Origin of the sequence: Ralstonia sp. 25mfcol4.1 (assembly GCF_900104095.1) — a bacterium.
Taxonomy (GTDB): Bacteria; Pseudomonadota; Gammaproteobacteria; order Burkholderiales; family Burkholderiaceae; genus Cupriavidus.
Genome location: NZ_FNJO01000005.1, coordinates 229,054 through 284,203, shown reverse-complemented (window position 1 = coordinate 284,203; position 55,150 = coordinate 229,054). Strand labels below are relative to the sequence as shown.

At 65.9% G+C, this 55,150-nt stretch carries 54 protein-coding genes and 1 pseudogene (2 of these 55 running past the window's edge); 32 read left to right on the top strand and 23 right to left on the bottom strand.

The features are described 5' to 3' along the window. Window positions 1–689, top strand: partial view of a zinc-dependent alcohol dehydrogenase family protein gene (locus BLQ58_RS11610; protein WP_092597973.1) — the 3' portion only. 298 nt of this gene lie to the left of the window's left edge; 689 of the gene's 987 nt are visible here — the last part of the coding sequence; the start codon falls outside the window, past its left edge; the stop codon is at window positions 687–689. Window positions 690–799: 110 nt separating this feature from the next. Next, entirely contained in the window at window positions 800–2,464 is a 1,665-nt protein-coding gene (locus BLQ58_RS11605) for an ABC-F family ATP-binding cassette domain-containing protein (protein WP_092597970.1), read from the top strand. Window positions 2,465–2,558: 94 nt separating this feature from the next. Here the strand turns inward: BLQ58_RS11605 and BLQ58_RS11600 are convergent, their stop codons facing one another. Continuing rightward, window positions 2,559–3,710 (bottom strand): helix-turn-helix transcriptional regulator, encoded by a 1,152-nt coding sequence (locus BLQ58_RS11600; protein ID WP_092597967.1) that lies wholly within the window; start codon window positions 3,708–3,710, stop codon window positions 2,559–2,561. 120 nt (window positions 3,711–3,830) lie between these two features. Between BLQ58_RS11600 and BLQ58_RS11595 the strand changes: the two genes are divergently transcribed. Together BLQ58_RS11595 and BLQ58_RS28785 are read left to right on the top strand one after the other, a co-directional pair. Continuing rightward, a complete protein-coding gene (locus BLQ58_RS11595) occupies window positions 3,831–4,271 on the top strand; it encodes a hypothetical protein (protein ID WP_092597964.1) in 441 nt (146 codons plus the stop codon). Next, complete coding sequence (locus tag BLQ58_RS28785) at window positions 4,268–4,624, top strand: hypothetical protein (RefSeq protein WP_139186097.1); 357 nt, start codon at window positions 4,268–4,270, stop codon at window positions 4,622–4,624. The genes BLQ58_RS11595 and BLQ58_RS28785 overlap by 4 nt, the downstream gene beginning before the upstream one ends. Window positions 4,625–4,801: 177 nt before the next feature. Here the strand turns inward: BLQ58_RS28785 and BLQ58_RS11585 are convergent, their stop codons facing one another. The 3 genes from BLQ58_RS11585 to BLQ58_RS11575 all read right to left on the bottom strand — a co-directional run bounded on the left by BLQ58_RS11585 (window position 4,802) and on the right by BLQ58_RS11575 (window position 9,025). Beyond that, entirely contained in the window at window positions 4,802–4,987 is a 186-nt protein-coding gene (locus BLQ58_RS11585; RefSeq protein WP_092597958.1) for a hypothetical protein, read from the bottom strand. Between the two features lie 255 nt (window positions 4,988–5,242). Then, the gene (locus BLQ58_RS11580; protein ID WP_092597955.1) at window positions 5,243–6,571 is read right to left on the bottom strand and encodes a carbohydrate porin; all 1,329 of its coding nucleotides are present in this window, start codon (window positions 6,569–6,571) and stop codon (window positions 5,243–5,245) included. A gap of 33 nt (window positions 6,572–6,604) precedes the next feature. Next, a complete protein-coding gene (locus BLQ58_RS11575; RefSeq protein WP_092597952.1) occupies window positions 6,605–9,025 on the bottom strand; it encodes a glucose/quinate/shikimate family membrane-bound PQQ-dependent dehydrogenase in 2,421 nt (806 codons plus the stop codon). 239 nt (window positions 9,026–9,264) lie between these two features. Between BLQ58_RS11575 and BLQ58_RS11570 the strand changes: the two genes are divergently transcribed. Continuing rightward, window positions 9,265–9,486, top strand: coding sequence for a hypothetical protein (locus BLQ58_RS11570; protein ID WP_092597949.1), 222 nt, complete (start codon window positions 9,265–9,267; stop codon window positions 9,484–9,486). A 470-nt stretch (window positions 9,487–9,956) separates the two neighbouring features. On the opposite strand, the gene BLQ58_RS11565 is transcribed toward BLQ58_RS11570, so the two are convergent. Then, complete coding sequence (locus tag BLQ58_RS11565) at window positions 9,957–10,187, bottom strand: hypothetical protein (RefSeq protein WP_092597946.1); 231 nt, start codon at window positions 10,185–10,187, stop codon at window positions 9,957–9,959. A 107-nt stretch (window positions 10,188–10,294) separates the two neighbouring features. Beyond that, window positions 10,295–11,680 (bottom strand): carbohydrate porin, encoded by a 1,386-nt coding sequence (locus BLQ58_RS11560; protein ID WP_092597943.1) that lies wholly within the window; start codon window positions 11,678–11,680, stop codon window positions 10,295–10,297. A 317-nt stretch (window positions 11,681–11,997) separates the two neighbouring features. Here BLQ58_RS11560 and BLQ58_RS11555 point away from each other — a divergent pair, with 317 nt between their 5' ends. Then, a complete protein-coding gene (locus tag BLQ58_RS11555; RefSeq protein WP_092597940.1) occupies window positions 11,998–12,906 on the top strand; it encodes a LysR family transcriptional regulator in 909 nt (302 codons plus the stop codon). A gap of 12 nt (window positions 12,907–12,918) precedes the next feature. Here BLQ58_RS11555 and BLQ58_RS11550 read toward each other — a convergent pair whose 3' ends face one another. Together BLQ58_RS11550 and BLQ58_RS11545 are read right to left on the bottom strand one after the other, a co-directional pair. After that, window positions 12,919–15,222: a xanthine dehydrogenase family protein molybdopterin-binding subunit gene (locus tag BLQ58_RS11550; protein ID WP_092597937.1), complete on the bottom strand. Its 2,304-nt coding sequence runs from the start codon at window positions 15,220–15,222 to the stop codon at window positions 12,919–12,921. Further along, window positions 15,219–15,701, bottom strand: coding sequence for a (2Fe-2S)-binding protein (locus BLQ58_RS11545; protein WP_092597934.1), 483 nt, complete (start codon window positions 15,699–15,701; stop codon window positions 15,219–15,221). Before BLQ58_RS11545 ends, BLQ58_RS11550 begins: the two co-directional genes overlap by 4 nt. A 245-nt stretch (window positions 15,702–15,946) precedes the next feature. Between BLQ58_RS11545 and BLQ58_RS11540 the strand changes: the two genes are divergently transcribed. Next, on the top strand, window positions 15,947–16,942 hold the full coding sequence (locus BLQ58_RS11540) for an NAD(P)H-quinone oxidoreductase (RefSeq protein WP_092597931.1): 996 nt from the start codon (window positions 15,947–15,949) through the stop codon (window positions 16,940–16,942). A gap of 38 nt (window positions 16,943–16,980) precedes the next feature. On the opposite strand, the gene BLQ58_RS11535 is transcribed toward BLQ58_RS11540, so the two are convergent. Together BLQ58_RS11535 and BLQ58_RS11530 are read right to left on the bottom strand one after the other, a co-directional pair. Next, window positions 16,981–17,856, bottom strand: coding sequence for a LysR family transcriptional regulator (locus BLQ58_RS11535; RefSeq protein ID WP_092597928.1), 876 nt, complete (start codon window positions 17,854–17,856; stop codon window positions 16,981–16,983). A gap of 197 nt (window positions 17,857–18,053) precedes the next feature. Beyond that, window positions 18,054–19,010, bottom strand: a complete 957-nt coding sequence (locus BLQ58_RS11530; protein ID WP_092597925.1) for a Dyp-type peroxidase — start codon at window positions 19,008–19,010, stop codon at window positions 18,054–18,056. A gap of 323 nt (window positions 19,011–19,333) precedes the next feature. On the opposite strand from BLQ58_RS11530, the gene BLQ58_RS11525 reads away from it, so the two are divergent. Then, window positions 19,334–19,654, top strand: coding sequence for a high-potential iron-sulfur protein (locus BLQ58_RS11525; RefSeq protein WP_092597922.1), 321 nt, complete (start codon window positions 19,334–19,336; stop codon window positions 19,652–19,654). Between the two features lie 4 nt (window positions 19,655–19,658). On the opposite strand, the gene BLQ58_RS11520 is transcribed toward BLQ58_RS11525, so the two are convergent. Next, a complete protein-coding gene (locus BLQ58_RS11520; protein WP_175459889.1) occupies window positions 19,659–20,102 on the bottom strand; it encodes a GFA family protein in 444 nt (147 codons plus the stop codon). Between the two features lie 21 nt (window positions 20,103–20,123). Next, complete coding sequence (locus tag BLQ58_RS11515; protein WP_092597919.1) at window positions 20,124–20,966, bottom strand: DMT family transporter; 843 nt, start codon at window positions 20,964–20,966, stop codon at window positions 20,124–20,126. Between the two features lie 132 nt (window positions 20,967–21,098). Between BLQ58_RS11515 and gcvA the strand changes: the two genes are divergently transcribed. Continuing rightward, entirely contained in the window at window positions 21,099–22,004 is a 906-nt protein-coding gene (gene gcvA / locus BLQ58_RS11510) for a transcriptional regulator GcvA (protein WP_092597916.1), read from the top strand. Between the two features lie 176 nt (window positions 22,005–22,180). Here the strand turns inward: gcvA and BLQ58_RS11505 are convergent, their stop codons facing one another. Then, window positions 22,181–22,750: a cysteine hydrolase family protein gene (locus BLQ58_RS11505; protein ID WP_092597913.1), complete on the bottom strand. Its 570-nt coding sequence runs from the start codon at window positions 22,748–22,750 to the stop codon at window positions 22,181–22,183. A 51-nt stretch (window positions 22,751–22,801) separates the two neighbouring features. Next, complete coding sequence (locus BLQ58_RS11500) at window positions 22,802–23,281, bottom strand: VOC family protein (RefSeq protein WP_092597910.1); 480 nt, start codon at window positions 23,279–23,281, stop codon at window positions 22,802–22,804. Between the two features lie 271 nt (window positions 23,282–23,552). Between BLQ58_RS11500 and BLQ58_RS11495 the strand changes: the two genes are divergently transcribed. The 13 genes from BLQ58_RS11495 to BLQ58_RS11435 all read left to right on the top strand — a co-directional run bounded on the left by BLQ58_RS11495 (window position 23,553) and on the right by BLQ58_RS11435 (window position 37,121). Beyond that, on the top strand, window positions 23,553–24,203 hold the full coding sequence (locus BLQ58_RS11495) for a cytochrome c3 family protein (protein ID WP_092597907.1): 651 nt from the start codon (window positions 23,553–23,555) through the stop codon (window positions 24,201–24,203). Next, window positions 24,200–27,076: a 4Fe-4S dicluster domain-containing protein gene (locus tag BLQ58_RS11490; protein ID WP_092597904.1), complete on the top strand. Its 2,877-nt coding sequence runs from the start codon at window positions 24,200–24,202 to the stop codon at window positions 27,074–27,076. Before BLQ58_RS11495 ends, BLQ58_RS11490 begins: the two co-directional genes overlap by 4 nt. Before the next feature lie 2 nt (window positions 27,077–27,078). Continuing rightward, a complete protein-coding gene (nrfD, locus tag BLQ58_RS11485; protein ID WP_092597901.1) occupies window positions 27,079–28,464 on the top strand; it encodes an NrfD/PsrC family molybdoenzyme membrane anchor subunit in 1,386 nt (461 codons plus the stop codon). After that, entirely contained in the window at window positions 28,461–28,991 is a 531-nt protein-coding gene (locus BLQ58_RS11480; RefSeq protein WP_092597898.1) for a DUF3341 domain-containing protein, read from the top strand. Before nrfD ends, BLQ58_RS11480 begins: the two co-directional genes overlap by 4 nt. Continuing rightward, window positions 28,988–29,599, top strand: a complete 612-nt coding sequence (locus BLQ58_RS11475; RefSeq protein WP_254775905.1) for a c-type cytochrome — start codon at window positions 28,988–28,990, stop codon at window positions 29,597–29,599. Before BLQ58_RS11480 ends, BLQ58_RS11475 begins: the two co-directional genes overlap by 4 nt. Then, window positions 29,596–30,504, top strand: a complete 909-nt coding sequence (locus BLQ58_RS11470; RefSeq protein ID WP_092597895.1) for a hypothetical protein — start codon at window positions 29,596–29,598, stop codon at window positions 30,502–30,504. Before BLQ58_RS11475 ends, BLQ58_RS11470 begins: the two co-directional genes overlap by 4 nt. Beyond that, window positions 30,501–30,854: a hypothetical protein gene (locus BLQ58_RS11465; protein WP_092597892.1), complete on the top strand. Its 354-nt coding sequence runs from the start codon at window positions 30,501–30,503 to the stop codon at window positions 30,852–30,854. Before BLQ58_RS11470 ends, BLQ58_RS11465 begins: the two co-directional genes overlap by 4 nt. After that, window positions 30,851–31,636, top strand: a complete 786-nt coding sequence (locus BLQ58_RS11460; protein WP_092597888.1) for an SCO family protein — start codon at window positions 30,851–30,853, stop codon at window positions 31,634–31,636. Before BLQ58_RS11465 ends, BLQ58_RS11460 begins: the two co-directional genes overlap by 4 nt. After that, entirely contained in the window at window positions 31,633–32,595 is a 963-nt protein-coding gene (gene coxB, locus BLQ58_RS11455; RefSeq protein ID WP_092597885.1) for a cytochrome c oxidase subunit II, read from the top strand. The genes BLQ58_RS11460 and coxB overlap by 4 nt, the downstream gene beginning before the upstream one ends. Continuing rightward, window positions 32,576–34,213 (top strand): cytochrome c oxidase subunit I, encoded by a 1,638-nt coding sequence (gene ctaD / locus BLQ58_RS11450; protein WP_092597882.1) that lies wholly within the window; start codon window positions 32,576–32,578, stop codon window positions 34,211–34,213. Before coxB ends, ctaD begins: the two co-directional genes overlap by 20 nt. Beyond that, window positions 34,210–34,839 carry a cytochrome c oxidase subunit 3 gene (locus BLQ58_RS11445; protein WP_092597879.1) on the top strand — a complete coding sequence of 210 codons (630 nt, stop codon included), beginning with the start codon at window positions 34,210–34,212 and terminating at the stop codon, window positions 34,837–34,839. The genes ctaD and BLQ58_RS11445 overlap by 4 nt, the downstream gene beginning before the upstream one ends. Then, window positions 34,836–35,150, top strand: a complete 315-nt coding sequence (locus BLQ58_RS11440; RefSeq protein WP_092597876.1) for a cytochrome C oxidase subunit IV family protein — start codon at window positions 34,836–34,838, stop codon at window positions 35,148–35,150. Before BLQ58_RS11445 ends, BLQ58_RS11440 begins: the two co-directional genes overlap by 4 nt. 156 nt (window positions 35,151–35,306) lie before the next feature. Further along, on the top strand, window positions 35,307–37,121 hold the full coding sequence (locus tag BLQ58_RS11435) for a thiamine pyrophosphate-requiring protein (protein WP_092597873.1): 1,815 nt from the start codon (window positions 35,307–35,309) through the stop codon (window positions 37,119–37,121). A gap of 60 nt (window positions 37,122–37,181) precedes the next feature. On the opposite strand, the gene BLQ58_RS11430 is transcribed toward BLQ58_RS11435, so the two are convergent. Then, window positions 37,182–38,579, bottom strand: coding sequence for an efflux transporter outer membrane subunit (locus BLQ58_RS11430; protein WP_254775914.1), 1,398 nt, complete (start codon window positions 38,577–38,579; stop codon window positions 37,182–37,184). 177 nt (window positions 38,580–38,756) lie between these two features. Here BLQ58_RS11430 and BLQ58_RS11425 point away from each other — a divergent pair, with 177 nt between their 5' ends. The 4 genes from BLQ58_RS11425 to BLQ58_RS11410 all read left to right on the top strand — a co-directional run bounded on the left by BLQ58_RS11425 (window position 38,757) and on the right by BLQ58_RS11410 (window position 42,941). Further along, window positions 38,757–39,329, top strand: a complete 573-nt coding sequence (locus tag BLQ58_RS11425) for a winged helix-turn-helix transcriptional regulator (RefSeq protein ID WP_092597867.1) — start codon at window positions 38,757–38,759, stop codon at window positions 39,327–39,329. Next, a complete protein-coding gene (locus tag BLQ58_RS11420) occupies window positions 39,326–40,480 on the top strand; it encodes an HlyD family secretion protein (RefSeq protein ID WP_092597864.1) in 1,155 nt (384 codons plus the stop codon). Before BLQ58_RS11425 ends, BLQ58_RS11420 begins: the two co-directional genes overlap by 4 nt. Then, the gene (locus tag BLQ58_RS11415; protein ID WP_092597861.1) at window positions 40,477–42,117 is read left to right on the top strand and encodes a DHA2 family efflux MFS transporter permease subunit; all 1,641 of its coding nucleotides are present in this window, start codon (window positions 40,477–40,479) and stop codon (window positions 42,115–42,117) included. Before BLQ58_RS11420 ends, BLQ58_RS11415 begins: the two co-directional genes overlap by 4 nt. Before the next feature lie 65 nt (window positions 42,118–42,182). Continuing rightward, window positions 42,183–42,941: an SDR family oxidoreductase gene (locus tag BLQ58_RS11410; RefSeq protein ID WP_092597858.1), complete on the top strand. Its 759-nt coding sequence runs from the start codon at window positions 42,183–42,185 to the stop codon at window positions 42,939–42,941. Window positions 42,942–43,049: 108 nt separating this feature from the next. On the opposite strand, the gene BLQ58_RS11405 is transcribed toward BLQ58_RS11410, so the two are convergent. Beyond that, on the bottom strand, window positions 43,050–43,247 hold the full coding sequence (locus tag BLQ58_RS11405) for a hypothetical protein (protein ID WP_092597855.1): 198 nt from the start codon (window positions 43,245–43,247) through the stop codon (window positions 43,050–43,052). Between the two features lie 182 nt (window positions 43,248–43,429). After that, on the bottom strand, window positions 43,430–43,888 hold the full coding sequence (locus tag BLQ58_RS11400; protein WP_092597852.1) for a RidA family protein: 459 nt from the start codon (window positions 43,886–43,888) through the stop codon (window positions 43,430–43,432). Between the two features lie 267 nt (window positions 43,889–44,155). On the opposite strand from BLQ58_RS11400, the gene BLQ58_RS11395 reads away from it, so the two are divergent. The 3 genes from BLQ58_RS11395 (at window position 44,156) to BLQ58_RS11385 (ending at window position 47,202) form a co-directional block, all read left to right on the top strand. Next, window positions 44,156–44,668: a Fur family transcriptional regulator gene (locus tag BLQ58_RS11395; RefSeq protein WP_092597849.1), complete on the top strand. Its 513-nt coding sequence runs from the start codon at window positions 44,156–44,158 to the stop codon at window positions 44,666–44,668. Window positions 44,669–44,969: 301 nt separating this feature from the next. Further along, a complete protein-coding gene (locus BLQ58_RS11390) occupies window positions 44,970–45,881 on the top strand; it encodes a LysR family transcriptional regulator (RefSeq protein WP_092597846.1) in 912 nt (303 codons plus the stop codon). A gap of 130 nt (window positions 45,882–46,011) precedes the next feature. Beyond that, on the top strand, window positions 46,012–47,202 hold the full coding sequence (locus tag BLQ58_RS11385) for a YbfB/YjiJ family MFS transporter (RefSeq protein ID WP_254775904.1): 1,191 nt from the start codon (window positions 46,012–46,014) through the stop codon (window positions 47,200–47,202). Window positions 47,203–47,217: 15 nt separating this feature from the next. Here BLQ58_RS11385 and BLQ58_RS11380 read toward each other — a convergent pair whose 3' ends face one another. Continuing rightward, on the bottom strand, window positions 47,218–48,192 hold the full coding sequence (locus BLQ58_RS11380; protein ID WP_092597840.1) for an LLM class oxidoreductase: 975 nt from the start codon (window positions 48,190–48,192) through the stop codon (window positions 47,218–47,220). Between the two features lie 187 nt (window positions 48,193–48,379). Between BLQ58_RS11380 and BLQ58_RS11375 the strand changes: the two genes are divergently transcribed. From BLQ58_RS11375 to lpdA, 3 genes and pseudogenes are all read left to right on the top strand, one after another. Beyond that, window positions 48,380–49,117, top strand: a complete 738-nt coding sequence (locus BLQ58_RS11375; RefSeq protein ID WP_092597837.1) for an SDR family NAD(P)-dependent oxidoreductase — start codon at window positions 48,380–48,382, stop codon at window positions 49,115–49,117. A gap of 168 nt (window positions 49,118–49,285) precedes the next feature. Further along, window positions 49,286–49,501 (top strand): annotated as a pseudogene (locus tag BLQ58_RS29475) (biotin/lipoyl-containing protein); the annotation flags it as partial. Window positions 49,502–49,699: 198 nt separating this feature from the next. Next, the gene (gene lpdA, locus BLQ58_RS11370; protein WP_254775913.1) at window positions 49,700–51,118 is read left to right on the top strand and encodes a dihydrolipoyl dehydrogenase; all 1,419 of its coding nucleotides are present in this window, start codon (window positions 49,700–49,702) and stop codon (window positions 51,116–51,118) included. Between the two features lie 71 nt (window positions 51,119–51,189). Here lpdA and BLQ58_RS11365 read toward each other — a convergent pair whose 3' ends face one another. The 5 genes from BLQ58_RS11365 to BLQ58_RS11345 form a co-directional block, all read right to left on the bottom strand. Continuing rightward, on the bottom strand, window positions 51,190–51,918 hold the full coding sequence (locus BLQ58_RS11365) for a hypothetical protein (RefSeq protein ID WP_139186096.1): 729 nt from the start codon (window positions 51,916–51,918) through the stop codon (window positions 51,190–51,192). A 14-nt stretch (window positions 51,919–51,932) separates the two neighbouring features. After that, entirely contained in the window at window positions 51,933–52,655 is a 723-nt protein-coding gene (locus BLQ58_RS11360) for a hypothetical protein (protein WP_092597828.1), read from the bottom strand. Then, entirely contained in the window at window positions 52,652–53,530 is an 879-nt protein-coding gene (locus BLQ58_RS11355; RefSeq protein WP_092597825.1) for a hypothetical protein, read from the bottom strand. The genes BLQ58_RS11360 and BLQ58_RS11355 overlap by 4 nt, the downstream gene beginning before the upstream one ends. A gap of 27 nt (window positions 53,531–53,557) precedes the next feature. Continuing rightward, window positions 53,558–54,142 carry a PAAR domain-containing protein gene (locus BLQ58_RS11350; RefSeq protein WP_092597822.1) on the bottom strand — a complete coding sequence of 195 codons (585 nt, stop codon included), beginning with the start codon at window positions 54,140–54,142 and terminating at the stop codon, window positions 53,558–53,560. 119 nt (window positions 54,143–54,261) lie between these two features. Further along, window positions 54,262–55,150 carry the 3' portion of a GlxA family transcriptional regulator gene (locus BLQ58_RS11345; protein ID WP_092597819.1) on the bottom strand. The gene runs 98 nt beyond the window's last position, so the window shows 889 of its 987 coding nt (coding positions 99–987); the start codon falls outside the window, past its right edge — the gene reads right to left on this strand; the stop codon is at window positions 54,262–54,264.

Here is a 55,150-nt window from a genome sequence, read left to right as displayed (position 1 = left end):
AATACCACGTTGCATCCGAGCACATCGTAGGGAAGAAGCCAGCGCTCCTGAGCCACGTCGAAGCGGCAAGCCTGAGCCTCGCTGGCGGTACGGTGTGGGAAGCGTTGGTCGCGCGTGCGGCGCTGCGCGCGGGAGAAAGCATCCTCATCCACGGCGGCGCGGGCGGTGTCGGTCATCTTGCGATCCAACTCGCGAAGGCGATGGGCGCCACGGTGTTCACGACCGTACGGGACGTCAACTTCGCGTTTGCAACCCGTATGGGCGCCGATGTAGCCATCGACTATCGCAAGGAGGACTACGTCGACGCGATCCTGCGCGAAACAGGCGGCCGGGGCGTGGATGTTGTGCTGGACACCATCGGCGGCAACACGCTGTCCCGCAGTGCCGACGCCCTCGCCCAGCTGGGCCGTGTCGTTACGATCGTCGATACCGCACAGCCGCAGAACATGATCCAGGCATGGGGCAGGAACGCGAGCTACTTCGTGTTCACCCGGCAGAACCGAGGCAAGCTGGACGAGCTGAGCGCGTTGGTCGAGCGCGGCCAACTGCGGCCCCACGTCGGGGCGGTGTATTCGCTCGCCGACATCCCCATCGCGCACGCCAGACTCGAAAGCCCCAACAACGGCCTGCAGGGAAAAATCGCCATTGCCATCGGACCGTCGGCGCATCTCGACAGGGCGAACGGCTGATCGGGCCATGTTCGCTGGTCCAGCCGCCGGAATGCCGGGCGCGGCCAGAAAAGCGACAACCCCTCACGCCCGGTCGGCTATCATGCCAGTCCTCTCCGAAGTAGCTCGCTATGATTTCCGTCCGTAATGTCACGCTGCGTCGTGGCGCCAATGTCGTACTTGACCGCGCATCCGTCACCTTCAACCCCGGCGAAAAGATCGGGCTGGTCGGCCGCAATGGCGCCGGCAAGTCGTCCTTCTTTGGCCTTCTCAACGGCACGCTGCACGAAGACAGCGGCGAGTTCTCGATTCCCGCGGCATGGAAGATGGGGCAGGTCGCACAGGAAATGCCCGAGACCGAGCAAAGCGCGACCGACTTCGTCGTCGAAGGTGACACCGTGCTGCTGGCGGCACAGACCGAAGTGGCCGCGGCCGAGGCCAGCGACGACGGCATGCGCATGGCACACGCCTACATGGCCCTGCACGACGCCGGTGCGCACGATGCGCCGGCCCGTGCCCAGGCCCTGATCCTGGGCCTTGGCTTCAGTGCCGCGCAGCTCAGCCAGCCGGTCAACAGTTTCTCCGGCGGCTGGCGCATGCGACTGCAGCTGGCGCGTGCGCTGATGTGCCCGTCCGACCTGCTGCTGCTCGACGAACCAACGAATCACCTGGACCTCGACGCGCTGGTCTGGCTGGAGGCCTGGCTCAAGCGCTATCAGGGAACCCTGGTCGTGATCAGCCACGACCGCGAGTTTCTCGATGCGGTGACACAAGTGACGGTACACGTCGACAACGCGCAGCTTGTGCGCTACGGCGGCAACTACAGCAAGTTTGAGGACATGCGAGCCGAACAGCTGGTGTTGCAGCAGGCCGCGATGGCCAGGCAGGCGGACAAGATCGCCCACCTGCAGAAATTCATCGACCGTTTCAAGGCCAAGGCCTCGAAGGCGAAGCAGGCGCAAAGCCGTGTCAAGGCGCTCGAACGCATGGAGAAGATCGCACCGGTGCTTGCCGACGCAGAGTTCAACTTCGAGTTCAAGGAGCCGCTCAACGTACCGAACCCGCTGCTGTCGATGCTGGACACGAGCTTCGGCTACCCGGCGCCGGCCGGCGCACCGCCGGGCACCCCGCCCACGGTCATCGTCAGAGGCATCAACCGTTCCGTGCTGGCCGGGCAGCGCATCGGCATTCTCGGCGCCAACGGCCAGGGCAAGTCCACGCTGGTAAAGACCGTGGCGCATGCGCTGGCCCCGATTGCCGGCGAAATCAGCGAAGGCAAGGGCCTGAATATCGGCTACTTCGCCCAGCAGGAACTTGACGTGCTGCGCCCGCACGACACCCCGATGGAACACATGATCCGCCTTGCCAAGGACACGCCGGCTCACATGCGTGCCCCGGGCCAGAGTGGAACCGAACAATCGCTGCGCACCTTCCTTGGCACCTTCAACTTCAGCGGCGACATGGTCCATCAGGCGGTCAGCACGATGAGCGGCGGCGAAAAGGCGCGGCTCGTGTTGTGCATGATCGTATGGCAGCGCCCGAACCTGCTGCTGCTCGACGAGCCCACCAACCACCTGGACTTGTCCACGCGCGAAGCCCTGGGCATGGCCCTCAACGAATTCGAAGGCACCGTAATGCTGGTCAGCCACGACCGCGCACTGCTGCGCGCCGTATGTGACGAGTTCTGGCTGGTCACCAAGGGCGGCGTCGAGCCCTTCGACGGCGATCTGGACGATTATCAGCAGTTCCTGCGCGACGAAGCCCGTCGCATGCGCGAGGAAGCGGCGGCCGCGTAGCAGCACATCCCCCGAAGCTGCCAATGGCGAAGGCGCTTGTCGGGACCTGTTATCTCGGTGTGCTTTCGCCTGAACGCGAAAGTGACGTAAACCGCTAGTTCACGGCGCGTACCGGCGGCGTTGACCGACTCAGTAAAAGCAGAAGGTCGGCCTGCTTCGTCGTCCCTGTCTTGGAAAAGATATGCTGCAAGTGGGTACGCACCGTCGGCTCGCTGACGCCTAGCATTTCCGCCGACTCCATCCCGCCAAGGCCTTGCGACAGCGCGAGGAGCACGCGCAACTCAGCGCCCGTCAGTCCGTGGAGCCGGGCAAAGGCTTCGCCGGGCATGAGGGGGACCTGGATCGGGTCCTGCACGAACACGGCGACTGACGCCGCGAAAGGCGCCAGGATTCCGCTGCGTTCGCCACTCTCTATCGGCAGCAGCGTTGCGACGTACCCCCTGCCGGCACCCATGCCATCAGGAATCGCGACGGAATGATCGCGCCAGGCTGCCGGCGACGCTGCCTGTGTCGCCGCATCGATATGACTTTCCAGTGCTGCGCGCGCCTCAGGCAGGACGGCCGACAATCTGTTGTGGGCGATGCAGACTGCCCGCCCCTCGCGGACCTGCCGTTCGGCCGCCGCATTCATGTAGACCACGTGGCCATCACGCGCCGTCAAGAAAACGCCGGCAGATAGACCATCAAGCGTCTTTTCCAGCATCTGCGATCGGAGCGCCCGGATGTCGAGCGCATCCGAGATGGCGAGCGCTCGGCAGACGTGGGGAGATATGAGTCTGAAGAGTTCTACGTCACGCTGGTGATAGAAGGGTCCCTTCTCGCCACGGGACGCATGCAGCGACGCCATCCTGCCGCCGGTACGCAGGGCAGGAAACCAGATGATGTCGCGAAGCCCATAGGGTTCGAGGACTTCCCTGTAGAAGCGGCTCTCAAGCAATTGTCGCGGCTCCCTGGCGAGGGAGTTCACGTCCCCGACATTCGACACGACGTCGGCCGCGGCCATCGGGCTTTCCGCGAACTGGCTGCCCAGCGCCTCCAGAAATTTCGGCTCGTAACCAAAAACAAACAACTGGTCGTTACGCACCTGCTTGAGGTCATGGACGCAAATGCCGCCACCCGTGCTTTCGCAAAGGTCGGCGACAGTCCGGCATGTGGATGGCCAACGTTCGGGCTCCAGCGCGCAATCATAGACGTCGCCAATCAAATCAGAGAGTTGCCGCGCAGTCACGCCATCAAGTCCGTTCATGTCGAACTCCCTTCGGGAAATTTCTTCCGTCAGTCATCGCTTCCAATGACGCGGCATCGAGAACGAGTCTATACGCTAGATGGCAGCATGAAGTCCCCAAAAAGAAGAAAGGCCTCCTCGATGCGCGACTACATCCAACGAGTTCTTTTCACGGTCGACAAGCGGACGGCTGCTTGTTATGCGATTGCCTTGATGTATTTCCTGTTCGTGACGGCAGCCTGGAACCGGCCAGTCTTCTTCGTCGGTACGGCAACGCCTCCCTGGTCCACGAATTCGACGATTGCCTCGCTTTATGTCTTGTCGAACGCGGCACGCGTCTTTACCTACGTGCCCCAATTGATGGCGGTATGGCGCAGCAACGACGGTGCCAGGGATATCTCCCTGCTGACGTGGGGCTCCTGGGTTGTCGCAAACGGAACTGCCCTGGCCTACGGTGCGGTCGTCGTGGAGGATCTCTTCTTGACGCTGATCGCATTGCTCAATCTGACATGCTGTTCGGCGATAACCCTGCTGGCCGTTCAACGCCGGAGAACGCATCGGCAAGAGGAGGTATTACGATGAGAACGTTCGCTTGCATCGTTCTTTCCGCCGCATTGTGTGGATGCGTCGGCAACGGCACGAACACACCGAAAACGGCCTACCGTACGGGCGATACCTGCGTGACGTTCGAACACAAGGCAAACGGAATGACCGTAGTGGAGAACCATTGCACGTTCAGGGTATTCGTCGAATGGTTCGACAAGGACGTCTGCGCGACAGGGTGTGGCACCGGCCCCATCGCCCCCGGCAGGATCGAGCGCATATCGCACACGAAAGGCGGCATCAAATGGGCGGCTTGCGAAAGTCCAGGCAGCATCAAGCCCGCCGATGGCAGTGCGACCTGGAATGGCGGCGATTTCCGCTGTGAGGGCTGATATGACTTCGCGTCCGGTTAGCGTCATGCCGACCTCCATATGAGGCTCCGCCCTGGCGGATTTCTAGCCAGCAAACGAAAACCGGCCCGTCGCACACCTGATCGAGGTGTGCGACGGACCGGTTTTCATATTCTTGCGGCGCCTCGCGCGCCGCCCTTCACGATCGGCTGGTACCGATCAGCCGTTCGCGTAGACGACCTTGGCCTTGCGCGCTTCCGCCTGCAGGCGGGCGAAAACGTTCTGCACGGCTGCCACCACGCGCTTCACATCGTTGGCAAAGCCCAGGCTCTGGGTACCCAGTTCGCGGTCGATAAGCTCGCGTTCCAGTTGATCGGTCAGCTTGATGTCGGATTGGATGTTCATGGCGTTCTTCCTGCTAGGGATTACCCTTATGGGGTTTTCCCGTATTGTAGCAGGAGCGTTTGCCGCAATGCAGCATTAGGTAATGCTACGCAGTGCAAGGACACGACATGTGACTAAAGGGCCTTAAATCAAACGGTTTTTCATCGTATAAGCGCTTCAAGCATCATATTTCTGTGTGATTTAGGCGACAAAGGCTGCTGAATAGCCCCTGTTTGAGACGGTCCTCACGGCCCATAGCCCGGTCGGCGCCACGGGTCAGAACGTGACGCTCGACTTCAAGCCGATCAGGAAAGCATTGCCGTTATGGGACGTCCCGCCCGGATGCAGGATGTACTGCACATTGGGACGTAACAGCACCGATGACACTGGGGACCACGCGTAATACAGTTCGGTCACATACTCATATCCGCTGCCTGCCACTGTGTTGCTGCCGGTACGGGCATTGTTCTGCGCCACATAGCTGGCAAACCGATCGTTGTTGTGCGTGGCACCGATGGCCAGGCCGACGGAATCCCGCAGCCGGCTCTCGAATGGCCCTGCGAACTGGACGCCGAGCGCGATCTGGTGGTCCAGCTGGGCAGTGCTGCGGTCTGCCTGGGAGACATTCAGGAACACCGTCGCGCCCCGGCCGCCTTTGGTCCCCGTGACCTGCTGCTGGACGTTGATATAGACCCCGAACTGGCCGCTGCGCTGGAGCGGATCGAGACCGGTCACGCCACGCGGGTTATGGTTGATGTCGTAATAGAGGTCGCTACCGTCGGACGTGTTGTACCAGGCCCCGAGCTTGTAAGAACCAGGGCGCCCCGCAAAGGCCGGTAGCCATCCCACTTCCAGGGGCAGCAGCGCCCCGGTCGTGCCACTGGGATTGTTCGGTTTCCATCCGTTGTGACGCGCGTAGCTGTCGTCGACATAGTTGGGATTGACCTGATAGATGCCGACCTGGGCGTAAGTGTCCTGCGAAGTCCGGTACTTGATGCGGCTGGCCCACTGGCTGGTCGGCCAGTTGACCCAGTAGCTGCCCACCAGATTGCCCGGTTGCGCCCCGCAGAAGGTCAGGTTCTGGAAGTCACAGGAAAAGCTCGCAAAGTCCTCGCCAACCGTCAACCGTCCCAGCTTGATCTCCAGGCGGTCGTCCAGCAGCTTCTGGTTCACCCATAGTTGCGTCAGATGCCAGGTTTGGCCGCGTCCGTAGACTTCCTGGACAAGCATGTTGTTGCCGATACCCGCATCCGCCCCCAGATTGCGGCCATTACGATCCGTCATCGTGAACTGAAAGGTCGCGCCCCGCCACCCCGCGACCTTCTGCAAATCCAGCGTCGTGCTGAACGCCCATTGATCGGCATACCGGGTCAGATCCTCGGTGCCCCCGCTCAGGTTGCGGGCAAGCTCGCTGACGTAGTTCACGCCGAACGTCACGCCCTGCTCCGCCAAACGCGTGCGCTGCCCATTCCAATCCCCGAGCAGATAGGGACTATTGCTTACGTCGTACGCCTGCGCGCCGCACGGAGCCAGACCCAGTCCGGCCCATGAAAGCCACGCCAGACGCGTGACGAGCCGCCTGCATGGATTGCCGTTCTTCCGCATGGGTTTGGTGCCCCCGTTGTCAGCCCTGCGGCGCTACTGCGGTAGCGCATAGGCAATGACGTAGTCGCCCAGCTTCGTGCCGAATGAGCCATGGCCGCCGGCAGCAATCACCACGTACTGCTTGCCGTTGACCGCATAGGTCATCGGCGTTGCCTGACCGCCGGCCGGCAGCCGCGCCTGCCAGAGCTGAGCGCCAGTATTGACATCGAAGGCGCGCAGGTAGTTGTCCGCCGTCGCCCCAATGAACACCACGCCACCCGCCGTGACAATCGGCCCGCCCAGCATCGGCATGCCCATCTTGAAAGGCAGCGGTACTGGCGCGCTGTCACGAACCGTACCGATACGCTTCTTCCACACGATGGCATTGGTCTTCAGATCGATGGCCGCGATATAGCCCCACGCCGGCTGTTTGCACGGCAGGCCGAACGGAGACAGGAACGGATTCAGCGTCACGCCGTATGGGACACCGTATTGCGATTGAATACCCACCTCCGTGCCGCTGCCCCTTGCGCCTTGTTCCGGCTCGACCGGATTACCAGGACCGCGCGGTACCAGCCGGGAGACGAACGGCAGCGCGATCGGGTTGGCCACGGCAATCTGACGATCTGTGTCCACCGCGATGCCGCCCCATTCGAACATGCCAAGGTTTCCGGGGAAGACCAGCGTGCCCTGCAGGGAAGGCGGCGTGAAGGTGCCTTCGTAGCGTAGCTTGTGGAACATCACCCGGCAGACAAGCTGGTCGTACATCGTGGCGCCCCACATATCCGCGTCGGTGAGCAGCTTCTCCGGCCGAAAGGTCAGCGCGGAGAACGGTTGCGTCGGCGAGACGCGATCCCCGGGCGCGGCGCCCTGCGGCACGGGTCTTTCGGGTGCGGGCACCACAAGCGCCCCGGTGCGGCGATCCAGCACGAACAGGTTGCCCGTCTTCGCGGGCGCATATACGACAGGCACCGTCTTGCCGTCCTTGTCCGTGATGTCGGCAAGCGTAGGCTGCGAAGGCAGGTCCATGTCCCAGAGGTCGTGGTGCACCGTCTGGTAGAACCAGGCAAGCTTGCCGGTCGACGCATGCAGCGCAAGCAGGCCCGATGCATACCGCTCCATGTCCGGGGAACGGTCGCCGCCCCAGATATCCGGCGTCTTGACGCCCATGGGCAGATATACGATGTCGAGCTTCGCGTCATAGGCGGCAGGCGCCCAGGAATTCGGCGAATTCCAGGTGTAGTGCCCTTCTGGCCCCGGAATCCTGTTCGGGTCCGGCGCGCCGGGATCGAACGCCCACAGCAGTTCGCCCGTACGCACGTCGTAACCGCGGATGACGCCCGACGGCTCGCGCGTCGAGAAGTTGTCCTCCACCGCACCCGCCACGACAATCACCTTGCTTGTGACGACCGGTGGCGAAGTGGGCTCGTACATGCCGGGCGTGGTGACCGGCATCGCATGCTGGAGATCGAGATCCCCCTGATCCGCAAAACCGGCGCAACGCTGCCCTGTCAATGCATCGAGCGCATAGAGGTGGCCATTGTTGACCGGCAAGTAGATCCGCCGGGTGCACGCGTCGCTGGCCGGGGCCGCGGCACCGGCAGGCGCGGCGGCCGTCGCGTCGCTGGCCGATGCAGCCGGCCCAGACCCCGGGGGGCTCGCTGAAAGATCGACATACGACACGCCACGGCAGGTCACGTGCTGGAATGACGGATCGGGCTGCAGCTTGGGGTCGAACTTCCACTTGAGCGTGCCGGTAGCAGGGTCCAGCGCAAAAAGCTGCTGGTGTGGCGAGCAGAGATAGAGCAGATTGCCGATCTTGATCGGCGTGACCTCGTTGGTGATTTCCACCGGATCTTTCGGCCCTTTCATGTCACCCGTACGGAATGTCCAGGCCACCTTCAGGTCCTTGGCATTCTGCGGCGTGATCTGTTGAAGTGGCGAATACCGCGTGCCTTCCTGCGTACGCCCATAAGCCGGCCAGTCGGCGCTGGCAATGCCGTCGCGATCGCTGGCCGGCGAAACCGCTGCCGTCCCGAAGGCCCCGCCGACCGTTTGTGGATCGTTGACACTCGCGTAGACAAGCACGCCGGCCCATATCACCAGCGCGGCGACGAGCAGACCCACGCCCAGCCCTGGCCTGCCCGGCAGGCGCCAGCTGACAAGCAGCAGCCACACGCCAAACACGACCAGCACGCCGGCGCGCGGCGCGAGCGCCCAGAAATCGGTCCCCGATTCCCAGACGGACCAGATGGCGGTGCCGACCAGCAACAACGCATATAGCACCAGCGCGATCGGCCTGCGCAGATAAAGCGCGCATGCCACAGCAAGCAGAACGACACCGGCAACGACGTAGTAGGCCGAACCGCCGAGCGATACCAGCCATGCGCCGCCTCCCAGCAGATATAACGCTGTGAGCGTCGTGAACAGCAAGCTGACAACGCCGACGAAGCCAAGCGATCCAGGGCGTGCCATTCCCTCCTCCGAAGCCGTTGTCTGAGTAATCTAATCAATCCTTGAGGATAGTCCGGGCGCTTCCTCCTGTTCCAAAATAGAGCATTCCCGACATGGAACAGCCTGTCCTTGCGCGCTCTGTGCTTCCCGGCCTCCGGGCTGACCTGCCTGGAACCGCGCACGCCGGCATGTTCGTTGCTGCTTCGACGGCAGGCAGATGCGGCCCTTGCCCTTTCATTCCCTGCCTGCCAGGAGCAACCATGGAGGAAAGTCTCTTCTATCGCGACCACCATATCGTGGTCAAAGCCGTCGAACATGTTTTTGGGAAATGGTGCTGGACGTATACGATCGATCACAAGGCGGCCTATAGCGATCATGGCCCCTTTCACGGCAGCAAGCGGGCGGCGATGGATGCGGCAATCGAGCACGCAAAAGCGCGGGTCGACAGGTCGTTCGATGGTGGAGGGTCCGTAAAGAGGTAGTGGGCCCTTCTGCGGCGGCGCGGGGCTTCCGGGGCTGGAATCGCTTTGGGATGGCACTGTACGAAACCCGTCGATTCCTGACGCAGGGGTGCAAGGGGTCGCGTACTACATTGGTCTAGTCCGGCATCCGCCGGCAACTCGCTCTGGCCGCGCCGTAAGTTTGGCGCGGCTCTTTTTTTGCTGGCTGCGCGCGTGCATCAGTAACTTCCGTCGTTCGATTTTTCAATGCCGACGAAACTTCTGCTGTTCAGTCGATGGTCGTCAGACGCGAAGCGTTGACGCAGGCAAGCGCCGCCGCAGTCGGGCGGGTCGCGCGTCGCAAGGGGGAAGCAACAATCTCTACAGGGCCCGCACAAGGAGGGACACGGCCGCGTAGACCGCGCCGACCGCCAACACGCATGCAGCAAAGATCACATAGTACTTCATGCCGTGGCGCGGCGGATCCGAATGGAAGTGGTGGACAACGGGCTTCATTTATCTATCGCGGAAGCACCGGCCTTCTCTCGGCGCAACTGAGCAGCGCGCCATTCCAATGCATCGAGGGCGCCTCTCATATTCGTCAGCACCTGTGCCTCGATTGTGGCGTCTCGCCCGTCGCGGGTCAGCCAACGGACCAACCTCGTCTGGCTTGCCACATCTTTGCTGAGGTCTTTCAGATATCGCTCGACCGCCGCCAGGTCGCCCAAGTCTTCGAGTGCCATGCCATTGCCCTTTCCCCGAATCGTAATTTCTACATTAATCGAACGCCGGCGGGATGGACATCGACCGCGGGTTGTCCGGATATCCCCCTATCCGGACAGTGCGGGAATCAAAACTGTGCGTGCACCCGCACGCCGTAAAAGCGCGCAGGGCCCCGGTCGCGGTTGTAGCCCGGATGCCTGATGTACTGGAAGTCCGGGCTGACGAAGAGATGCCGCTGCACCGCCAGGCTGTAGAACACCTCGCAAATCTGTTCGGGGCCATAGCGCAGCGTGCCATCGCCAAGAAAGCCGCCCAGCCCGCCCCTCGCCAGGTAGTCCTGATGCTGCTTCGACAGTCCGTTGAAAGCCACCGCCACCCCCAGGCTGTCCATGCCCCGATGCCACTTGAGCCCCTTCAGGATCGCCCCAGCCGAAGTGCTGCGCCCCACTTCGGTAAATGCATAGCTCTCGGTCTTGTCATCGGCCCAGTCCGCCCTGGCATAGAGCCCCAGCGACTCGCCGACCTTTTGCTCCAGGCTCACGCCTGCACCGACTTTCGCGTGCTCGCGGCGTACCTGCGCCACATCGGGTGCACCGCCGCTGCGGGATGCCAGATCGATGGCGTCTGAAAATGCCCCCATATGTGCGTGATTGCGCCACAGCAGCAGGCGTGCCTTCCCAGCGTTGCCAAGCAAGGTATAGGTGCGCTCCAATTCCAGCATGTCGCCGTAGTGCTCGAAGATCCGGGTGTCCAGTTGCAGCCCGTTTGGCTCCGCAGGCTGCATGAACCGGCCGACGCGCACCGCCCAGTCGCCGTCGATGTACTCGACCGCCGCGCCCCAGGTGTAGCCCCGCGCATCTGCGGGAAAGTCAAACGAGGCGTGCGAGGCAAAGGCCGTATTGAGATACTCGCTGCGCGGATCGTGGGCGTACTCCAGGCTGTTGAATACATCCAGCACCGACAGATTGCCAGCCGTGATCACAACGCGGCGCTTGCCCTGCGGGCCCGCAAGCTGATGAAATCCCGATTCCGCCGGCTCCGTCTCGTTACCGATTGCAATCTCCTGCCGGAGAAAAAGGCGTGCCCGGTAAATCGTGGGATTGGCTACGGCGGCCTTGGCAAGTTCCGCGTTGGCCAGCCCGCCGAGCCCCTGCGAATCGGAGAACGCGACGCCCTGGATCAGTTCGGGATCCAGAAAGACAGTGGCGCCATGCCACAGGCGCAAACCGACGCTCAGCGTTGCCGACCATGAGTAGCCGTGTTCCGCCGACGGCAGCAGACTCTTGGTGCCTGTGTAGGCGGCCGGGAACGCTGGCTTGTACTGCCAGACGTAGGTCGATTGCCCATGTACCGCGATGGACTCCTCGGGTTTCGACACCTCGCTGCCGCTCGAGGCGGCCACTTTCTCCAGACTGGCAGTAGGATCCTCGTCGGCCGCTGTTGCAGGCGCGCCGAATACGAGGCAAGCCAGGAAAAGCGCCTGGTGTGCTGCGCGAAGACCGTCATTGAACATGGCCGCAATGTCCTGGCGCCTCCATTGATCTGGAGACAATCTAGCATCGCGTTTGCCGCCCCGATGTCAGACAGGCATCAGATTGATTCACTGATTTGGCTGACATGCCCGCTGCCCGGGCCAGGGATGGCCCGCCATCCCGGGATGGCATGTCGCCACGGGCCGGCGCCAGTCCGCGTTCCTCCGCATGAAAATACTTGCGGCGAACGCGCTCCGGACTGAACAATAGCGGCGGCATTCATGAAATGCCTTCATGGCTCCTACAGGCCAAGGGCCAGCCGCCCCGCCCCAGAAAGCAAGACAAAAAAACCCGCTCCATGCCCCGCCATAACCTGAACGACCTGCTCGCCTTGATTACCGTGGCAAGGGAGCGCAGTTTCACGCGCGCCGCTGCACGGCTTGGCGTCACGCAATCTGCGCTCAGCCACACGATTCGCGGCCTGGAGGCCAGGCTCGGCGTCCGTCTGCTGACCCGGACCACGCGCAGCGTGGCGACGACCGACGCGGGCGAGTGGCTGATCCAGTCGCTCGGTCCGAAATTCGAGAGCATCGAGGCCGATCTCTCGGCGGTGGCCGATCTTGGCGACCGGCCGTCCGGCACGATCCGCATCACGGCCGTCGATCACCCGATCGACGCCATCATCTGGCCCCGGCTGGCCAAGGTGCTGCCGCAGTATCCCGATCTCAACGTCGAACTGACCGTCGACTATGGCCTCACCAATATCGTCGGCGAGCGGTACGACATTGGCGTGCGCTTCGGCGACCAGATCGAAAAGGACATGATTGCGGTGCGCATCAGCCCCGATGTGAAGATGGCCATCGTTGGCGCGCCTGCGTACTTCAAGGGCCGCGACAAGCCGACCACGCCGCGCGACCTGCTGGCCCACCGCTGCATCAACCTGCGGCTTTCCACGAGCGGGGGCCTCTACGCCTGGGAACTGGCCAAGGGCGCGAGGAAGGTGCAGGCGCGTGTGGAGGGCCAGGTCGTGTGCAACAGCGTCAACCAGATGCTGAACGCCGCGCTCGACGGCTTCGGCCTGACGTTCCTGCCCGGGCCCATGCTCGAGCCCTACGTCCAGACCGGGCGCCTGGTCCGGGTGATGGAAGACTGGTGCCCGACCTTCCCCGGCTATCACGCGTTCTATCCAAGCCGCCGTCAGTCCTCGCGCGCCCTCGAGATCGTGATCGACGCCATCCGGTACCGGCCGGATGGCGCACGCGGCTAGGCCGGGCTGGCGTCAGGCCTGCGCCAGCTGGTCGCGGATCGGCAGCGAACGGATGCGCTGGCCGGTGGCCGCGAAGATGGCGTTGCATAGCGCCGGCGCCACCGGCGGCACGGGCGGTTCGCCCACACCGCCAGGCGGCACATCGAAGCCGCCACCGACCATCCACGTGTGAATCGCGCGCGGCGCCATCTGCGAGCGCAGGATTTCAAAGTCGTGGAAATTGCTCTGCTGCACGCGCCCGCCCTGGAACGAGATCTCGCCCAGCATCGCCAACCCGATCCCCATCACGCAGCCGCCTTCGACCTGCGAGCGGATACGTTCCGGGTTGACCTGCGGACCGCAATCGATGGCCATGTCCACGCGCGGGATGGTGATCTGGCCCTTGGCGTCCACGGCCACTTCCACCACCGTTGCCACATAGGTCACGAAGCTGTAGGCCATGGCGATACCCAGGCCGTGGCCCTTCGGCAGCTTGCGCCCCCAGCCGGCGCGACGCGCGGCTTCCTCGATCACGCGGCGCATGCGGCCCGTGTCCAGCGGATACACGTCGGGCGATTCGCTGTAGTTCCACTTGTCGGACAGCGTCGTGGGATCGATCTTGCGCGCCGGCCCGATCAGTTCCAGCAGGTAGTCCTTCGGGTCGCGGCCGGCCTGGTGCGCCAGTTCGGCAACGAAGCTCTGCACCGCGAAGGCGTGCGGAATGTTCGACACCGACCGGAACCAGCCGATGCGGGTATGCGCCGGCACGTCGGCCGATTCCAGACGGATCGACGGAATCTGGTACGGAATGTTGATGGCCGTCATCGCCGCCTCGAAGTCGGCCTTGCCTTGCGCCCCCACCTTGAACGTGGAGCCGATGGTCGGCGCGGCGGACCGATGGAGCCAGGCCTTCGGCTTGCCGTTGGCATCCAGCACCGATTCCATGTGCTCGACGGAAACCGTATGGTAGTAGTCGTGCCGGATATCGTCGTCGCGGGTCCATTGCAGCTTCACCGGCTTGCCGTCCATGGCCTTCGAGACCAGCGCGGCCTCGGAGATGAAGTCCGCCATGGACTTGCGGCCGAATCCGCCGCCCAGGAGCGTCAGGTGGACCGTCACGTCCCGGGGATCGAGCCCGACGTGCCTGGCCACGCTTTCCAGCGCCCCCTGCGGGGCCTGCGACGGCGCCCAGATCTCGCACTTGCCGTCGACAAAGCGCGCGGTGGCCACCGGCGTTTCCATCGATGCATGCGCAAGATGCGGCACGTAGTACTCGGCCGACACCTTGCGCTGGCCACTGCCCGCCAGCGCCGCAACGGCATCGCCGTCGTTGCGCAGCGCCTTGCCCGGCTGACGCGCCGCGGCTTCCAGCGCGCGACGGAACGCCGCCGAATCGTAGCCTGCGTTCGCACCGTCGTCCCACTCGAGCTTGAGCGCCGCCCGGCCCTGCATGGCCGCCCAGGTATTCGTGGCCACGACCGCCACCCCGCCGACCGGATTGAACAGCGGCGGGCCGTCATAGCCCTTCAGTTCCACCACGCGCAAGACGCCCGGCACCTTGAGCGCATCGGCGCTATCGACCTTGCGCAGCTTGCCGCCATAGACCGGCGGGCGCGCAATGACGGCGTAGACCATGCCCGGCAACCGCACGTCGATGCCGTACGTGGCCTTGCCCTGTGCGATGTCGCGGCTGTCGGCCGGCACGATCTTGCCCTTGCCGATATAGCGGAACGCCTCCGGCTGCTTGAGCCGCAGTTGATCGTGGGCCGGCACTGGCTGCCGCATGGCGGCCTCGGCCAGATCGCCATAGCCCAGCCGGCGGCCGGTCGGCGTATGGATGACTTCGTGATGGCGCGCCTGCACCTCGGTGACAGGCACCTTCCATTGCGCGGCAGCGGCGGCTTCCAGCATCTGGCGCGCCGATGCACCTACCCGGCGCATCGGCGCCAGGAAATGCCGCATGCTGCGCGAGCCGTCCACGTTCTGGCTGCCATACCGAGCCTCGTTCGCATCGGCCTGTACGATCTTCACGCGGCTCCAGTCGGCTTCCATCTCGTCGGCCACCACCATCGGCAGGCTGGTCCGCACGCCGGTACCCATCTCGGCGCGATGCGCGACGATGGTCACGGTGCCATCACGGGCCAGCGAGACAAAGACCAGCGGGTTGTCCACCACACCGCCCGGCATCGACAGGGCGCCATACTTCTTGCCCGCCTCCGCGGCATCGGCCTTGGCGATCAGACCGCCGAACTGCACGGACAGCGCGAACGCCGCGCCCGCCTGCAGGAGCCGGCGGCGCGCCGGTTGTTCGAGGGGCTGGATATCGGTACGCGTCATGCCTTGGCTCCTGTCTTGTTGCCGGACAGGCGCGACGACGCCAGCCGGACGGCGGCGTTGATCCGCGTATAAGTGCCGCAGCGGCACAGGTTGCCGCTCATCGCGGCCACGATCTGCGCGTCGGTGGGCTTCGGATTGTCCTTGAGCAACGCCGTGGCGGTCATGATCTGGCCGGCCTGGCAATAGCCGCACTGCGCCACGCCCAGTTCGACCCACGCGTCCTGCACGGCCTTGCCAACGGGGTCGGCATCCATCGATTCGATGGTCCGCACGGGCTTGTCGCCCAACGCCGAAATCGGCGTCACGCAGGAACGCGTCGCCTGGCCATCGACGTGAACGGTGCAGGCGCCGCACAGCGCCATGCCACATCCGAATTTGGTGCCGGTGAAGCCCAGGGCGTCGCGGAGGGTCCAGAGCAATGGGGTGTCGGGCGACAGATCGACTTCATGGACCTGGCCATTGATTTTTAGTGTTGTCATGGGGCGTATGGCGTGACAGGGGATCGCGGGATGGTATCCGAGAATCGCCGCGCGATTACGCGGCTGCGGCGCATACGGTCATGAATCAGGCTCATGAATCGTGACGCCGCGGCTGACGATGCAGAAATGCATCGCCGGGCTGGAGATTTTCACGCTTTGCGCCGGGCCGACGGACCCTATACTCGCCGCCATTCACCGCTTGCGCGCCGGCTGCAGCCCGTTGCGGAGGCATCACCGGAGTGCGAATGAAAGCCATCACCATCCCATCGTTCGGCGACGCCGACGCCCTGCAACTGGCAGACGTAGCCGAGCCGGCGCTGCGTCCCCACGACCTGCTGGTGCGCAACCACGCCGCTGGCGTGAACCGCGCCGACATCAACCAGCGGCAAGGCGCATACGGCCGCGCCAGCTTTGGCGATTCGGACGTCATGGGCCTGGAGATCGCTGGCGAAGTGGTGGCCGTGGGCGACCAGGCGCAAGGCTTCAAAACAGGCGACCGAGTCATGGGCATTGTCGGGGGCGGTGGCTACGCGGAGCTGGCCCGCATTGACCATCGCATGGCCATGCCGATCCCGGAGGGGCTGTCCTTCATCGAAGCGGCGGCGATTCCCGAAGTGTTCGTGACCGCCCACGAGGCGCTGTTCCACCTTGCCGGCCTGCGCACCGGCGAGCGCGTGCTGATCCATGCCGCAGCCAGCGGCGTGGGCTCCGCCGCCGTGCAGCTGGCGGCCGCGTCTGGCGCCGAGGTATTTGTCACAGCCAGCGGCAACAAGCTGGCGCCGCTGCGCGAGCTTGGCGCGAACGTCCTGATCGACTATCGCCAGCAAGACTTCCTGACGGTCGTAAAGGACGCCACGGACGGCCGGGGTGTAGACGTCATCGTCGATTTCGTCGGCGCGCCCTATTTCGAACGGAACATCCACGCGCTGGCCAATGGCGGGCGACTGATCCAGGTAGGCATCCTCGGCGGCGGCACGGGCGCCAACCTGCCGCTGGAACGCATCCTGTATGGCCATCTGAAAATCATCGGCACGGTGATGAAATCGCGCACGCAGGCCGAAAAGCACGCGATGACCCGCCGCTTCCGCGAGCACTGGTTGACGCGTTTCGCGGCGGCGGGGCTCAAGCCGGTGATCGACAGCGTCTTTCCGCTGCGCCAGGCTGCCGATGCCCACCGGCGCATGGAGTCGAACCAGAGCATCGGCAAGATCGTGCTGGCCGTGGAGCATCCCGGCGCCTGAGCCAGGCTGGCGCCCGGCCTGCCCGCGCGCGGCGGCTGTCAGGCATCGTGGTCCTGAAACGATGCAGCGATCGTATCGATCATCGCCCGGACGCGCGCGGTGTGCCGCAAGTCCTGGTGCGTGACCAGCCAGACTTCGTAGCGGCGGGCCCGCTCGCGGTCGGGCCAGACCCGCACCAGCCCGTCGCGCTCGGCCAGGGGCACGGGCACTTCGCCGATGGCCGTACCCATGCGGATCATCGCCCGGAGCATCAGGCTCGAATTCACTGCCGCCACCAGCCGCCCCGCACCGATCGGCTCCCCGACCAGGGTCGGCGCTGCGCGGCTGGCCAGGTGCGGCTGGTACATCACCAGGTCGTGGCCGGCAAAGCCCGTCTGGGGATCCGGCTCACCGCGTTGGGCCAGATAGGCGCTGGACGCGTACAGCCCCACCGGCCAGCGCGCCAGCCGCCGCGCGACCAGATCGGGGTTGTCCGGCTTCATGTTGCGGATGGCGATATCGGCCTCGCGGCGCGCCAGGTTCAGCACCTGGGTCGACGTATTGAGCATCACCTGCACGTCCGGATGGTCGGCATGGAGCCGCGCAATCGCCGGAATCACGAACTCCAGCGCCAGCGAATCGGTCGTGGTCACCTTGACCTCGCCGGCAAGCCGGCTGTCGGTGCCCTGCGCCTGCCGCACCAGATCGTTGGCAGACGCCTCCATCTTCTCGGCCGACCGCAAGGCGTTTTCGCCTGCGGGCGTGAGCACATAGCCGTCCGGCGTGCGCAGGAACAGCGTGGCGCCCAGCGCGTGCTCAAGCGCCGCCAGCCGCCGTCCGACCGTGGCCTGATCGACGCCGGCCACCCGGGCCGCACGTCGCAACGTGCCCTCGCGCTGGAGGGCCAGAAAGATTCGCGTATCGTCCCAGTTCAATTCGGTGCCACACCCATCAAGGATTGGATGGCGGATATTGTCCCTTCAACCCTCGGATAGGCATAGCCATACCAATGTGCAATGCATCGGCGGGCGACATTTGCTTACCATGGCCTGGCCTCGATCTGGGGCCCATCCTCCCTCCGATTGCGCCCGCTTCCCCGAGCGGGCGTTTTTTTCGGTCTGATGTCGGCCGGTCAGCCAGCCGTGCCGGGCTCGCGCTCCGACAGCGCCTCCAGCAGATCGGCCGATGGCACGAAGAACAGGCCGCCTGTCACCGCCTGGCTGAAATCGAGCAGCCGGTCATAGTTGCCCGGCGGCTTGCCGACGACCATGTTCTCAAGCATCTGCTCGATCGGTGCCGGCGAGCGGGCGTAGCCAATGAAATACGTGCCGAATTCGCCCTTGCCGGGCTGGCCGAACGGCATGTTGTCGCGCAGGATCTTGACCTCCTCGCCATCTTCCTCGAGCGTCGTCAGCGTGCTGTGCGAACAGGACGGCTTGACCGCATCGTCAAGCTCGATGTCGTCGAGCTTGGTCCGGCCGATGATGCGCTCCTGGGCCTCCACCGTCAGGTCGTTCCAGGCATCCATGTTGTGCAGGTACTTCTGTACGAGCACATAGCTGCCACCCGCGAACGCCGCGTCTTCGTCGCCGATGATCGTGAAACGGGCCTTGTCGTCGCCCTCGGGGTTCTCCGTGCCATCGACAAAGCCCACCATGCTGCGCATGTCGAAGTACCGGAATCCCTGCACTTCGTCCACCACGGTCACCGCGTCGCCCAGGCGCCGCATCAGCTGCATGGCCAGTTCGAAGCACAGGTCCATCTGGTCGGCGCGGATATGCAGGAGCAGGTCGCCCGGAGTGGCCATGGCACGTCGGTTGCCGGCCTCGAACTCGCGAAACGGATGCAGCGAAGCCGGGCGCGGATTGCCGAAGAGCCGGCTCCAGGCATCCGATGCAAAGCCGCAGACGCAGGACAGGTTGCCCGCCGGCACGCGCTTGCCTACCGAGCGCACCAGCCCGGCGATGTCGCCGCATAGCGACCTGACCGTGTCGGCGTGCGCGTCGCCGTCGGAAACGGTGGCGACGATAAAGATCGCGCTGCGGGTGATGGGGCTGTATACAGCCTGCGGAATGGGGGTGTTGTTCATGTTCTTCCAGTCGCTTGACGGTGGTTGGCCCAATGATTGGTCCGATGGCCCGCCACACCGCCGCCCATGTGACCGATCCCATGGCGCGGCAAAACGGGATGCCGGCCCCGGGATGATAGGCGCCGCCCGCCATGCGCACAATATCGCCACCGCGGCACGTCGGCGGCCGCCTGAAGGCCGCCGACTGCCTCGGCCGGCTACCGGCAGGCGGACCGGTGTTTCTTCCGGCCGGGATGATCCACCGGGCGCTCAAGCGCGCCGAAACCCTGTACGCTTGCCACACCTTGCGACAGACAAGGCTTCCCCCATGACAGGACCCCACCATGCCGCGCAGACGACAATTCCTTGGCTACCTTCCACTCGCCCTGACCACCTGCATGGTCGCCAGCACAGCCCTCGGCACCCGGCACGCGCGCGCCGCGAGCATGCTGGGCGAGCAGGAGCCGACGGCACTGAAGCTGGGCTACAAGGCCGACACCGCGAAGGTCGATCCGCAGAAATTCCCGGCCCACAAGCCATCGCAGACCTGCGCCAACTGCCAGCTCTACCAGGGCGACAACGGCAGCGCATCGGGCGGCTGCGTGCTGTTCGGCGACAAGGAGGTGGCGGCCAAGGGCTGGTGCAGCGCCTGGGAACAGGGCTGATGGATCAGCCAATCGGCGGGTCAGCCGGCACGTACCGCAGCGTGCCGGCCAGCCGCGCCGGGCCGCCGGTATCGTTCGGATGATTGACGCCATCCATGACCGGCACCTCCGCAAAATCGAACGGGCTGACGCCGTCCAGGCAAGCCACGTTGATGCCGTACAGGTTCGGATTCGAACGCCGCTGAAGATGCGTATGGATGCCGCAGCGCGAACAGAAGAAGTGCTGGGCCGACCCGGTGTTGAAGCGGTAGCTGCTCAGTAGCCCCTCGCCGCGCAGAAACCTGATTCCACCGATTTCCGCCGCGACGACGACAGCGCCTCGCATCCGACAGTAGGAACAGTTGCAGCGGCGCACCGCGTTGAGGCCGTCGCTCAGTGTCGCCTCGAAGCGCACCGCCCCGCAATGGCATTGACCCGTCCGCCGATGCCGATTCATGTCGTTCGTCATGTTGCCAATATCTCCGCTTGTTCAAAGTCCCAGGCAAATCGCGCCGGCCGTGACGACCAGGCAGGCGGCCCAGCGCGTCCGGCTGACGGTTTCGCCCAGGAACACCCGTCCGATCAGCACCGCGAACACCACGCTGGTCTCTCGCAACGCCGACACCGCGCCCATCGCACCCGACTGCAGCACCCAGATCACGATCCCATACGCGGCCAGCGACACCAGCCCGCCCGCGAGCGATACGCCGACCGACAGCGGGTCGGCCCGGACCGGCATCCAGAGCGCCCCCGCGCCACGCATCGCAACGAACAGCACCGGCATGAGCCAGTAAAACAGGAACATCCACGCGGTGTACGACAGTGCCTGGCCGCCGGAAAGCCTGACGCCGATGCCGTCGATGACCGTATAGAGCGCAATCGTCGCGCCGGTCGCCAGCGCAGCCAGTGCGCCGGCGCGCGACACGCGGCGCCCCTGCAACGCGATGGCGATGATGCCGCCCGATATCATCGCCACGCCCAGCACGTGCAGCGGCCCGATGGCCTCCTGCGCGAACCATGCCGCGCCGAGCGTCACCAGCAGCGGCGACGAACCACGCGCAATCGGATAGGCCAGCGCGAGGTCGTTGCGGCGATACGACCGCACCAGACTCACGTTGTAGAAGATATGCACGAGCCCCGACGCCACCAGATACGGCCAGGCGGCACGGTCCGGCAATGGGGTGGACACGACGATGAACGTGGCCACCGCCGCGATGGCGATGCTCATCCACGTCATGGACAGGAAGCGATCTCGATTGCCATGCAGCATCGCGTTCCAGCTTGCGTGAAGCAAGGCCGCCAAAAGCACGACGCCACCGGTAAGACTGAACATAGGGGTGCGGAAAGAAAGTGAGCGGGAACAACGCCAGCAAGACACAGAAACGATCGAAAAACAGGATATCTATCTTGTAACGGCCGTACAACCGAGATAAATTGGCCGGTCACGTTAGAAAATCTATCTCTGATGAAACGAGTCTTGCCTCCGTTAAACGCCTTGCGGGCCTTCGAGGCCGCCGGCCGGCTCGGCAGCATCAAGGACGCCGCCGCAGAACTGCATGTGACGCATGGCGCGGTCAGCCAGCAGGTGCGCCTGCTCGAAGAATGGCTTGGCGCCCCGTTGTTCGAACGGCAGAACCGCCGCGTGGCACTGACGCCCGCGGCCAAAGCCTATCTGGACAAGGTCGGTCCGCTGTTCGAGCAGCTATCGCTGGCCACAGCCCGCTATGGCGTGACCGAGACGGTCGCCCGGACCTTGTCGGTGAACGCCTCAGCCACCTTCACGCTGCGCTGGCTGGTGCCCCGGCTGGCAGCGTTTCGCGCGGCGCATCCCGATGTCGAGGTAAGCGTGGAGACGTCCAACGCGCCGCTGGAAAGCCTCAGCGATGGGTATGACGTGATCATCCGGGGCGGCCCGGACACGTTCTATGGCTATGGGACCCGGTCTTTCCTGCACGAGGAACGGGCGCCGGTCTGCAGCCCGGCGTTGCTGCAGCGCCTGCCGCTTCAGTCGGCAGGCGACCTGCGCCGACACACGTTGCTGCACACTTCGAGCCTGCCCCGCCTCTGGTCGGACTGGCTGGCCAGCGCGCAGATGCCAACCCTGATCCCGGCCGCTACCCTGAATTTCGACCACTTCTACCTGACCTTGCAGGCCGCCATCGACGGCATCGGCATTGCGATTGGGCCAATCGCGCTGGTGGCCGACGATCTCGCCGCCGGGCGGCTGATCGAGCCGTTCGCCATGCCGCGCCTGCCATCGCGCAGCTATTGCACCTACGTGCCGGACGACAAGTCTGGCGATGAACTGGTCGGGCAATTCTGCGCATGGCTGGAGCGCGAGGGCATGGCGCCCCGGGGCGGCGCCGGCTAGCCCCCCACGGCCGCGTCCGGCCGCCGCCCGCAAATATTTCGGGGAATTTTGCGAAATGGGGTCTGTTTCGGCGTCTCGCGCGACATGGCAAATCAGACGTTCCTGCGCGTCTACAAGGCCACGCCGGCGGTATCGGTCCACCTCGGGTTCTGACCGTCCGGTCTGCGGTAGACCAGTCAGCCTAGCCAGGACAAGGCATCGGCCAGCGACAGCACCGCCGTGCGCGACGCGAACGCCGTGGCAAACAGGTGATCGTGGACAACCGGGTCCGGGTCGTAGCAGCAATCCTTGACGGTCAGCAGCCGGTAGTCCGCGTCGCTGGCGTACGCAACCGACGACAGCATCACGCCGGTCGAGGCAATCCCCACCATGACCAACGTATCGATGCCCTGGGCCGACAGCCGCACCTGCAGATCGGTGCCGAAGAACACGCTGGCCCGATGCGCAACGATGAGGGGCTCATCGGGCTGGCGGCCCAGTTCCGGCGATATCCGGTCTTCCACGAAAAGGCCCAGTTGCCGGATACCCTGACCGTTACGGTTCAGCGGACTGATCTCCGGATAACCGGGCGCGAAGTGGATCTTCGCAAAGTAGACGGCGACGCCCCGCGCCCGGGCCGCGTCGCAGAGCCGCCGCGTGTTGGCCAGCAAGGTGGGCGCGACGTCCGGAAACAGGTTCAGGATGTCCGTCTGATAATGCATGACCACCAGCGCCGTCCGCGCTGGCACACATGTCGGCATCGGCATGCTCGCTCCGGGTTGCAGGATCGTTTGCGGCCTATTCGTCACCAGCGGCAATCAACCCCGCCGCGCCGCCTCGATGGCGGCAATGTCGATCTTGCGCATCGTCATCATGGCGTCGAAGACGCGCTTGGCCGCCGCGCGGTCGGGGTCGGAGATCCCGGCCAGCAGCACACGCGGGGTGATCTGCCACGAAATCCCCCAGCGGTCCTTGCACCAGCCGCATTCGCTCTCCTTCCCGCCGTTATCGACGATCGCGCTCCACAGGCGGTCGGTCTCGGCCTGGTCGTCGGTGGCGATCTGGAACGAGAACGCCTCGCTGTGCTTGAAGTGCGGGCCGCCGTTCAGCCCGACGCAGGGAATGCCGGCCACCGTGAACTCGACGGTCAGGACGTCCCCGAGCTTTCCGTCGGGATAGTCGCCGGGCGCCCGCATCATCGCGCCGACCTTGCTGTCGGGGATGTGCTGCGCGTAAAAGGTGGCCGCGTCCAGCGCGTCCCGCTCGAACCACAAACAGATCGTGTTCTTGCTGCTCATGCTGTGTCTCCTGAAGGATGTCCGGCCCCGGTATCTTACCCCCGCCTACCGGATAGTCTGGCCGATACGTGCTGTCCACATGTCCTGCGAGAACTCGCAGGCGCATCCGGCCTCCCTGGGCCGGGCAATTGCAGGGCGCCTGTGTAAGAGCTACACACGCGGCCTGCAGCCCGCCCGGTGGCGCGTCCGCCTGCCCGGCGGTGCCATGCAAGCCTGCGCCTGGCATCCCAATTGCAGCGTCGAGATGTTTCGCCAGTAAGAAAAACACGTCATGGCGCAGGCCTTCACACGTGCGGAAGTCCTTGTTCTCAAGCTGCTGGCCCTTGGCGTGCTGGTTCTTGTCGCCGTCGCCCTCGGGGTGGCCCGCTGGTCCATGGCCCCACAGATCGAGATGCAGGATCCCGTTGCGCAGCCCATACCGTTCAGCCACAAGCATCACGTCTCCGACGATGGCATCGACTGCCGCTACTGCCATGCGTCCGTGGAGACGTCGGCCTTTGCCGGCATGCCGGCCACCAGCGTATGCCTGACCTGCCACAGCGTGCTGTTTCGCGACGCGCCGATGCTGGCCCCGCTGCATGCCAGCCTTCGCGACAACCGCCCACTGGCGTGGACGCGCGTGCATGACCTGCCCGATTTCGTGTATTTCGACCACAGCATCCACGTTGCCAAGGGCGTGGCCTGCCAGGAGTGCCACGGGCGGGTGGACCAGATGCCGCTGACCCGCCGGGTGGCGCCGCTTGACATGCAGTGGTGTCTGGCATGCCACCGCGACCCCGCCCGCCACCTGCACGCGCCGGCCGACATCTTCGCGATGCGCGAGCGCCCGCCGCTGGCGCCCGACGAAATGGCCCTGCTGCAGAAGATGTATCACCTGCAGGACACGCGACGCCTCACCGATTGTTCTACCTGTCATCGATGACGCACCGGCCCGTGATTCCGATCGTCCCTGCGCACGAAGCCGCCGATGCTCCCGTGCACACCGACGCCCCCGACAGCCGCGCCCGGCGCAACTTCCTGCGCGTGATGGCCGCCTCGGCCGCGCTGGCCGGCAGCGCCTGCAGCGGGCCGCCCAAGGAGACCATCGTCCCCTACGTCCACATGCCCGAGGGCATGGTGCCGGGCCGGCCGCTGTTCTACGCCACCGCGCTGACCCGCCATGGTTATGGCACCGGCGTCCTGGTCGAAAGCAACATGGGCCGCCCGACCAAGATCGAGGGCAATCCGCGCCACCCTGCCAGCCTGGGCGCCACGCATCCGTTCGACCAGGCCGCCGTGCTCCAGCTATGGGACCCCGACCGCAGTCAGGCACCTTGTCGCGGCGCCGCCATGTCGACCTGGCAGGCCTTCGACGCGGCTCTGGCTGTCCAGCGCACGCAGTGGCGGGACAGCGATGGCCAAGGGCTGCGCCTGCTGACCGGCAATGTCGGCTCGCCTACGCTGGCGGCACAGATCGCGCGCTGGCTGGAACGGTATCCGAAGGCCGCGTGGCACGCCCATGATCCGGTCCAGGACGGCACCCCGGCGATCGATCTGGCCTTTGGCGACGCCGTGGACCCGGTCATCGATACCACGCCAGCCCGGCTCGTGCTGACGTTCGATGCCGATCTGCTTGGCCACGGGCCCGGCGCCGTACGGCAGGCACGCGACCTGATGGCCGACCGCCGCGGCGTGGCACCCGCTCTGGCGCGCCGCCTCTATGCGATCGAATCGTCGCCCACGCTGACCGGCGAGATCGCCGACAACCGTCTGGCACTGCCACCGCATGACATCGAACGACTGGCGTGGTCGCTCGCGCGCAGGCTGGGCATGCCCGAAGCGGCGGCAGACACACCCGCCCCCGACACCGCCATGGCACGCCGCTGGCTCGATGTGCTGGCCCGGCGCCTGGCCGATGCGCCGCCGGGTCAGTCGTTGCTGGTGCCGGGCGACAGCCTCGCGCCGCCGACGCAGGCGCTGATCTGGCGCATCAACGCGCGGCTGGGCAATCTTGGCAAGGCCGTACGCACGGTCGCCCGATCGCCAAGACGACCCCGTGGCGATAGCCATTCGCTGGCCGCACTGACCCGGGCCATGCAGGACGGGCAGGTATCGGCGCTGCTGGTCATCGACGCCAACCCGGCCTATGACGCGCCTTGCGACGTGGATTTCCGTGCCGCGCTCGGCAACGTGCCATGGTCGGCCCACCTGGGCCTGTACCGCGACGAAACGGCACGCCTGACTACCTGGCATATCCCGCTGGCGCACGATCTGGAACGGTGGAGCGATGCCCATGCCTGGGACGGCACCATATCGATCGTGCAGCCGCTGATTGCGCCGCTCAACGGCGGACGCTCGGCACATGAACTGCTGTCCGCCGCCACCGGCGACCAGCCGGCTTCCGGTCATGCGCTTGTACGCGCGCACTGGCAGGCGCGTCAGTCATCCGGCTTCGATGACTTCTGGCAGCTGGCCCTGCGCACCGGCGTGATCCCCGAAACGGCAGCCCCGGCCGTGCAGCCCGACTTGCACCGCCCCATCGAGCCGCCGCCATTCACCGCGCCTGCGCTGGTCGCCCGCTTTACACCAGACCCCGCCACCGATGCCGGAGAACTGGCCAACAACGCCTGGCTGCAGGAACTGCCGCGCGCGCTGACGCGGCATACCTGGGACAACGCCGCGCTGATCGGCCCGCTCACGGCCCGGACGCACCATCTGGCCACCGGGGACATCGTGCGGATTCGCCGCACGGAGGGCCACGGCCGGCCGGTCGAGGCACCGGTGTGGGTGATGCCGCATCAGGCCGAAGGTGTCGTCACGCTGCCGCTGGGCTATGGACGTCGCCATGCCGGGCGCGTCGGCAACGGCGTGGGCTTCGACGCCTATGCGCTACGCACGTCCGCCGGGCCGCACGCCATCACCATCGAAGCAACGGGTGCCACCCATGCGTTCGCGGTGGTGCAGACGCAGACCTCGATGGCGGGGCGCGACGTAGCCCCGGCTGCCACTGCCGCCGAATACCGCCGCCATCCGCATTTCGCGCAGGGCCATGCACCGGAGGCCGCCGAATCGCTTTACCCGCGCTGGCCCTACCCCAACGAACGCTGGGGCATGACGGTCGACCTGAACGCCTGCATCGGCTGCAATGCCTGCACCATCGCCTGTCAGGCCGAAAACAACATTCCGGTGGTGGGCAAGACCGAGGTGGCGCGTGGGCGCGTGTTGCACTGGATACGCGTCGATCGCTACGACGACGGGCACGACACCGAAGGCCACCCGGTACGCACGGTGTTCCAGCCCGTGCCGTGCATGCACTGCGAAGACGCGCCGTGCGAGCTGGTCTGCCCGGTCGGCGCCACGGTCCACGACAGCGCCGGCCTCAACGTGCAGGTCTACAACCGCTGCGTCGGCACGCGTTTCTGTTCCAACAACTGCCCGTACAAGGTGCGGCGCTTCAACTTCCTGCAGTACAGCAATCAGGGCGACGACCGGCCGCCGCCGGCCTACAACCCCGAAGTGACGGTGCGCCACCGGGGCGTGATGGAGAAATGCACGTATTGCCTGCAGCGCATCACGCGCGCCCGCATCGAGGCGGAAAAGCTCGGCCAGCCGCTGCGCGATGGCGATGTGGTCACCGCCTGCCAGGCCAGCTGCCCGACGCAGGCCATCGCGTTCGGCAATCTCGCCGATCCGCAGAGCCAGGTCAGCCAGCTCAAGCAGTCGCCGCGCAACTACGACCTGCTGGCCGAACTGAACACGCGGCCCCGCACCAGCTATGCCGCGCTGGTCACCAATCCCGACGAGGACCTTGCCTAGCCATGGCCGACCCATCGGATACGCCTCCCGTTTCCAAGGACATCGGCGTGCTGCGGCAGGGCTGGGGCTACGCCAGCGTGTCGGACAAGATCGCCGGCCTGGTACTGGAACGGCCGGTGCAACTGCCCTGGCTGGGCGCCTTCCTGCTGACGTTTGCCGGCATGCTCGTCTTCATGGGCGCCACCGCCTGGCTGTTCGCCCGGGGCGTGGGCATCTGGGGAGTCGATATTCCCGTGGCGTGGGGCTTCGCCATCGGCAACTTCGTCTGGTGGATCGGGATCGGCCATGCCGGCACCTTCATCTCGGCGTTCCTGCTGCTGCTCAGGCAGCAGTGGCGCACGTCGGTGAACCGGTTCGCCGAAGCCATGACATTGTTCGCCGCCGCCATCGCCGGCCTGTTCCCGATCCTGCACCTGGGACGTCCGTGGTTCTTCTACTGGCTGGTGCCCTACCCCAACGTGATGAACGTCTGGCCGCAATGGCGCAGCCCGCTGGTGTGGGATCTGTTCGCCATCGGCACCTACCTGATCGTGTCGCTGCTGTTCTGGTATGTCGGGCTGATCCCCGACCTGGCCACGCTGCGCGACCGCGCGTGCCTGCGCGGGCGCCGGCGGGTGGCGCAAACCTATGGTTTGCTGTCGCTGGGTTGGCGCGGCGACGCGCGGCACTGGGCGCGCCACGAAAGCGCCTACAAGCTGCTGGCGGGGCTGGCCACGCCACTGGTCATCGCCGTGCACTCCATCGTGTCGCTTGATTTCGCGATCGGCAACACCCCGGGCTACCACTCCACCATCTTCCCGCCGTACTTCGTGGCGGGCGCACTGTTCTCGGGCTTCGCCATGGTGCTGACCATCGCCATTCCGCTGCGGCACGCCTACGGCCTGCAGGATTTCATCACCAGCCGCCACCTGGCCAATGCGGCCAAGATCATGCTCACGATGAGCGTGATCGTCGCCTATGGCTACGCCAGCGAGATCTTCACCGCCTTCTACAGCGGCGATCCGTACGAGATCTTCGTGGTGCGCAATCGCTGGGGCGGCCCCTACGCGGGCGTGTACTGGGCAATGATGGCCTGCAATGTGCTGGCGCCGCAGTGCCTCTGGTGGCGGCGCGTGCGGCACAGCCCGCTGGCGCTGTTCGCGCTGAGCCTGGTCATCAATTCGGGCATGTGGATGGAACGGTTCATGATCGTCGTATCGAGCCTGCATCGCGACTTCCTCCCCTCGTCGTGGGGCATGTTCTATCCGACCGTGTGGGACTGGATCATGCTGGCCGGCTCCATCGCCATGTTCGCGTGGCTGTTCCTGGTGTTTATCCGCTGCCTGCCGGTGATCTCCATTGCGGAGATGCGCGAACTCGTGCACACCAGCGCGAAGGAGCAGACATGAGCCTCTACGGCGTACTGGCCGAATACCGCACCGGCGGAGCCTTGCTGGCCGCGGCCCGCCATGCGCGCGCCGCCGGCTTCACCGATCTCGAAGCGTTCACGCCCTATCCCGTGGAGCAGCTGGCCGACGCCATCGGCATGGCCACTGACCGCATGCCGCTGCTGGCACTGCTGGGCGGCCTGGCGGGCGGCCTCGGCGGCTTCCTGCTGCAGTGGTACGCGGCGGTGATCGACTATCCCATCAATGTTGGCGGCCGCCCTACCGGAAGCTGGCAGATGTTCGTGCCGGTAACGTTCTCGCTGACGATCCTGGGCGCGGCGCTGGCAACGGTCGTCGGCATGCTGGTGGCCAACCGTTTGCCCCGTCTGCGGCACCCGCTGTTCGATGCCGCCGATTTCGAACAGGCGTCGCGGCATCGGTTCTTCCTGTGCGTGCGATCCGGCACCGAAGATGCCGACGCGGCCCGACGCATGCTGGCCGCCACCCACGCCCTCCAGGTAACCGATGTGACGGAGGTGCCGGCATGACTTCCGTGCTGCGGCGCTGCCTTTTCCTGCTGTGCGCGACCTGCACGCTGGCGATGCCCGCCGGGTGCGAGCGCGCGCGCCAGGACATGTACGACCAGCCGAAGTACAAGCCATTTGCGCGCAGCGACCGATTCGGTGACGGTACCTCCGCCCGTCCGCTGCCCGACAACACGGTGCCCGCGCCTGGCGGCCCGTTCGCCGCCACCTCCACCGGCCGAAGCCACGACGAGGCGGCCAGCGCGTCACGCCCGCCCCTGACGCTGCAACAGCTGCAGCGCGGTCAGTCCCGCTACGCGATCTACTGCATGCCCTGCCACAGCCCTACCGGGGACGGCGACGGTTTGGTGGTACGTCGCGGCTTTCCCCATCCGCCATCGTTCCACACCGATGCGTTGCGCGCCGCACCCGATACGCTGCTGTACGACGTCATCAGCCACGGCACCGGGCAGATGGCCGCCTACGCCGCGCAGTTGCCGCCGGCGGACCGCTGGGCCGTCGTGGCCTATCTGCGCGCCTTGCAGCTGAGCCAGCACGCACCCGCCGGGCGCCTGACGGCCGACGACCTGCGGCAGCTCGATGCCACCGCGCCGGGCGGAGGCCAGCCATGAGCGCGCACGCCGTCGCCTCGCTGCTGGCCCTGTACCTGACCGCCTGGTGGTGCTGCATCGGCGTGGTGATGGGCGGCCTGGCCATTGTCTGGATCCATGACCTGACCGGCGGCGCGTGGGGCGAGCCGCTGCGCGCGCCGCTGCTGGGCATGGCGCGTCATACCTGGCTGCTGGCGCTGCTGTTCGTGCCGATCCTGGCCGGCGTCGGTGCGCTCTATCCCTGGGCCGCCGATGCCGCCCGTGGGGCGCAACGCTGGGCGCCCGATATTCCCGCCCACAGTGCCGCGTTCAAGTCGCTATGGCTGAGCCGAACCGGCTTCGTGATACGCGGCGTGGCAGTGCTGGCCGTCTGGGTCATCCTTGCCACGATGAGCCAGTCCGGCCGTCACGCGCGCTCGCCACGGTTTGCGGCGGCGGCCCTGATCGCCTACGGGCTGACGGTCAGCATCGCGGCGGTTGACTGGATCATGTCGCTGATGCCGCTCTGGTACTCCAGCGTGTTCGGCCTGCTGCTGGCAACGGGCCAGGCGTGCGCCGGCCTGGCGCTCGGCACATGGCTGGCCGCGCGGCGCGGCGCACCGCCGCCCGTGCTGCTGGACCTCGGCAACCTGCTGATGACCGCCGTCATCACCTGGGCCTACCTGGCCTTTACCCAGTACCTGATCATCTGGGCCGAAGACCTGCCGCACGAAATCGGCTGGTATCTGGTGCGCCGGGCGGGCGTCTGGCCGCTGATGGCCTGGGTGCTGGCCCTGGGCCACTTCGCACTGCCGATGCTGGCCCTGCTGTCGCGGCGCGTGAAACGCTCGCCGCCGATGCTGGCGACGGTGGCCGCCATCGTGCTCGTCATGCACGCGGTGGAGGCCTGCTGGCTGGTGCTGCCTTCCACGGGAGGCCATACATGAGTCGCGCACGCCAGGCCCGCAACGTCAGCCTGCGCGCCGTGGCGCTCGGGGCTGCCGCGCTTGCCGTTGCCGTTGCGCTGGCGGCAACCGTCGGCTGGCTTTGCGCGCGCCAGCTCAACGCGTCCGGATCGCTGGGGATGCCCGTGCCGTCTGCGCCTGCCGCCGCGTCGCCGGCAGCCCTGCCGCTGTCCGAAAGCGCCCCCCAGCCGGAACGTGCGCGCTACGAGACCGAAAAGCTCGCCGCGCTCAACGGCTGGGGCTGGATCGACAAACACGCCGGCATTGCCCGCATCCCGGTATCACGTGCCATGGCGCTGATGGCCGGCGACCGCACGGAGGCCGCGCCATGAACGCGCGCACCGCAGCGCTGGCGCTCGCCGCGTGGCTGGTCCTGTCCGCAAAGGCCGCACCCCTGGCCCTGCCCGCGGCGCCTGACATGGCGTTTGCACCCGTCCCCGGCAGGCAGCTCCCGGCGGATCTGCAATTCCGGGACGAAGCGGGACGGCCGGTGCGGCTGCAGGACCTGTCGATGGGCCGGCCGCTGGTGCTGGTGCCCGGCTACTACCGCTGCCCCAACCTGTGCAGCACCGTGATGGACGGCGTACTCGAATCGTTGGCCCAGGCGCACTTGCCGCAAGATGCCTGGCGCGTGGCCGCCGTCAGCATCGACAGCCGCGAGACCGTGGCGATGGCTGCCGCAAAGAAGCCCCACTATGCCGCCCTGCTGGCCGCCACAGGCGGCGATCTGCACATGCTGACGGGCGATGCCGGGGCCGTCGCCGCCCTGATGCGCGCCATCGGCATGCGCGCGTCACCGTTGCCCGATGCAGACCAGATCGCCCATCCGGCCGGCCTGGTCGTGTTGACGCCCGATGGCCGGATCGCCCGGGCCTTCAGTGGGGTGCGGTTCGATGCCGCAGCGCTACGCACCGCGATCGAGCAGGCGGCGGCCGGCCGGGTGGGCTCCCCGGCGCAGCAGTTGCTGATGCGCTGCGTTCATTTCGATCCTCATACCGGCCGCTATACGATGACCATCCTCGATGGCATCCGGATCCTCTTCGTGGCAGCCTTCGCCGCGTTGGGCATCGGCTGGCTATGGCAGGCAGGCATGCGGCGCGGGCATCCATCATGAACGGCACCTTCCAGCTGCTGCCGGACAGCGCCTCGCTGGCGGCCGGCCGCTACGACACCCTGATGCTGTCGCTCACCGCGCTGCTCTGCGCGGTGGCACTGGCCGTGCTGTCCGTGATGGCCGGGTTCGTGATCCGCTATCGCGAGCGCCGCCAGGCCGACCGCCACGACCCGCCGGTGTCCAGCACGTCGCTGGAGATTGCCTGGACGGTCACGCCACTGCTGATCTTCCTGGGCATCTTCGCCTGGGGCGCGTTTGACTACACGCTGCTGGCCCGCGAAACCGCAGGCGCGGTGCCCGTTACCGTGGTGGCGCGGCAATGGATGTGGAAGCTCGAACACGCCAACGGCAAGCGCGAGATCAACGAGCTGCACGTGCCGCTGGGGCAGGCCGTGGAACTGACGATGACCTCGCAGGATGTGATCCACAGCTTCTACGTGCCGGCATTCCGCATCAAGCAGGACGTGGTGCCCGGCCGTTATACGACGCTGCGCTTCACGGCCACCCGGCCCGGCGAATACCGGCTCTTCTGCGCCGAGTATTGCGGCACCGACCACGCCGCCATGCAGGGCCGCATCGTCGTGATGCCGCCTGCCGCGTTCGCCCAATGGCTGGACGCCGGCACCGGCCCCGAGACCATCGCCGCACGCGGCCGCGCACTGTTCCAGCGGCTCGGGTGTGCCGCCTGCCACGACGCGGGCAGCACGGTGCACGCGCCGCCCCTGGACGGGCTGATCGGCCGGACAGTGACGCTGCAGGACGGCCGCACCGTCACCGCCGACGCCGCCTATGTACGCGATGCGATGCTGGACCCGCGCAAGGACGTCGTAGCCGGCTATGCGCCGATCATGCCAACCTACCAGGGGCAGGTGGACGAGGAAGACATCCTTGCGATCATCGCCTATCTGCGCGCCACCGGCACCACGACGGGAGCCCCCCATGCCACCCGAGACCGCTGAAGACACCGACGTCGCCCGCGAGGCCAGTTACCTGGACGAAGGCACCACGCTGGGCTCCTGGCTGGGATCGACCGACCACAAGCGCATCGCCTGGCTGTACATGGTGGCGATCACGCTGTTTTTCTTTGTCGGCGGCGCGGCGGCCACGCTGATCCGGCTGGAACTGGTCACGCCGCAGGGCGACCTGATGGCCGCCGACACCTACAACCGGCTGTTTACCGCGCACGGCGTGATCATGATCTGGCTGTTCCTGATCCCGTCGATTCCATCGGTGCTCGGCAACTTTCTGGTGCCGCTGATGATCGGCGCGCGCGACATGGCGTTTCCCCGGCTGAACCTGGCCAGCTGGTACCTGTACGTGGCCGGCGGCACGCTGACGCTGGGCGCGATGGTCGCGGGCGGCGTCGATACGGGCTGGACGTTCTACACGCCTTTCTCGACGATGTTCTCGAACAGCCACGTGGTACTGACGCTGGCGGGGGTGTTCGTCACCGGCTTCTCGTCGATCCTCACCGGCCTGAACATCATCGTCACCACGCACACGCTGCGCGCACCCGGCATGACCTGGATGCGCCTGCCGCTGTTCGTCTGGGCCAGCTACGGCACCAGCCTCATCCTGGTGCTGGCCACGCCGGTACTGGCCATGACGCTGTGCCTGGTGGCGCTGGAGCGCCTGGCGCAAATCGGCATCTTCGACCCGGCACTGGGTGGCGACCCGCTGCTGTTCCAGCACCTGTTCTGGTTCTATTCGCATCCGGCCGTGTACATCATGATCCTGCCGGCGATGGGCGTGGCCAGCGAGATCATCCCGTGCTTTGCGCGCCGGCCCGTCTTCGGCTATCGCGCCATGGCATGGGCCATCGTCGGCATCGCCAGCCTGGGCTTTCTGGTCTGGGGCCACCACATGTTCGTGAGCGGACAGTCGTATCAGGCAAGCGTGACGTTCTCGCTGCTGAGCTTTCTGGTGGCCATACCGTCGGCCATCAAGGTGTTCAACTGGACCGCCACGCTCTACAAGGGCCGCATCCGCCTGACGGCACCGATGCTGTACGCGCTGGGCTTTGTCGGGCTGTTCACCATCGGCGGGCTCACCGGGCTGGTGCTGGCCGCGCTGGCGCTGGACGTGCACCTGACCGACACCTACTTCGTCATCGCCCACTTTCACTACATCATGGTGGGCGGCGCGGTCATGGCCTATCTGGGCGGGGTGCATTTCTGGTGGCCCAAGATCACCGGCCGCCTCTACCCCGAAACGTGGGCCCGCATCGCGGCCGTGGTGATCTTCGTGGGCTTCAACCTGACGTTCTTCCCGCAATTCCTGCTGGGCTTCGAGGGCATGCCGCGCCGCTATCACGCCTATCCGCCGGAATTCCAGGTATTGAACATCCTGTCTTCGGCGGGCGGGTCGATCCTGGCCATCGGTTACCTGATGCCGATGGTGTACCTGGTGCACTCGCTGTTCCGGGCCGGGCGCGCGCCGGCGAATCCGTGGCACGCCACGGGCCTGGAGTGGCAGACGCCTTCACCGCCGCCCACGCGCAACTTTTCCCAGCCACCCCGGGTCCGGCGCGACGCCTATGCCTACGATCCCGTCACGGGGCAGGAGTCGCCGCAATGAGCACGCCCCCGTTCCAGTTCGACAGCGGCGGCCAGCAGCGCATTGCCGCGCGCCTGGGGGTCTGGATCTTCCTGGGCACCGAGCTGATGTTCTTCGGCCCGCTGTTCGCCGGGTACTACTTCGTCCGCTTCACGGACGCCGCCGGGCTGACGCTGGCGGCGCGCCGCACCGATCTGTGGCTGGGCACGGCCAACACCGCCGTGCTGATGACCAGCAGCCTGTGCATGGCGCTGGCCGTCGCGGCGGCGGAGGCCGGCAATCGTCGGGGTGCCGTGCGCCTGCTATGGGCCGTTGTGGCACTGGGCGCGATCTTCCTGGGCATCAAGGGCGTCGAGTATGCGAAGGACATCGCCTCGGGCTTCGTTCCCGGCAACGCGGCCAGCGCGGGCGGCCACGCTGGACAGATGTTCCGGCTGCTTTACTACGCGATGACGGGGCTGCACGCCGTGCATCTCTGCATCGGGATCGCGCTGGTGCTGGGCTTCGCCATGGCGATTCGCGCCGGACGCCACGCGTCGGCCAACATGGCGCGCCTGGAGATCGTCGGCCTGTACTGGCACTTTGTCGACGTGATCTGGCTGTTCCTGTTTCCCATCCTCTATCTCCCCGGCAGGAGCGCGGCATGACCACCGCCACGCGGCGCCTGCTCGGCGTATGGCTGCTACTGGTGCTGCTGCTGGCCATCACCGTGGGCACCGCCTTCCTTGACCTGGGACCGTGGAACGCATCCATCAACCTCGCTATTGCGGCCGTCAAGGCCTTGCTGATTGCCGGCGCCTTCATGCACCTGGCACGCGCGGCGACGGTGCTGCGGCTCGCGGCGGTGGTACCGCTCGCGATCCTGACAATACTGTTCGTGCTGATGCACGGCGACTACGCCAGCCGTCCCCACCTGCCTGCCGTATGGCAGACGCCGGCAGCACCGGGCGGCCGCTAGCCGGGGCGACGTGCAATCCTTACCGGCGCGGGCATTTTCTACGCGATAACGGCCGTTGCGCTTGCCTTGCAAGGCGCTCCGCCGGGGGCGTCTTCGCCGCGGGCTTGCCACCGGCACGCCTGATGCATGGCGATGCCAAATTGATGGGAGCTGGCGATGTCGATGACGGTTTCGGACTTTGTACTCAAGCGCCTGCGGGAATGGGGCGTCCGGCGGGTGTTCGGTTATCCCGGAGACGGTATCAATGGGTTGATGGGCGCCTTTGGCCGCGCCGACAACGATCCCGAGTTCATCCAGGCGCGCCATGAGGAACTGGCCGCGTTCATGGCGTGCGCCCATGCCAAGTTCACGGGCGAGCCGGGCGTGTGCCTGGCGACGTCGGGGCCCGGCGCAATTCACCTGCTCAATGGCATGTACGACGCGCGGATGGACCACCAGCCGGTGGTAGCCATCGTGGGCCAGCAAAAGCGCGCCGCACTGGGCGGCGACTACCAGCAGGAAGTGGATCTGACCACGCTGATGAAGGACGTTGCGCGCGACTTCGTGGCCATGGCCGTGGACCCGGCGCAGATGCGGCACCTGGTGGATCGCGCCGTGCGCATCGCCATCGAACGCCGCACCGTGACGTGCATCATCATTCCCAATGACGTGCAGAATCTGCCTGCCGTACCGGAACCGCCGCGCGAACACGGCACGGTGCACACGGGCATCGGCTACACGGCGCGGGCCCAGGCCCCTCAGGAGCCGGATCTGCGCCGTGCGGCCGATGTGCTGAACGCGGGCAGCAAGGTCGCGATGCTGGTGGGCGCGGGTGCCTTGAACGCAACCGATGAAGTCATCGCGGTGGCGCGCCGGCTGGGCGCCGGCGTGGCCAAGGCATTGCTGGGCAAGGCCGCCGTGCCCGACGACCTGCCCTTTGTCACCGGCTCTATCGGCCTGCTGGGCACCAAGCCAAGCTGGGAGCTGATGAACGGCTGCGACACGCTGCTGATGGTGGGCTCCGCGTTCCCTTATTCGGAATTCCTGCCGGCGGAAGGCAAGGCGCGCGGCGTGCAGATCGATATCGATGGCCGCATGCTGAACCTGCGCTATCCGATGGAAATCTGCCTCGAAGGCGACAGCGCCGCCACACTGCGCGCGCTGCTGCCCATGCTGGAGCAGAAGCCGCTCGAATGGCAGCAGGAAGTCGAGAAAAACGTGGCCGAGTGGTGGCAGGTGCTGGAACAGCGCGCCGCCGCCGAGGCCAATCCGATCAATCCGCAACGCGTGTTCATGGAGCTGTCCCGGCGATTGCCCGACAACTGCATCCTGACCTGCGATTCCGGATCGGCGGCCAACTGGTATGCCCGCGACCTGAAGATCCGGCGCGGCATGATGGCATCGCTCAGCGGCGGGCTGGCCACCATGGGGCCGGCCGTGCCATATGCCATCGCGGCGCGCTACGCGCATCCGGAACGCGCGGTGATTGCCATGGTGGGCGATGGCGCCATGCAGATGAACGGCATCAGCGCGCTCATCACCATCTCGCGGGACTGGAAGCGGTGGACCGGGGGCTCACTGACCATCATCGTGCTGAACAACGGCGACCTGAACCAGGTGACCTGGGAACAGCGCGTGATGGAAGGCGATCCGAAATTCGCGGCGTCACAGGATCTGCCGGTCTTTGGCTACGCGGCCTTTGCGCAGATGCTGGGCCTGCAAGGCATCCGCGTGGACAATCCCGACGCGATCGGCCCCGCGCTGGACCAGGCGCTGGCCGCCAACGTGCCGACCGTGCTCGAAATGGTGACAGACCCGGACGTCCCGCCGCTGCCGCCGCATATCTCCGCCAAGCAGGCGCGCGCCTACATTTCGGCCATGCTGCACGGCGATACCGATGCCGGCGGCACGCTGCGCGCCACGTTCCGGCAGGTGTGGGCGTCATTGACCGCGCCGTCGAAGCGCCGTACGGACAATGGCAGCGCGTCGTGACGCCGGACGCCGGGGGTCCGTCCGCTGAGCCGATCCGGTCTGACAGGATTCCCGCGCGCTTCAGGACCACCCGCCGCCCAGCGCCCGGAACGCCGACACGGCCGCGCGGGCGTTGTCGGCCCGCACCTTGGCCTGCTGGTCGCGTGCGGCCAGCAGCTGGCGGTCCTCGTCAAGTACCTCGAACAGACTGACGGCGCCACCCTTGTAGGCGTCCTCGGACGCATTGCGGGCGCGCTCATGGGCGCCTACTTCCTTGTCCAGCTCCAGCCGCTGGGCGTCAAGCTGGGTCAGCGACACCAGCGCGTTCTCGACATCGGCCGTGGCCTGCAGCATCGCCTGCCGATAGTTGGCCAGCGCCTCGGCGTAGGCGCCCCTTGCGCCGGCCACTTCGGCATCGACACGCCCGAAATCGAACAGGCGCCAGCGCAAACCCGCCGTGGCGGCCGGCTGGAACGCCTGCGCCGTGAACAGCTTGCTGGCCGACAGGCTTTCGAACCCAAGCAGCGCCGACAGCGACACCTTCGGGTAGTACTCGGCCGTGGCCACGCCGATGCGCGCATTCGATGCCGCCAGCCGGCGCTCGGCCGCGATCACGTCGGGGCGGCGCTGCAGCAGGTTGGCCGGGCCCTGCGCCAGCGCCACCTGCGGTACCGTCAGCGCGCTCTGCGAACCGCGCAGTTCCGCTGCGTAGGTGCCCGGCTGCGCGCCCATCAGCACATCGAGCCGGTTCAACTGCGTTTCCAGTTCGATGCGCAGCGGCGGGATGGTGACGCGCGTCTGCGCCAGCTGCGCTTCGGCCTGCGCCTGCTCGCGCTCCGCGCCGATGCCATCGGCCAGCCGCAGCCGCACGAGGTCCAGCAGGCGCTGGTTGGTGGTGACCTGTTGCTCCGCAATGGCGATGCGGCTCTGTGCGGCGCGCACGCGGAAGTAGGCGTCGGCGGCCTCGGCCGCAACCAGTACGCGCACGCCCAGGTGGTTCGCTTCGGCCGCCTGCAGTTCGGCGTTGGCGGCCTCGGCGCCGCGTCGCAGTCCGCCAGCCAGATCGATTTCCCAACTAGCCGCCGCCCCCACCGAATACAGCGTCTGCCCGCGCGTGTAGCCCGGGAATTTGCTGCCGATCTTGCCCAGCGGGCTTTCCAGTGACTGGCGCTGCTTGCCGACATCGGCATAGGCGCTGCCCTGCGGGAGCAGTTCGGCCCCGGCAAAACTGGCGGCGGCGCGGGCCTGCTCCACGCGGGCCAAGGACGCCGCCATGTCCAGGTTCTGGTCCAGCACGCGCTGGACGATGGTGGTCAGCACCGGGTCATTGAAACCGTTCCACCAGGTGTCCAGTGACACCGGCTGGCGCGCATCGTTGACGGGTCCGACTTCCGCCGCGTGCCCATACGTCTGCGGGGTGTCCACCGCCGGGGCGCGATAGTCGGGCCCGACCGCCGCGCAACCGGCCAACGCGAACATCGCCGCCACCGATGCCGCCAGTGTCGCCGTCCATCGAACCCGCCCGCCTTGTACCTGTTTCGTCATTTCGCATTCCTTTCCGTGGCCCTCGTGCAAATGATACTTGCACGATGATAGTTACTAGCCTAGACTAACTTTCATCTTGATAGCAACAGGTTTTTTCAGGAGGTGACGACGATGCAGAGAAAGTCACACAAGGAATCGGCCTGCCCCACGGCCCGCGCCGTGGAGCGGGTTGGCGACACGTGGTCCGTACTGATCCTGCGCGAGGCGTTCTACGGCGCCACCCGTTTCGACGATTTCCAGAAGCGCCTGGGCATCGCGCCCAACATGCTGACGCGGCGTCTGAACAAGCTGGTTGACGAAGGCCTGCTGGCACGCCGTCCCTACAGCGCGCATCCGCCGCGGGACGACTACGTGCTGACCGCCCGCGGCCGCGACTTCCGGCCCGTGCTGCTGATGCTGATGGACTGGGGCACGCGCCACTTCGCGGACCAGGCCGACACCGTGCAATTGGTGGAGCGCCAGACCGGCCGCGCGGTGCGCATTGCACTGGTCGATGCCGACACCGGCCAGCGCATCACCGAAACCGATCACTACATCGCCCCCGGTCCGGCGGCCAGCCCGGCTCTGCGGGCACGCCTCGAGCGTTCGGCCACGGCACAGGCCGAGGCCATGCCGGCGGATCCCATCGATACCCCCCCTCTCGCGCCTGCCGCAGGTGCGCTTTCAGTACGGAGCCTTTCATGACCAGCAGCACCCCAACCGCCGACCGCGCGGCCGACGATGCCACCCCGACCAAGGCCCGGCCTGGCAGAAAGCCCTTGCTGATCCGCACCGGCGGCGCGCTGGTTGCACTGGTGGCCGCGGGCTACGGCTATCACTGGTGGACCGACGCCCGCTTCGTGCAGGAGACCGACGACGCCTACGTGGGCGGCGACGTGACGCTGATCGCGGCCAAGGTGCCTGGGTACCTGACCGAGGTGCTGGTGACCGACAACCAGGCGGTGCACGCGGGCGACCTGCTGGCCCGCATCGACAATCGCGACTACCGGGCTGCGGTGGCCAAGGCCGAAGGTGCCGTGGCATCCGAGCAGGCCCTGATCGCCAACCTGGACGCCCGCGCCAGGCTGCAGGACGCCGTCATCGCCGAAGCCCGCGCCAACGTGGCCGCCACCGACGCCGAAACCGTCCGGGCCCGCGACGATCAGGCGCGCTACGCAAGCCTCGTGGCCAAGTCCGCTGTATCGATCCAGAGTTCACAGAAGGCCGATGCCGATTTCAAGCAGTCGGTCGCCAACGGCCAGAAGGCAAAGGCCAGCGCGGAGGCAGCCCGCCGGCAGCTCGACGTCATCGCCACGCAGCGGCAGCAGGCCGAGGCGGCGCTGGCACAGGCCATTGCCGAACGCGACCTGGCGCGCCTGAACCTGGGCTACACCGAACTGCGCGCGCCGGTGGACGGCACGGTGGGGAATCGCCGCGCGCGCGTGGGCGCCTATGCGCCGAGCGGCGGGCAGTTGCTGTCGATCGTGCCTGCGCGAGGCCTGTGGATCGATGCCAACTTCAAGGAGGGGCAGCTGGCGCACATGAAGCCCGGCATGCGCGCCACCATCGTGGCCGACGTGATGCCCGGCAAGGTATTCCATGGCCGCGTGGCAAGCTTGGCACCGGCCACGGGCGCCCAGTTCAGCGTACTGCCCCCCGAAAACGCCACCGGCAACTTCACCAAGATCGTGCAGCGCGTGCCCGTGCGCATCGTGCTGGACGATGCCGACGCGCGACTCGGCCTGTTGCGCCCCGGCCTGTCGGTGGTGGCCGAGATCGATACCCATGCAGAGCGGGCGCCGGCAGCTGCGCAGGCCCAGGATCAGCATCAGGACCAGGCACCGAGCAAGTCATGAATACAGCCGCTTCCACCAGCCCTGCGGCGCCAGCCAGCGCAGCCGCCGCTTCCAGGCATGCCGCGCCGCCCGCGCTGCCGTCGCCGGCCGACCTGCCGATGGCCACCCGCGTGCTGGCCTTCGGCACGATGTGCGTGGGCATGTTCATCGCGCTGCTCGACATCCAGATTGTTTCGGCGTCGCTGCGCGACATTGGCGGCGGCCTGTCGGCGGGCACCGACGAGACCGTCTGGGTACAGACCGCCTACCTGATTGCCGAAATCATCGTCATTCCGCTGTCCGGATGGTTGTCGCGGGTCATGTCCACGCGCTGGCTGTTCGCCGCGTCCGCCGCCGGCTTCACGCTGACCAGCCTGCTGTGCGGCATCGCCTGGAACATCCAGAGCATGATCGCGTTTCGCGCCGCGCAGGGCTTTCTGGGCGGCTCGATGATTCCGATGGTCTTCACCACGGCGTTTGCGTTCTTCGCCGGGCGCCAGCGCGTGGCGGCCGCCGCCATCATCGGCGGGCTGGCGTCGCTGGCACCCACACTGGGGCCGACGGTGGGTGGCTGGATCACCGACAATTTTTCGTGGCACTGGCTGTTCTTCATCAACCTGGTGCCAGGCATCTTCGTCACGGTGGTGGTGCCGATGCTGGTCAAGATCGATCATCCGGACTGGTCGCTGCTCAAGGGCGCGGACTACCCCGGCATCGTGATGCTGGCGCTGTTCCTGGGCTGCCTGGAATACACGCTCGAGGAAGGGCCGCGCTGGGACTGGTTTGGCGACCAGACCATCCTGACCACGGCCTGGATCTCGGGCATCGCCGGCATCGGCTTCCTGTGGCGGTCACTGACGTTCGCCAATCCCGTGGTGGACCTGCGCGCGCTGAAAGACCCCAATTTCGCGCTGGGCTGCTTCTTCTCGTTCGTCACGGGGATCGGCATCTTCGCCACCATCTACCTGACACCGCTGTTCCTGGGCCAGGTGCGCGGCTACAGCGCGCTGCAGACCGGCCTGGCGATCTTTTCCACGGGCCTGTTCCAGGTGATGTCGATCCCGCTCTACGCCTTCCTGGCGAACCGCGTGGACCTGCGCTGGCTGCTGATGTTCGGGCTGGCGCTGTTCGCGCTGTCGATGTGGAGCTTCGCGCCGATCACGCATGACTGGGGCAGTGCCGAGCTGTTGCTTCCGCAGGCCATGCGCGGCATGGGGCAGCAGTTTGCCGTGGCGCCCACGGTAACGTTGACGCTGGGCGCGCTGCCGCCCGCGCGGCTGAAGCTGGCGTCGGGCCTGTTCAACCTGATGCGCAACCTTGGCGGCGCCATCGGCATCGCCGCCTGCGCGACGGTCCTGAACGACCGCACCAACCTGCACTTCCTGCGGCTGGCCGAGCATCTCAACATCCGCAACGAAGCCATGACCGAATTCCTGGGCCAGTCCACCGCGCGCCTGGCCACGCTGAGCAACGAGGTGGGCGACGGCAACGCCGCCGCCATCCGGCAGCTCTGGGCACTGACCATGCGCGAGGCCCATACGCTGACGTATGCCGATGCCTTCATGGTGATCCTGGTGTGCTTTGCGGTGGCGATACCGCTGGTGCCGCTGATGCGCAAGGTGATGCCGCCCAAGGCGCCGTCCGCCGATGCCCACTGACACCACGGCCCGGCAAGCGCGGTAGCACGACAACCACTACACTAGCCAGCACAACAGGAGACAGCATGACCACTACGTCCGCTGCAGACCCCGCCCAGGCCCATCCCAGGGTTGCCCTGGTCATTGGCGCCGGCGACGCCACCGGCGGTGCCATCGCCCGTCGCTTTGCGCGCGAAGGCTATATCGCCTGCGTAACCCGGCGCACGGCCGACAAGCTGCAGCCGCTGGTCGATGGCATCCGTGCCGACGGCGGCCAGGCGTTCGGCTACAGCAGCGACGCCCGCAAGGAAGACGACGTGGCGCAGCTGTTCGAGCAGATCGAATCCGAGCACGGCCCCATCGAGGTACTGGTGTTCAATATCGGCGCCAACGTCCCCAGCAGCATCCTCGAAGAAACGCCGCGCAAGTACTTCAAGATCTGGGAAATGGCGTGCTTCAGCGGCTTCCTCAACGGACAGGCCGCCGCGCGCCGGATGGTGGCGCGCGGACGCGGCACCATCCTGTTCACTGGGGCCACGGCGGCGCTGCGCGGGGCCGCGAACTTTGCGGCGTTCGCCGGCGCCAAGCACGCGCTGCGGGCGCTGGCCCAGAGCATGGCGCGCGAACTGGGCCCGCGCAACATCCACGTGGCCCACGTGGTGGTCGATGGTGCGATCGACACCGCCTTCATCCGTGATACGTTCCCGGAACGCTACGCGCTCAAGGAACAGGACGGCATCCTGGACCCGGACCACATCGCCGAGAACTACTGGTATCTGCACACCCAGCCGCGCGACGCATGGACATTCGAGCTGGATCTGCGGCCGTATATGGAGCGCTGGTAGGCAGCGGGCCGCCAGGTGCGCGGTCGGCCAGCCTCTGCCTGGCAAGGCAGTGGCACGGCGGCCGGTTCGACGCGCCGGTCGCCCTGTAGTCCGGTGCGCGGCGGAGCGTTAATGACCGGCCACCCGCTGTCGCTGCTGGCGCAACGCAGAGGGACGGGCGGCATCCTGACCGTGCCCGGCACCAGGATGACGCTCGATGTCCGGCACCGGACGCATTGAAGCGGCCATACTGCCGTGCAGGCCGGCCAGCAGATAGCGGCGGCTGGTTTCGATGAACAGCGAGCGGGCAACCTCGGAGAGCGTCATGGCGGTGTCTCGGGACGATGTCGGAACGATGCCTGATCGTATCCGTTGCGCCGCCTCCTGGCTGCTGTACAAGAGGCTTGGCCGCCTCTGCCTGATGCTTATTCACCTCATCCATTCGGATAGGGTGCGCCCGCCTGTGCGGGGATCAGTGGGCGATGAGGGTAGAGAAGCTGGTTGACGCGCTACCTGACCTGCGCGATGACCACGAGGATCACCGCCGCATTGGCCGGCTGCTGGGCCTGCGCATAGACCGCGCGGGCATGGCCGGCCTTGTCGCCGAGCACATCGGCGAATAGGTCCGAGGCGCCGTCCACCACCGCGGGCTGGTCCAGCATGCCCGGGGCGCTGGTCACGAATCCTTCGACCCGCACGATATGGTCAAGGCGCTCGAACCCACCCAGATGCGCGCGGATCTGCGCCAGCACGTTCAACGCCGCCAGCTGGGCGGCCTGCTTGCCCTCGGCCACGGTCAGGTCACGGCCGACCTGACCCTGCCATACGACCCTGCCGTCCTGCAGCGGCAACTGCCCGGAGATGAACAGCAGATCGCCCGCGCGGCTGACGGCGGTATAGCTGCCCAGCGGCTGCGGGGGCGGCGGCAACGTCAGGCCGCGGGCGGCCAGTTTTGTTTCGACGGACATGGTGGCTCCTTTTTCCTCGGGTTCCTGCTGCATCGGCGCGGTGCGCCGTTCGCGTGGAACCCACTATAGGCGCCACGCATATGCCGATAAACGGGCCGGGCAGCACATGACTTGATACGCCGAGGAACAAGTGCGAAACCCCAGTTCGCCGTTTTCGGGCAACGAATTAATGTCCGGCTAACGAACGTCGGCTAGCCTGCGTGGCCACCCCTGCCGCCCGATACCCGCGCCGGCCAGCGGAAAACCACGCGCCCTGATATTCCGGAAATGCCTGGCGAAAAGCACCCATTGTCGATTCAGCTGCTGGAGACTCACTGTCTCACGCCCAATGCCGCCCGCGTTGCGCTGATGGAAGTCCTTCTGGCATCGCCGCAGCGCCATTTGAATCCCGAACAGCTTTGCGCGGCGATGCTCAGGCGCAATGACGGCCAGTCCATTTCCTCGTTCAAGAAGGCCATTTACGACCTGGCCGATCTGGGACCGCTAGCGCGCGTGGTGGTATCGGACAAGAAAAACCGCTCGATGACGTTTTATGAACTGGCCGACCAGCCGGTTCACCGCCACTTGTATTGCACGCACTGCGCCAGTCTGACCGAAGTGTTCGACGCCGCCCTGGAGCAGACCGTACGCCAGCACTTCCTGGCACATGGATTGATACCCGCCAAGGCCGACCTCGCCATGCCGGGGCTTTGCAGCGACTGCCAGGCCGTGCTGGCCACCACCGTCCGCGCCCAGGCCGACCGGTTTGGCACGGCCGCGTCCGCATCGCTCGACGGCTGACGGCTGACGGCTGACGGCTGACGGCTGCATCAGCAAATCTTCAAAAAGCCGATACAGGCGCCAGCACATGCAACTGATTCTTGCCTAACTCGACAATTGGCGAGCGATAGCGACCAAATTGTGCTGTTTTGCGCATAAACGGTGCGCCGGACATTAGCGGGCTGGGACGGTCACAGGGAGGATGGGGCCGCCACCGGATGTGTGGCATGGCATACACTTCGGGCACTCGAAGCTGCCGCCGTGATGTCGATTGCCCGGAGGTGGCTCATCATTGCGTTCTGCACCTTCGCCCCATCCGACAATGAAGCGCCAATTCGACGATCTACAACTGGGCAGCATCGAACTCTTCTGTCTGGCGGCCGAACTTAGCAGCTTTACGGCGGCGGCGGTGGCGGCGGGCGTGACGCCGGCGGCGGTCAGTCGCAGTGTGTCGAGGCTGGAAGAGCGGCTGGGTGTCCGGCTGTTCGTGCGCACCACGCGCCAGATCCGGTTGACGGACGAGGGCCGCACCTACTTCGACGAGACCCGCCAGGCATTGGCCCAGCTAGTGGATGCCGAGCGGCAGATCAGCGGCCAGCACGCCACGCCTGCCGGCCGGCTGCGCATCAGCCTGCCCACCCCGTACGCGCACTATCGGGTGCTGCCGGTGCTGCCGGAATTCCGCGAACGCTATCCCGAGGTCGACATCGACGTCCATATCAGCAACCGCAACGTGGACTTTGCCGACGACACGTATGACCTGTCGGTGCGCGGCCGTGCGCCCGACGACTCCACGCTGATCGCGCGCAAGCTGGAAGATGCGGAGATGGTGGTGGTGGGCACACCCGCCTACCTGAAGCGCCACGGCACCCCGCAAACGCTCGACGACCTGCTGGCGCACGAGTGCATTCAGTTCGAACGTCCGAGCAGCGGCCGACGCATCCCATGGACGTTCCGCCAGGACGGCGAGGACATCGATGTGGTGACCACCGGCGCCATTGCCACGTCCGAGGACGCGCTCGGCGGCGCTACGCTGGCCCGAGCCGGCGCGGGCCTGTTCCAGACCTATCGCTTTGTCGTCGAGCAGGATCTGCGTGAAGGCACGCTCGTCCAGGTGCTTCAGCAATTTGGCGGCAGCACGCGCCCCTTCGTGCTGCTGTATCCCCATGCGCGCCATGTGTCGCGGCGGGTGCGCACATTCGTCGACTTCCTGGTCGACAAGTTTTCCGCGTAGCGGCCCCTTCCCCTTTTGCGCAGGCGGAATATCACTTGATACATGGCGGAACAAGCCAGCAGTTCGGCTTGCCCTATCATTCCCATATCGAGATTTTTACGTTGTCATTCATCTCTTTTTGAGAATATCAGTGACGACCCCCGCGATCATGGCGAACTCCACGGCCCGCTCCATTCCGACACCGCAAACCCGACGCGATGCCAGCGCCGGGAAATCGCTGGGCGAAGCCATTGCCGCAGCGCTGGCATTGGCCGTGGCAATGGGCTTCGGCCGCTTTGCCTTCACCGGCATGTATCCGCTCATGGTGCGTGACGGCGCGATGAGCGTGGCAACGGGATCGCTCGCCGCGTCGGCCAATTACGCCGGCTACCTGGTGGGTGCCCTGCTGGCCGCACGTATCGCACGTGACCGGGCCGGCTTCTGGTCGCGTGTGGCACTGGGCGGGACGGTCGTGTCGCTGGCGGCGCTGGCTTTGCCGCTGCCCGATCCGCTGCTGATCGTGGTTCGCTTTGTCGCGGGTGTGCTCAGCGCACTGGCCCTGGTCAGCGCCGCATCGTGGCTGCTGCATGTGCGCGGCCGACACGATGGCGCGCCGCTGATGTTTTCCGGCGTGGGGATCGGCATCGTGGTTTCCGCCGAGCTGATCGCCATGGGCAACCTGGCACATTGGCACAGCCTGGCGCTATGGCTTGGGCTGGCCATCGGCGCGCTGGTACTGAGCGCGCTGGCATGGCGCGTGCTGGGCCTGGAGGCACGCACCGGCGATGCCCCGGCGGCCGCGGCCGTCCCGCAGGGCACCCTCGGGCCGGCCGCGCTGATCGTCAGCTATGGTCTCGCCGGCTTTGGCTACATCATCACCGCCACTTATCTGCCGCTGTTCGTACGAGACGCGCTGGGCCCGATCGATCCCATTCACGTGTGGGCCGTCTTCGGTCTGGGCGCGGCACCGTCCTGTTTCCTCTGGCATGCCGTGCATGAGCGTCTGGGCACCCGCCGCGCCATGCAATGGAATCTTGGCGTGCAGGCCGTTGGCGTGGTGCTGCCCGCGCTGAGCCATACGGCGCTGGCCTACCTGGCCAGTGCGGTATTGGTCGGGGGCACCTTCATGGGGACGGTCACGATTGCGGCGCCTGCCGCGCGCCGTCTGGCCCGCAAGGTCAGGTTCAACCTGTTTGCGGTGATGACGGCCGCCTATGGCGTCGGCCAGATCGTTGGCCCGCTGGTATCCACGGCACTGATGCACGGCAGCAACAATTTTGGCGAATCGCTGGGCGTGGCCGCCGCAGCACTGGTGATCGCCGCCACGCTCTGCGCGCTTTGATGGGAGCCGCCGTGCTTACGCCGGGGCGGCGCCGTGGAAGTGCGGCAGCACGGTCTCGGCCACCTCTTCCAGAACCTCTCCGGGCGGCCGTGTCGAGTCGGTGACATTAAGCGCCACGTGATGCGTGCCCGCTTCGCGCATTTCCGAAAGCAGGTCCACCAGTGCACGGGCGCCGGTGCGATAGCCGAGATTCAATGGCGACGGCGCCTCGTCGGGCCGCTCTGACAGGTCGAGGCGCATGGCCACGCCGAACCCCCGGAACTGCTCGGGCGCGCCGCGCTCCACGGCGATGCGCCACATCCGGTGCCGCTCGCGCTGGGTGTCGGGATCGCGATGGTAGGTCATCCACCCGATGGCGTGGCGGGCGATCCAGTCCACGCTCTGCCCGCCCGAGCCCACCGCCAGCAGCGGCACGGCGCGGGGCTGGTGCGGCAGCAGGTAGAAATCCGGCGCGCCTTCCGGTTGCAGGTCCGGCATGACGCGCGACGGCACGCCTACGGAGGCGCCAACCGTTTCCCAATGATCGCGGAACAGGTCGCGGCGCGCCTCGGTGTCGCGGCCGAACGCGGCATATTCGGGCGGACGGTCGCCCGATCCCAGCCCCAGAATAAAGCGCTGCCCCGACAGCGCACTGACTGAAATCGCCGCCTTGGCGATATGCAGCGGATGCCGCAGCGTCAGCACGATGGCGCCGCTGGCCAGCGCAATCCGCCGGGTCCGCGTGGCCAGCGCGCCAAGCAGCACCCAGGGGTCGAGATGCCCGACCGGATCGGGATACCCGGCGCTGTTCAGCGGCACATCGCGCACCCATAGCGCCCGGTAGCCCAGCGCGTCGGCGCGCGCCGCGAGGTCCAGCTGCGCCTGGAAGTCCGGTGCGATCTCGCCTTTGCCCAGCAGCGGCAGCACCAGGCCCACCGACAGCGCATCCTGGCGGAATACCGTTGTCTCGATGGCCTCCGCGCCGGTCACCGCCCTTCCAAGCGTCGTCATCGCATCCTCCGTTCCCCTGGCAGATCGCCGCATCATGCCACGCCCGCGCACTTGTTACCGCCGCGCATAACTGTTTGAGCGCCGGGGCCGTTCAATCGCGGGCTTGCCTCACCTACATTTCCTGCCATCGACCACGTCGATTCGATTGGCAGCGATGCCAAGGTCAACCCAATCAATGAGGCAAATCATGAGCACCACGCAAACCAACCAAGCCACGCAAGCCACGCAGAAGGTCGCCATCGTCACGGGCGCTTCGCAAGGTATCGGCGCCGAACTGGTCAAGGCCTACCGCCAGCGCGGCTACCGCGTCGTGGCCACGGCGCGCGGCATCCAGCAACCCGATGACGCGAACATCCTGGCCGTGCCGGGCGATATCGCCGATCCGCACACTGCCCGCCGGGTGGTGTCGCAAGCCATCGAGACGTTCGGCCGCGTCGATGCGCTGGTCAACAACGCCGGCATCTTCATCGCCAAGCCGTTCACCAGCTACACGGCCGAGGACTACATCACCAAGACCGGCGTGAATCTGGCCGGCTTCTTCTACATCACGCAACTGGCCATCGCGCAGATGGAAAAGCAGGGCAGCGGCCACGTGGTGAGCATCACCACCAGCCTGGTGGACCATGCCATTCAGGGCGTGCCGTCCGTGCTGGCATCGCTGACCAAGGGCGGCATCAACGCGGCCACCAAGTCGCTGGCCGTGGAATACGCCCGCCGCGGCATCCGCGTGAACGCGGTGTCCCCCGGCATCATCAAATCGCCGATGCACGCACCGGAAACCCACGAGGCCCTTGGCGCGTTGCACCCGATGGGCCATATGGGCGAAATGAGCGATATCGCCGAAGCCGTGCTGTTCCTGGAATCGGCGCCGTTCATCACCGGCGAGATCCTGCACGTTGACGGAGGCCAGAGCGCCGGCCACTAAGCCTTCCAGCCGCGCCCCGACACAGCGCGGTCTTTCCTGGCACCGGCCCGCCCCTATCGGCGGGCCGTTTGCATTTATGCGGGTAAACCCTTATTCGCGTATCGCATGGCTGACGGCGTGCTCTCCTAGACTGGAAGCTTTCGCCACACGAGAACCCGAAGGAAGACCATGGCCACGATTGAAGTGAAGGTGCCCCAGCTGTCCGAATCCGTCTCGGAAGCCACGCTGCTCCAGTGGAAGAAGAAGCCCGGCGAAGCCGTCCAGCGCGACGAAATCCTTGTGGAACTGGAAACCGACAAGGTCACGCTGGAAGTGCCGTGTCCGGACAACGGTGTCCTGACGCAGATCGTCAAGCCGGACGGCGCCACCGTTCACGCAGACGAGGTGATCGCCGTGGTGGATACCGATGCCAAGGCCACCGCCGCCGCCCCGGCCGCCAAGCCGGCACCGGCACCGGCAACGGCTTCGGCCTCCGCGCCCGCTGCGGCATCCGCCACCGCCCCGGCCGCTGCAGCGCCCGCATCCGTATCCGCAGGGGCGACAGGCGGCGGCGCCAGCCCTTCGGCCAAGGCGGACTTCGACGTGATCGTGATCGGATCGGGCCCGGGCGGCTACATCGCCGCCATCCGGGCCGCGCAACTTGGCAAGACCGTGGCCTGCATCGAGGAATGGAAGGACGAGGCGGGCAAGCCTCGCCTGGGCGGCACCTGCCTGAACGTGGGTTGCATCCCCAGCAAGGCGCTGCTGGCGTCGTCCGAACACTTTGAACACGCGCAGCACGGCATGGCCGACCACGGCGTACAGATCAAGGGCGTGTCGCTGGACCTGGCGCAGATGATCCGCCGCAAGGCCGCCATCGTCGACAAGTTCACCGGCGGCGTGGAATTCCTGTTCCGCAAGAACAAGGTCACCTGGATCAAGGGCCACGGCAAGTTCAAGGGCCGGGCGCCCGATGGCGTGGTCACCGTGGAAGCCAGCGACGGCGGCGACACCAGGCCCTACACCGCACGCAATGTCATCATCGCCACGGGCTCGAAGGCCCGCCACCTGCCCGGCGTGCCTGTCGATAACAAAATCGTGTCCGACAACGAAGGCGCCCTGTCCTTCGATTCCGTGCCGAAGAAGCTCGCCGTGATCGGCGCAGGCGTGATCGGGCTGGAACTGGGCTCGGTCTGGCGCCGCCTTGGGGCCGAAGTCACCATTCTTGAAGCCCTGCCCGCCTTCCTGGGCGCCGTTGACGAAGCCATTGCCAGGGAAGCCGCCAAGTTGTTCAAGAAGCAGGGGCTGACCATTCACCTGGGTGTCAATATCGGCGAGGTGAAGACCAAGGCCAAGGGCGGCGTGACCATCGCCTTCAAGGACCAGTCCGGCGCCGATCAGAAGCTTGAGGCCGATCGCCTGATCGTGTCGATCGGCCGCGTGCCGAACACCGACAACCTGGGCCTGGACGCCGTGGGCCTGTCCGCAGACCCGCGCGGCTTCATCCCCGTCGATGACAACTGCCGCACCTCGGTGGCGGGGATCTATGCCATTGGCGACGTGGTGCGCGGGCCGATGCTGGCGCACAAGGCCGAGGACGAAGGCGTGATGGTGGCCGAAGTCATCGACGGCCAGAAGCCGCACATCGACTACAACTGCATTCCGTGGGTGATCTACACCGAGCCCGAGATTGCCTGGGTGGGCAAGACCGAGGCGCAACTGAAGGCCGAAGGCCGCGAATACCGCACCGGCCAGTTCCCGATGCAGGCCAACGGCCGCGCCATGGGCATCGGCCGCCCCGACGGCTTCGTCAAGATGATCGCCGACGCGAAGACCGATGAACTGCTGGGCGTACACATTATCTCCGCCAATGCCTCGGACCTGATTGCCGAAGGCGTGGTCGCCATGGAGTTCAAGGCCGCGTCGGAAGACATCGGCATGATCTGCCACCCGCACCCGTCGCTGTCGGAGGTCATGCGCGAAGCCGCGCTGGCGGTGCAGAAGCGGGCGTTGAATATGTGAGGGGCGGCGGCCCAGGAAACACCTGCGTCCGCGCACCCATCCGGATGTGCGGACGCAGGGCTCCGCGAACGCTAGCGTCGGTCGGCTTCCTGCGACCTCGACCGGGCCATTTCTTCGAAAATCTCCCTGCCTTCTCCGAGATGGCGCCAGAAACACGCTTGCCAGGCATCCGTGGCGCCCGCAAGAAACGCGTCCTGCTTACCCTTGTCGAGCGACTCCCAGTATGGCTCCCAGTACACGTACCACCAGTACTCGATATTGCCTTGCAGAAAGCCGAAGGCCGTTTCCGCCAATTCGGGGAAGGCGACCCAGGGCTCCGGTGGCCGAAGGTCCATCGCAATCACGCGGCGGCACACTTCCACGTCGTTGGTGGAAATTTCCGCGCAAATGCCGTTGAACTCCTCATAGGTATGAAAGATCAAGCGGTTCCCGGCATCCGTGCGCCCTGCGTATGTGTTTTTCCCAATCAGCTCATAACCTTGCGTTACGACTTCACGCAATGCCGGTACCTTCTCAGGCAGCAGATGCACGCCAGTGCTGACAGCTTCCATTGACCTGTCCCGCAAATCCAGAAACAGAGGATAGGCGCCCAGCGACTGAAAAGCCCCGTCGTCCAGTGGACGGCTGAACATGGCCTGCGCTTCCTCCAGGGAAATGCCGCATATCGCACGATAGGCACGCTGCAAGGATCTTTCCATCTCGCGCTGACGCCGTCGCTCAGCCCGCGTCGCGGGATGCATGGGTCTGAGATCGGCGAGCGTTTCAAGGACCTTCCCTATGATCCTGCGGATCTCGCTCATTCGAAACGCCGACATCAGTCGAACTCCCGTGCGCGTGCGCGGGCCATTTCTTCGAAAATCTCCCTGCCTTCGCCCACATGGCGCCAGAAACACGCTTGCCAGGCGTCCGTGGCGCCCGCCAGAAACGCGTCCTGCTTACCCTTGTCGAGCGACTCCCAGTAAGGCTCCCAGTACACGTACCACCAGTACTCGATATTGCCTTGCAGAAAGCCGAAGGCCGTGTCCGCCAATTCGGGAAAGGCCACCCAGGGCTCCGGCGGCTGAAGGCCCATCGCAATCACGCGGCGGCACACTTCCACGTCGTTCGTGGATATACCCACACAAATGCCGTTGAATTGCTCAAAGGTATGAAAGATCAGCCGATTCCCCCCGTCCGTGCGCCCTGCATATGTGTTTTTGCCGATCAGGTCATAGCCTTGCGTCACGACTTCATGCACCGCTGGCACCTTCTCCGGCAGCAAATGCAACGCGGTGCTCACAGCTTCCATTGACCTGTCCCGCAAATCCAGAAATTCTGGATAGCCTCCCAGTGACAGAAAGAGCTTGTCGTCTAGTGGACGGCTGAACATGGCCCGCGCTTCTTCCAGTGACATGTCGCAGACCGAACGATAGGCGCGTCGCAAGGTTCGCTCCACGTCGCGCCGGAGCTGCCGTTGCGCCCGCGTCGCGGGATGCATTGGCAAGAGTTCGCGGAGTATTTCGAGGACCCGCTTCAATATCTTCTGATTGCGGGTCATTCGAACGCCCTTTGGGCCAAGTGGCCGGCCCCGAAATATCCCATCGCTCCAAAAAGCACGCCTCCCACCAGCCCGGTAACGATCACGCCTGGCCCGGTCACTACCCCGTAGGTCACGCCCACGGAGGCGCCCAGCTTTGCGCCGGCCACGGCGCCGGCCCATCCCCCTGCCTGCCTCAGCACTTCCTGCGAGATTGGCTTGATCGATTGCAATTTCACCGATTCCGACGCGGCAACCTTCAGGTCATAGGCGGTGAAGAATATCCCGACGACCTGAATCACCCGCCCCACGCGTACATAGCCCTGTGCCTGAGGAAGCGTCTGCGGATTGAATATCGCGCTGGCCGGAACTGGCTTCCCTTCGAAAAGAACTTCACGATCTATCCTCGCCCAATCCTTCGCCTCCAGCGTCTTTATCCTCGCGTACGGATACTTCAGGAGGTGGCGGTCCAGATCCCGTTGGATGGCGTCTTGCGAAACGATTCTTGCGCCCGCACGAAGCGCCTTTTCAATATCGACATACGTGACCCTTCCGTTGAGTCGAGGCGATCCATGGGGGAAAAAGTCGGTTGCAGACATGTATTTGGAGAACTTGTCCCCCATGACATGCCTCGCAATAGTAATTTTCGAGTCTGGTGCCCGATAGTTGATGCCTTTGCGTTCGGGATTCATTTCATCTTTCAGGACTTCTATGGGCAACCTGGATTGCTCCAGCGTCAGCTCATCCAGCACCTCATAAACCTTCCTGACCAGAAAGCCGTTTTCGCCGACCTCTTCCACCACCGCATAGAAAAAGGCTCGCGCCGGCATCAAGGGGCCCTCGAGCTCGACCCGGGACCCCTCTCGCGCGTTGGTCGCCACGTTGTACGTGGTCATGTCAACGCTCCTCCCGCTTCCAGTGCTCTAGCGCCAGCGGGCCGAAGAGATGACGGACAGTGTCTGCGGGCCCTCTGTCGCAATCCGGGGGCAAAAGCCGGCCTCGTCGGTGACGCCTTGCCAGGAATTGCCTTGCGGGTCGGATATAAAGTACGGCACGCCGGGAATGGGGGCGCCATCCTCGTCGATGCAGCGGATCTGCTCGTCATGTGCGGCTGCCGGGGGATGCGATCCACTTCCGGCGTTCTCGGTAAGGGCCGCGGCAAGGGTCGCGGCAGCCACAGCGGGCTCGGCGACGCCAGCCGCCAGAGCAGTGCCCCGACTCACCTCAAGCGTGAAGTCCGATTGCGATGGAATGACAAGCGGTGGCTTTGCGCAGCCGCAATGGACCCGTGCGCCGCTGACAAGCAGTTGCCTGCCCATCAGGTCGAAATTGGGTCGGCAATCGTTGAAAACCTTGCCCGTGCCCTTGCAAGCCGGACATGTCGCGATGTCGCCTTCGACCCCCACAGGCTGGCCGTGATGCGTCATCATCCCAGCCCCCGATGCACAGAGCATCCCGCCGGTCGTTGTCTTGTCGCCGTTCTTCAGTGCGTATCGGATATCTCGCATTCTGGCCCCTCATTGAAGTGAGCGGCCATTCTGTTCAGCGCGGGATATGCCGGTAAATCGTCGAATCCTTGAACTACGAACGTCAATGCCGAAGAAGCATCTCCCCGATAGGAAACGGCTCACTCCACCCCGGACACAAACCGCTTGCGATACTCCGCCGGGGTCACGCCGACCACCCGCAGGAATGCGCGGCGCAGGGTGTCGACGCTGGAAAAGCCGCACTCGGCAGCGGCCTGCTTGGGCGCGATATTGCCTTCTTCGAGCAGTTGCCGGGCGGCGGTCACGCGCGCGGCCTCGACCCAGTTGGCCGGGGTGACGCCGACTTCCTCCTGGAACAAACGCGACAGGTGCCGCGCGCTGACGCCGATCCGCGCGGCCAGGCTTGGCACGTCGTGGGCCGCCGCCGGGTGGGCGGCTACCCAGCGTTGCAGTTCCTGCAGGGCCGAGCGGTTTGCCGCGGCAGGCGCTGCGCGGCGGCTGAACTGACCCTGCCCGCCCGGTCGCTTGAAAAACATCACAAGCTGGCTGGCCACCTTCAAGGCGATATCCCGGCCAAGGTCCTCCTCGACGAGCGCCAACGCGAGGTCCATGCCGGCGGTCACGCCCGCCGCCGTGCGCACCTTGCCATCACGGACGTGAATGGCGTCGGCATCGACGGTCACCTTTGGATAGCGCGCAGCCAGCGCATCGGCTGCAGACCAGTGCGTGGTGGCGCGGCGGCCATCGAGCAGTCCGGCCTCCGCCAGCAGGAAGGCGCCGCTGCAGACGGAACCGTAGCGCCGCGTCACGGGCGCCGTGCGGCGGATCCAGTCAAGCACCTGGGGCTCTGCCGGCGCGTGGCCGGCATGCGGTGCACCGGCCACCAGCAGCGTGTGAAAGCGCGACGGCGAACCGCTCGCCGTGTCGTCCTCGATCACGATGTCCGGCAACAGCCTGGCTCCCGACGACGCCGTCAGCGGCCCGCGCCGCAACGCCACCACCCGCATCTGGTAGACCGTAACGCCTGCC

Bases quoted from the DNA above. Each gene is read 5' to 3' on its own strand.
- BLQ58_RS11435 (WP_092597873.1), top strand. From the start codon at position 35,307: ATGTCGATGACGGTTTCGGACTTTGTACTCAAGCGCCTGCGGGAATGG.
- BLQ58_RS11505 (WP_092597913.1), bottom strand. From the start codon at position 22,750: ATGCCGATGCCGACATGTGTGCCAGCGCGGACGGCGCTGGTGGTCATG.
- BLQ58_RS11380 (WP_092597840.1), bottom strand. From the start codon at position 48,192: ATGACGACGCTTGGAAGGGCGGTGACCGGCGCGGAGGCCATCGAGACA.
- BLQ58_RS11355 (WP_092597825.1), bottom strand. From the start codon at position 53,530: ATGACCACGTACAACGTGGCGACCAACGCGCGAGAGGGGTCCCGGGTC.
- BLQ58_RS11570 (WP_092597949.1), top strand. From the start codon at position 9,265: ATGGAGGAAAGTCTCTTCTATCGCGACCACCATATCGTGGTCAAAGCC.
- BLQ58_RS11560 (WP_092597943.1), bottom strand. From the start codon at position 11,680: ATGTTCAATGACGGTCTTCGCGCAGCACACCAGGCGCTTTTCCTGGCT.
- BLQ58_RS11515 (WP_092597919.1), bottom strand. From the start codon at position 20,966: ATGTTCAGTCTTACCGGTGGCGTCGTGCTTTTGGCGGCCTTGCTTCAC.
- BLQ58_RS11420 (WP_092597864.1), top strand. From the start codon at position 39,326: ATGACCAGCAGCACCCCAACCGCCGACCGCGCGGCCGACGATGCCACC.
- BLQ58_RS11395 (WP_092597849.1), top strand. From the start codon at position 44,156: ATGCCTGGCGAAAAGCACCCATTGTCGATTCAGCTGCTGGAGACTCAC.
- BLQ58_RS11525 (WP_092597922.1), top strand. From the start codon at position 19,334: ATGCCGCGCAGACGACAATTCCTTGGCTACCTTCCACTCGCCCTGACC.
- BLQ58_RS11405 (WP_092597855.1), bottom strand. From the start codon at position 43,247: ATGACGCTCTCCGAGGTTGCCCGCTCGCTGTTCATCGAAACCAGCCGC.
- BLQ58_RS11490 (WP_092597904.1), top strand. From the start codon at position 24,200: ATGACGCACCGGCCCGTGATTCCGATCGTCCCTGCGCACGAAGCCGCC.
- BLQ58_RS11440 (WP_092597876.1), top strand. From the start codon at position 34,836: ATGACCACCGCCACGCGGCGCCTGCTCGGCGTATGGCTGCTACTGGTG.
- BLQ58_RS11495 (WP_092597907.1), top strand. From the start codon at position 23,553: ATGGCGCAGGCCTTCACACGTGCGGAAGTCCTTGTTCTCAAGCTGCTG.
- BLQ58_RS11480 (WP_092597898.1), top strand. From the start codon at position 28,461: ATGAGCCTCTACGGCGTACTGGCCGAATACCGCACCGGCGGAGCCTTG.
- BLQ58_RS11360 (WP_092597828.1), bottom strand. From the start codon at position 52,655: ATGACCCGCAATCAGAAGATATTGAAGCGGGTCCTCGAAATACTCCGC.
- gcvA (WP_092597916.1), top strand. From the start codon at position 21,099: ATGAAACGAGTCTTGCCTCCGTTAAACGCCTTGCGGGCCTTCGAGGCC.
- BLQ58_RS11475 (WP_254775905.1), top strand. From the start codon at position 28,988: ATGACTTCCGTGCTGCGGCGCTGCCTTTTCCTGCTGTGCGCGACCTGC.
- BLQ58_RS11430 (WP_254775914.1), bottom strand. From the start codon at position 38,579: ATGTTCGCGTTGGCCGGTTGCGCGGCGGTCGGGCCCGACTATCGCGCC.
- BLQ58_RS11425 (WP_092597867.1), top strand. From the start codon at position 38,757: ATGCAGAGAAAGTCACACAAGGAATCGGCCTGCCCCACGGCCCGCGCC.
- BLQ58_RS11415 (WP_092597861.1), top strand. From the start codon at position 40,477: ATGAATACAGCCGCTTCCACCAGCCCTGCGGCGCCAGCCAGCGCAGCC.
- BLQ58_RS11390 (WP_092597846.1), top strand. From the start codon at position 44,970: ATGAAGCGCCAATTCGACGATCTACAACTGGGCAGCATCGAACTCTTC.
- BLQ58_RS11445 (WP_092597879.1), top strand. From the start codon at position 34,210: ATGAGCACGCCCCCGTTCCAGTTCGACAGCGGCGGCCAGCAGCGCATT.
- BLQ58_RS11540 (WP_092597931.1), top strand. From the start codon at position 15,947: ATGAAAGCCATCACCATCCCATCGTTCGGCGACGCCGACGCCCTGCAA.
- BLQ58_RS11545 (WP_092597934.1), bottom strand. From the start codon at position 15,701: ATGACAACACTAAAAATCAATGGCCAGGTCCATGAAGTCGATCTGTCG.
- BLQ58_RS11365 (WP_139186096.1), bottom strand. From the start codon at position 51,918: ATGAGCGAGATCCGCAGGATCATAGGGAAGGTCCTTGAAACGCTCGCC.
- BLQ58_RS11600 (WP_092597967.1), bottom strand. From the start codon at position 3,710: ATGAACGGACTTGATGGCGTGACTGCGCGGCAACTCTCTGATTTGATT.
- BLQ58_RS11580 (WP_092597955.1), bottom strand. From the start codon at position 6,571: ATGCGGAAGAACGGCAATCCATGCAGGCGGCTCGTCACGCGTCTGGCG.
- BLQ58_RS11550 (WP_092597937.1), bottom strand. From the start codon at position 15,222: ATGACGCGTACCGATATCCAGCCCCTCGAACAACCGGCGCGCCGCCGG.
- BLQ58_RS11555 (WP_092597940.1), top strand. From the start codon at position 11,998: ATGCCCCGCCATAACCTGAACGACCTGCTCGCCTTGATTACCGTGGCA.
- BLQ58_RS11575 (WP_092597952.1), bottom strand. From the start codon at position 9,025: ATGGCACGCCCTGGATCGCTTGGCTTCGTCGGCGTTGTCAGCTTGCTG.
- BLQ58_RS11375 (WP_092597837.1), top strand. From the start codon at position 48,380: ATGAGCACCACGCAAACCAACCAAGCCACGCAAGCCACGCAGAAGGTC.
- BLQ58_RS28785 (WP_139186097.1), top strand. From the start codon at position 4,268: ATGAGAACGTTCGCTTGCATCGTTCTTTCCGCCGCATTGTGTGGATGC.
- BLQ58_RS11520 (WP_175459889.1), bottom strand. From the start codon at position 20,102: ATGACGAACGACATGAATCGGCATCGGCGGACGGGTCAATGCCATTGC.
- BLQ58_RS11460 (WP_092597888.1), top strand. From the start codon at position 30,851: ATGAACGCGCGCACCGCAGCGCTGGCGCTCGCCGCGTGGCTGGTCCTG.
- nrfD (WP_092597901.1), top strand. From the start codon at position 27,079: ATGGCCGACCCATCGGATACGCCTCCCGTTTCCAAGGACATCGGCGTG.
- BLQ58_RS11585 (WP_092597958.1), bottom strand. From the start codon at position 4,987: ATGAACATCCAATCCGACATCAAGCTGACCGATCAACTGGAACGCGAG.
- BLQ58_RS11565 (WP_092597946.1), bottom strand. From the start codon at position 10,187: ATGGCACTCGAAGACTTGGGCGACCTGGCGGCGGTCGAGCGATATCTG.
- BLQ58_RS11605 (WP_092597970.1), top strand. From the start codon at position 800: ATGATTTCCGTCCGTAATGTCACGCTGCGTCGTGGCGCCAATGTCGTA.
- BLQ58_RS11465 (WP_092597892.1), top strand. From the start codon at position 30,501: ATGAGTCGCGCACGCCAGGCCCGCAACGTCAGCCTGCGCGCCGTGGCG.
- coxB (WP_092597885.1), top strand. From the start codon at position 31,633: ATGAACGGCACCTTCCAGCTGCTGCCGGACAGCGCCTCGCTGGCGGCC.
- BLQ58_RS11350 (WP_092597822.1), bottom strand. From the start codon at position 54,142: ATGCGAGATATCCGATACGCACTGAAGAACGGCGACAAGACAACGACC.
- BLQ58_RS11500 (WP_092597910.1), bottom strand. From the start codon at position 23,281: ATGAGCAGCAAGAACACGATCTGTTTGTGGTTCGAGCGGGACGCGCTG.
- BLQ58_RS11400 (WP_092597852.1), bottom strand. From the start codon at position 43,888: ATGTCCGTCGAAACAAAACTGGCCGCCCGCGGCCTGACGTTGCCGCCG.
- BLQ58_RS11470 (WP_092597895.1), top strand. From the start codon at position 29,596: ATGAGCGCGCACGCCGTCGCCTCGCTGCTGGCCCTGTACCTGACCGCC.
- BLQ58_RS11530 (WP_092597925.1), bottom strand. From the start codon at position 19,010: ATGAACAACACCCCCATTCCGCAGGCTGTATACAGCCCCATCACCCGC.
- ctaD (WP_092597882.1), top strand. From the start codon at position 32,576: ATGCCACCCGAGACCGCTGAAGACACCGACGTCGCCCGCGAGGCCAGT.
- BLQ58_RS11595 (WP_092597964.1), top strand. From the start codon at position 3,831: ATGCGCGACTACATCCAACGAGTTCTTTTCACGGTCGACAAGCGGACG.
- BLQ58_RS11410 (WP_092597858.1), top strand. From the start codon at position 42,183: ATGACCACTACGTCCGCTGCAGACCCCGCCCAGGCCCATCCCAGGGTT.